The following is a 56,859-nucleotide window of genomic DNA, read 5'->3' on the forward strand; positions in this document are numbered from 1 at the left end:
AGCAGCCCGGCCTCCGCCTCGGCGACGACGTCGGCCCAGTACCGGGCCGTGAACAGTTCCGCGGGCCGGGCGCCCGGCTCCCGCCAGGCCGCCGGCGCCCGCGGTGGCCGCGGCCCCCGCGATGAACGTGCGCCTGGAGTTCCCTGTGCGCGTCACGAAGATGTCCCCTCGGTACCCGACGGTCTTACCGCCGGTAACAGTCACGTCCGGCGCAGGAGCATAGGGGCGCCACGGGGGTCACGGAAGGCGCGGAAGTACCCGCACGCACTATGGCGCGAAACCTTCCCCTCGGCGCCCGCTGTGGGAACCTTGACTCCACGTCAGGTAAATCGGGCAGTCGTGCTCACACGCGGACGCGGGTCCGCGCGTACGGGGAAGGAGCCTGCGGGTGTCGAGAGAGCCGCTTTCGCAGAAGGAGATCGAGGACCGGTTGCGGGAACTCCCCGGCTGGTCCTTCGAGGACGACCGGATCGTCCGCACCTACCGGCTGGGCAGCCACTTCGCGGCGAGCGCCCTCGTCGTCCACATCGCCACGGTGCAGGAGGAGCTGAACCACCACTCCGACCTCACCCTCGGCTACCACACCGTCCGGGTGTCCGTGAACACGCACGACGCGGGGGACTCCGTCACCGACGCCGACTTCACCCTGGCCGAGCGCGTCGAATCCCTCGCCCCCGCCCACGGCGCCGCCTGACGGCCGGACCGACGGCCTTGCCCGACTACGACGCCGAGGCGGACGACTACGACGCCTCGCGCGGCGGCGCCCCGCGCGCCGAGGCCGCCGCCGCGGCGGTCCTCGGCCTGCTTCCCGCGGCTGCGGCCACCCTGCTCGACCTCGGCTGCGGCACCGGCATCGCCACCGCGCGCATCGCCGCCGGCCGTCCAGGGACGCGCGTCCTCGGCGCGGACGTCTCGTCCGGGATGGCCGCCATGGCGCGCTCCCGGGGCGTGCCGGTGGTCCTCGGCTCCGGGACCCGGCTCCCGGTCCGCACCGGCTCGCTCGACGCGGTCAGCGCGATCTGGCTGCTGCACCTGCTGCGGCGGCCGGGCACGGTGGCCGCGCTGATCGCCGAGGTGGGGCGGGCGCTGCGCCCCGGCGGGGTGTTCCTCACCACCGTCGACAAGGACGACGCGCACGACGTGGGCAGCGACATCGACGCGCTGCTCGCCCCTCACCTCACCGGCGCACGGATCACCCCGCGCGAGCTCGCGGACCGGCTCGGGCTGCTGCCGGGGCAGGACGTCCCGCGCGGGGAACCGGCGTACCGGCTGCACGGCTTCGTGCGCGGCTGACGGCCGCGGGCCCTCCCGGCAGGGCGACGCCAGGGGCGCCCGCGCCTGCGGACGCGGGGCCCGACCGGCGAAGCCGACCGCGGCGCCGCCGGGCCGCGGCCATCGGCCCGCTGCCGTCGGGGCAGGGGCAACGGTCTGGCTCAGACCCGCTCCAGGCGCCACCACTGCGAAGGCGAGTCGGTGTCCTCCGCCTGCCGTGCCTGGCCCTCGGCGTCCGCCTCCAGCGGCAGGCCGCTGATGGAGGCGATCAGCGAGACGACACCGGGGTCGTCGAGGTGCTCCTCGACGACCCACTCCTGCGCCCCGAAGGCGTTCGCCCTCCACACCTGGACCCGGGTACCGCTCTCCGTCGACGCGTTCGCGACGTCCAGCCGCCTGCCGTTGTGGACGCTGACGAGATGGAAGATCCCGCCGCCGCTGTGGACGGGCGTGATCTCCCACTGCCGGGCCGGCTCCGGTCCGGCGTCGGGGCCGCCGTCCGGCCCGACCCGCACCCGGCTGCCGCCCTCGACCCGGAGCAGCAGCCCGGTGGCGACGTTGCGGACCCGGTACACGCCTTCGGGCGCGGTCCTCCCGGTCGCTCCGGCCATCGCGGGGCTCAGGCGTCGAACGCGGCGGGGTCGGGACCGATCCGGCGGCCCGCCGAACCGGCACCCAGCGAGTCCAGCGCGGCGATGTCCGCGGCGTCCAGCTCGAAGCCGAAGACGTCCAGGTTCTCCCGGATCCGCGCCGGGGTCACCGACTTGGGGATCACGACGTTCCCGAGCTGCAGGTGCCAGCGCAGCACCACCTGCGCGGCCGAGCGGCCGTGCTTGTCGGCGACCGCCGTGACGGCGGGCAGGGTGAGGAGCTCCTTGCCCTGGCCGAGCGGGGACCAGGCCTCGGTGGCGATGCCGAGGCGGGCGTGCACGGCCCGCAGCTCCGCCTGGGGGAGGAGCGGGTGCAGCTCGATCTGGTTCACTGCCGGGACCAGGGGGCTCTCGGCGCCGAGGCGCTCCAGGTCGGCGGGGCGGAAGTTCGACACGCCGACGGCCTTGGCGCGGCCGCTCTCCGCGATCTCCTCGAAGGTCTTCCAGATGGCGACGAAGTCGTCGCGCATCGGGCGCGGCCAGTGGATCAGGTACAGGTCGACGGCGTCGAGGCCCAGCTTGTCGAGCGAGGCGTCGAACTCGCGCAGCACGCCGTCGCGGCCCCAGGTCTCGGACCTGCCGTTCCACAGCTTGGTGGTGACGAACAGTTCCCCGCGCGGGATCCCGGCGGCGGCGAGGGCCTTGCCGGTGCCCGCCTCGTTGCCGTAGACGGCCGCCGTGTCGATGCTGCGGTAGCCCGCCTCCAGCGCGGTCGCGACGGTCCGCTCCGCCTCGGTGTCGGGGACCTGCCAGACGCCGAAGCCGAGCTGGGGCATGAGCGTGCCGTTGTTGAGCTTGGTGCCGGGGACCTGGTTCACGTCGGGTCGTTCCCTCTTGTCGTCGTCATCGGTACGGGTGGGCGTACGACCGGCGACAACCGGACTCCCGCCTGGCCTATTCCCGCGGTCCGGATGTGTTCCGGACGGCGGGAACAGGCGGCCCCGGGGGTCGGGCGGGGGCGAGCGGCACGGCGGGGAACCCCCGATTCCCGGTGGGCGTCCGAAGGGCGTTCCGGCGGGGCTACGCCCCCAGATAGGCCTCGCGGACCCGCGCGTCGGCCCGTACCTCGGCGGGCGTGCCCTCGGCGAGCACGCTGCCCAGGTCCAGGACGACCACCCTGCTGCACAGCCCCATCACGAAGGCGACGTTGTGCTCGACCAGCAGCACCGCGCAGCCCTCCTCCTCGGCGAGCCGCCGCACGACCGCCGCCAGTTGCTCGCGCTCGGGCGCCGACATGCCCGAGGCGGGCTCGTCCAGCAGCAGCACCCGGGGCGGATCGGCGACCGCGCGCGCGAGCTCCACCATCCGGGCCCGGCCCACCGGCAGAGCACCGGCGTACGAGGCTCCGAGCGCCCCGATCCCACAGTCGGCCAGCACCCGCGAGGTCCGCTCCCGCCGCTGCCGCTCCCGCCGACGGCGGGCGGGCGAGGCGACGAGGTCGGCGAGGAGACCGCCGCCACCGCCCCGCCACTCCTGTGCGACGAGGACGTTGTCCGCGACGCTGAGCTGCCCGAACAACTGCTGGCGCTGAAACGTCCGGCGCATCCCGTGCCGGGCCCGCCAGACGGGGGAACGGCGGGTGATGTCCACCCCGTCCAGCAGCATCCGGCCCCGGTCGGGCCGCCGGATCCCCGACAGGACGTCGAACAGGGTGGTCTTCCCCGCTCCGTTCGGCCCGATCAGCCCGCACACCTCGCCGGCCCGGACGCCGAGATCGACGCCGGCCAGCGCCGTGATCCCGCCGAACCGGACGCCGACCCCGGCCGCCCGCAGCACGTACTCGTCCCCGCTCATGGCGCCATCCCCAGATAGGCCTCGGTCAACCGGTCGGGCTCCACCTCGGAGCGCGGGCCGCACCAGGAGACCCTGCCCTGGGACAGGTAGGCGACGGTGTCGGCGATCCCGAGGATCCCGGCCGCCTTCTCCTCCACCAGCAGCAGCGCGGTGCCGGCGTCGCGGAGCTCGGTGAGCAGCCCGTACACCTCTTCCACCACGCGCGGCGCGAGCCCGAGGGAGGGCTCGTCCGCGATCAGCACCCCGGGCGGGCGCTGCAGCAGGGGTGCGAGGGCCAGCAGCTGCTGTTCCCCGCCGGACAGGGCACCGGCGGCCACGGAGCGCCGCTCGCGGAGCCGGGGGAACCGCGCGTACACGGCGTCCCGCTCGGCCGGGTCCCCCAGGTACAGCGCCAGGTTCTCCTCGATGCTGAGCGCGGGGAAGATCCCCCGTCCCTCGGGCGCCAGGAGCACCCCGGCCCGGGAGCGCCGGACGGCCCCGTCGCGGGTGGCATCGCGGCCGCCGACGTGGACCCCGCCCGCCGCGACGGGCAGGAGCCCGGCGGCCACCCGGCACGCGGTGCTCTTCCCGGCCCCGTTGGGCCCGAGCACGGCCAGGATCTCCCCCTTGCGCACCAGGAGGTCCACCCCGTGCAGCACGAGCCCGCCGTCGTACCCGGCGGTCACGCCGCGCAGCTCCAGCGCGGATGCGGGCCCGGACCCCGCGGGGTCGTAGACCCCGGCACGGAGTTCAGCCCCTCCGGCGTGTGAGGAGCGGGTGTCCGCGGGCGGAGCCCCCGAAGGGTCCGGGCCGAGCCCGGTTCCGGGAAGGGGCGAGATGGGGGAACGCCCCGCAGGACCCACCCCGACTCCGTCGCCGGCCCTGGCTGCGGGAACGGCCCCGGCCGAGGCCTCGCCCCCGGCCGTGACCCCGCCCCCGGCCGGGGAACCGGCCCGCCGCCGGGCCCACCGCACCGGCACCGCCGCGCAATAACCGTCCGGATCGTTGGCCAAGGCCAACCCCGCCAGTCCGAACAGAATCACCGGCAGGTGCGCCGATGCCGTCACGTAGTCCGCCATGACCCGCGGAGCCACGGCGAAGACCAGCCCCGCGACCACCGCGTACTGAGGGCGGCGGACCCCCGCCGCCACGACCACCGCCAGCCACACCAGTCCCGTCATCGCGGTGAAGTCCGTCGCCGTGATCCGGGTGTTGTACGACGCGTACATCACGCCCCCGAACCCGGCCAGCCCCGCGGACAGCGTGAACAGCAGCAGCTTCGTCCGCAGCACGGACACCCCGGAGGCCATCGCCGCGGCCGGAGCCGACCGTACGGCGAGCATCGCCCGCCCCGACGGTGAGCTGCGCAGCGCGCTCAGCCCGGCCGCGACCGCCGCGACCACGACGAGCAGCGCCACCCCGAGCGCGCGGTCGTCGGAGAGGTCCACCGGACCGATCACGGGCCGCGGGACCGACCAGCCCGAGTCCCCGTTGCGCAGCCACCGCATCTGGAAGAGCACCTGGTCCGCGAGGAAGGCCAGCGCCAGGGTCGCCAGGGCCAGGGACCGCCCCCCGAGGCGCAGCGCGGGCAGCGCGACCAGCGCCCCCAGCAGGGCGGCCACGCAGGTCCCGACGGCCAGCGCCAGGACGAACGGCCATCCGCGGCTCATCAGCAGCCCGGCGACCAGCGCGGCGCCGGTCACGAAGGTGCCCTGAGCCAGCGAGACCATCGCGCCGAGCCCGGTCACCACGGTGAAGGACATGAACACCAGCGCCAGCGCCAGCCCCTGGGCGAGGAGCCCGCTCCAGAACGGCGTGGTCACGGTGTAGAAGGCGATGCCCAGGGCCACGCCCAGGCAGGCCCACACCCCCCACCTTCGCCCCCACGGGGCCCCGGCCAGATGGTCCACGGAGGCGACGTCCACGGCCGCGGTCCCGGCGGTCCGCGCCCTGCGGGTGAGCACGAGCAGGCCCCCGAACAGGATCAGGAACGGTACGGCCGTCCTGAAACCGGTGACGGAGTCGGCGAACGAGGCGTAGCCGACGACCAGGTTCTGCAGGACGCCGAGTCCCAGTCCCCCCGCGAACGCGAGCGGTACGGAGGCGAACCGCCCGATCACGGCCGCCGTGGCCGACACGAACAGGAACAGCGTGAAATCGTGCGCCGAAAGCCCCAGCAGCGGGGTCGCCAGGACGCCCGCCAGCCCGGCCAGCCCCGAGGCGATCATCCACGCCACCGATGACAGCCGGTCGGCGTCGATCCCGCGCAGCTCGGTGAGCGAGCGGTTGTCGACGGCGGCCCGCAGCCGCAGGCCCAGCCGGGTGTGCCGCATCAGCACCCACAGCGCCACGGCCACCACGGCCGTCGCCAGCCAGGTGATCAGCTGGTCGGAGTCGATGCCCACGTCGGCGGTGAGCTGCCAGGACGTCGCCGGACTCGGGCCCACCCCGGGCAGCCCGAACTGGTTCTCCGCCGGCGCGAGCGGGGCGCCCGCGTCCGTCAGCAGTTCGACCGCCCACAGTCCGGCCGCCGGAAGGGCCACCAGCAGGCCGATGGTGGCCACGATCTGCGCCGTCTCGCCGACCCGCGCGAGCCGCCGGAACATCAGCCGGTCCAGCGCCCATCCGAGCCCGGGCGCCAGCACGAGGACCACCAGCAGCGCCGCCGGGACGGCCGGCCAGCCCAGCCCGGAGTGCAGTTCGTAGAAAGTGAGCGCGCACAGGTAGGCGGTGGCTCCGTGCGCGAAGTTGAACAGTCCGGACGCCGAGTACGACAGCACCAGGCCGGTGGCGAGCAGCGCGTACAGGGCGCCGGACACCAGACCGCTCAGGACGAAGGCGAGCAGATCTCCCATGTGGATCCCGGTCCCCTACTTGAAGGGGATGGGCTCGTAGCACGTGAACGGTACGGAGACCTCGTACGCGCCGTTCTTCAGCTGGACGAGGGCTCCGCAGCCGAAGCTGTCCTTCTGGCCCTTGGGCTCCGCGCGGTCGCCGACGAGCGTGCCGGTGTCGGAGAAGCCCTGCGCGGCGGCCTGGAAGGACTCGACGGTCAGGTCCTTGCCGGCCTTCCGCGCGATGGACAGGAACAGGTCGGCGGACATGTAGCCGGTCATCATGTGCATGCTGAGCGGCAGGTCCTGTCCGCCCGAGGCGGCCTTGATGTCGGCCTTGAACTGGGCCATCTTCGGGTTCGCCGACTCGAACGGCTCGAACTGCAGCAGGACGTGCACGCCGTCGAGGGCCTGCTTGGTGGCGTCCTTGGCGAGCAGGCCCGGGTCGTAGTCGGTCGGGTCGGAGAGCAGCCCCTTGTACCCGCTGCGCTTGAGCGACGTGAAGAGCCCGATGTTGTTGGGGGTCTGCATGACCGAGACGACCGCGTCCGGAGCCTTGCCGTCGTTGCTCTCGAGGATCTCCTTCACGTACGCCGACCAGTCGCTCGGCACGGCGGTGCCGGGCACCGAGGCCTTGGCGTAGGCGACCTTGAACCCCGCGCTGGTGAAGCCCTGCTGGAAGGTGCGCACGCCGAACTTCCCGGCGTCGCTGTCATTGGCGATGATGGCCACCGATTTGCCCTGGGCGCCGCCCAGGACCTTGCCGATGCCCTCGGGCCAGGTCTGGTTGATGGTTCCGCCGGGAGTGGGGACGAGGCAGCCGTTGAACCCGTAGATGTACGTGGGGCCGCAGAAGGAGGGGAGCGTGCCCCAGCCGAAGGTGGGGACCTTCTCCTGTTCCAGGAAGTCGGAGCCGGTGAAGGTGACCGAGCTCATGGGGGAGACCGCGAACACCTTGTCCTGCTGGACGAGTTTGCGCGCCGCCGCCAGGTTCTTGGCGGGATCCTGGCCGTCGTCCTCGGCGCCGGTGTAGTCGATCGTGCGGCCGTTGACCCCGCCCTCGGCGTTGGCTCTCATGTACCGGGCCTTCGCACCGAGATCGGTGTCCTTCTTGCTGTAGCCGCTGGCGCTGGTCATCGACACGATGCCGCCGACCTTGATCGAGTCGGCGCTCACCCCGCGGGAGTTGCCGGGTGCTCCCGGCTTGTCGGTGGTGGAGCTGTTGGAGGCGGAGTTGCAGGCGGATACGAGCGCGAGAGCCGCCGCCGCAGCGGCCAGGGTGCGGATCGGTCGCGACATGTGTGGATCCCCTCCGGTCGGAATCCCCGCAGTCTGTGCGCGACCTGACGCGTCGTCAATATCAACCGCAAGTAAAGTGACGATCCGTCAGGTGGCGGTGGGGATCGCGGGCGCGGCCGCGGCTCGCGCCCGTCAGGACTGGTAGAGGGCCTCGACCTCCTCGGCATAGGCCTTCTCGATCGCCCGCCGCTTCAGCTTCAGCGAGGGCGTCAGCAGCCCCCGCTCCTCCGTGAACTGGCCGGCCAGGACGCGGAACGCGCGGATCGACTCGGCCTGCGACACGAGGGTGTTCGCGGCGACCACCGCCCGGCGGACCTCCGTCGTCAGATCGGGATCGAGCGCCAGCTCCGCGGCCGGCATCTGCGGCCGCCCGCGCATCGCCAGCCAGTGCGCCACCCCCTCCGTGTCCAGGGTGAGCAGGGCCGCGACGTACGGCCGGTCGTTGCCCACCAGCACGCACTGCGAGACGAGCGGATGCGAACGGACCCGCTCCTCCAGGGCGGCCGGCGCGACGCTCTTGCCGTTGGAGGTCACGAGGATCTCCTTCTTGCGCCCGGTGATCGTCAGGTAGCCGTCGTCGTCGAGCCGCCCGAGGTCCCCGGTCGCCAGCCAGCCGTCGCTCAGTACGGCGTCCGTGGAGCGCGGGTCGTTCAGGTACCCGGCGAAGACGTTGCCGCCGTGCAGCCAGATCTCCCCGTCCTGCGCGATGTGCACCGCAGTGCCCGGGATCGGCAGGCCCACCGTGCCGTACTTCGTGGCCCCGGGAGGGTTCGCGGTGGCCGCCGCGCACGACTCCGTCAGGCCGTACCCCTCGAACACCGTGATTCCGGCGCCGTCGAAGAACAGCCCGAGCCGGCGCGCCATCGCGGAACCCCCCGACATGGCGTGCCGCACCCGGCCTCCCATCGCCTCGCGGACCTTCCCGTACACGAGCTTCTCGAACAGCTGGTGCTCCATGCGCAGCTTCGCCGAGGGGCCGGCCCCGACGCCGAACGCCTTCTGCTCGCGGGCCTCCGCGTACCGGACGGCCACGTCCACCGCCCGGTCGAAGGCGCCGGCCCGGCCCTGCGACTCCGCCGTGCGGCGGGCGGAGGCGAAGACCTTCTCGAAGACGTACGGGACCCCGAGGACGAACGTCGGCCGGTACGCGGCGAGGTCCGGCAGCAGCTCGGCAGCCGCCAGGACGGGCTGATGGCCGAGCTTCACGCGGGAGCGGACGGCCGCCACCTCCACCATCCGCCCGAAGACGTGCGCGAGCGGCAGGAACAGCAGGGTGGAGGGCTGTTCGCCGGGCCCGGCCTGGAAGACGGACTCCCAGCGGGTCGCCATCGTGTCGGCCTCGAACATGAAGTTCGCATGGGTCAGCACGCACCCCTTGGGCCGGCCGGTGGTGCCGGAGGTGTAGATGACGGTGGCCGTCGCATCGGGGGTCACGGCGCCCCGGTGGCGGTGCACGACGTCCTCGGCGACCTGGCGACCGTCCTCGACGAGCCCGTCCACCGCCCCGGAATCCAGCTGCCAGAGCCGGCGCAGGCGCGGCAGCCGCTCGATGACCGACCCGACGGTCATGGCCTGGTCCTCGTCCTCGACGACGCAGGCGGTGCACTCGGAGTCGTACAGGATCCAGTGGACCTGCTCCACGGAGGAGGTGGGATAGACGGGGACGGGCTGCGCGCCGATCGCCCACAGGGCGAAGTCGAAGAGGGTCCACTCGTACCGGGTGCGGGACATGATGGCGACCCGGTCACCGAAGCGGATGCCGTTCGCCAGCAGACCCTTGGCCAACTCGGTTACCTCTGCGGCCAGTTCGGCAGAGGTCACATCGTGCCAGACCCCGTCGGTCTTGCGGCCGAGCACGACGCGGCCGGGATCCTCGCGGGCGTGCAGGAAAACGACATCGGCCAGACCGCCGACGGGCGAGCCCGTGACGACCGGTGGGACGGTGATCTCGTGCAAGTCCCGGCTCCTCTCCGCGCAGCGCGGCGACGCTACCCCACGGTCCCGCCGGGCCGGGAGCCCTTGGGAAACCTCCACAAGATCCCCCCGCGCGGCGGACCTGCGGCGACCGGTTGCCGCGGGCCGGCCGGCCGGCCGGCCGAACGGGTTCGGTGCTCCTGGTCGGGGCGTGCCCGGTCGTGGCCGCCCCGGCCGCTGCGTGCGCCCGCTGCGTGCCGGCCGCGTGGGGCCGCCCACCTGCCGTGTGGCCGCCGCCTACCTGCCGGCTGCCCGCCGAGTACCCGCCGCGTGGCCACCGCACCCGGCCGCCGGACCCCGGGGCGTGATCCGCTCCGCCGTCCGGCCCTGGCCCGCGGAATGTCTCCGACGCCCCCGTTCCCCCGCGTGGTCCGCTGTCGGCCGAGACCTTCCCGACGTCGAAAGCTGGTCCCCGGTGTACCGATCACGTGCCCTCGCCGTACTCGTACCCTCCCTGCTCGCGGCCGTGCTCGGAAGCGGCGCGCCCGCCGCGTCCGCCGCCGGGTCCGGGGACGGAGGACCCGTACCGCACTGCCTCAACCCGGAGGGCGACGACCTCAACGCGCTCTACCACGTCAAGCAGCGGATCATCGGCCCGCCCGCCTGCCGCGAGACGTTCGAGAAGGCGCAGTGGGTCAGGAGCGCCCCGGACTGGGTGACCGCCGCGGACGGCGCGAGCGCCGTCTACCCGGAGGGCTACGAGCCGCTGCGCATCGACCCGATCGACGACTTCGACCACAAGTTCGTCAGCGCGACCTACGTGCACGACATCGGGACGCCGCAGGAGAAGAGCTTCACCTACAAGAGGAAGCAGGTCCTGCGCACCGGATCCGTGGGCCCCGACGGGCTGCCGTTCACCGCGCTCATCTCGCCGCCCTTCAAGGCGCTGAGCGTCGGTGAGCACACCACGACGGTCTTCATCACCCTCGACGCCGAGCACTGCGACGGCCTGGGAACGGTCCGCGAGGAGAACTGCCTGCCCGCCGGCAGCTCCGTGTTCTCCGACACCTCCTTCGAGGTCGTTTCCCGTCCCCGCCACGACGGCGACCACGACCCGGACAAGTCCTGATTCCCCGCCGGTCCGGGCCCCCGGGCCCGGGACCGGCCCACGTCTGAGCAGTCCCGAGCAGTCCCGAGCAGGCCGCAGCGGGGCCCGAGCAGGCCCGAGCCGGCCCGAGCAGGCCGCAGCGGGCCTGCCCAGGCTCACGCAGGCCTGCTCAGGCGGTCACCGCCCGCCAGGACGGCGGCCGCCAGGGCGTCCGAGGCCGGCGTCGGGCGCAGGCCCTGGAGCAGTGCGAACTCCACCGAGCCGAGGTCGGGCAGCCCGCCCACCCGGACCAGCCCCGGTGGGATCAGCCCCCGCGTGTGGGCCATCACCCCCAGGCCCGCCCGCGCCGCCGCGATCAGTCCGCTCAGGCTGCCGCTCGTACAGGCGATCCGCCACGGCCGTCCGTCCGCCTGCAGCACGTCCAGTGCCCGCGCCCGGGTGATCCCCGGCGGGGGGAAGAGGATCAGCGGGACGGGCCGGTCCGGGTCCACCCGCAGGCCCTCCGCCCCGATCCACACCATCCGGTCCCGCCACACCAGCCGGCCCCGCTCGTCCCCCTCCCCGCGCCGCTTGGCGAGGACGAGGTCGAGCCGCCCCGCGTCCAGCCGCTCGTGCAGGATCCCCGACAGCTCCACCGAGAGCTCCAGCTCCACCTCGGGGTATTCGTGCCGGAACGCCTCGAGGATCTCCGGCAGCCGGGTCAGTACGAAGTCCTCCGAGGCCCCGAACCGCAGCCGGCCCCGGATGCGCGTCCCCGTGAAGTGGGCCGCCGCGCGCTCGTGCGCCTCCAGGATCGAGCGGGCGAAGCCGAGCAGCGCCTCGCCGTCCTCCGTGAGCTCCACGCTGTGCGTGTCGCGGAGGAAGAGCGGCCGGCCGGTGGTGTCCTCCAGGCGCCGCACGTGCTGGCTGACCGTGGACTGCCCGAGGCCGAGCCGGGCCGCGGCCTGGGTGAAGCTCAGGGTCTGGGCGACGGTGAGGAACGTGCGCAGCTGGACGGGGTCGTACACAGCTCCCAGCCTAGCCGGGGTCATCGCGATCCGTGATGGCAGTCAATGCGGTGTACGGGTTTCCCGATCACCGTGCGCCCCTGACGATGGAGGGGCGAGAACGACGACCCCGACCCCCGGCAAGTGAGCACCGTGAACACCCCCATGCGCCGCCCGACCCTTCCCGCCCGGCTCCGGCTCCGGCTCCCGTTGGACCCGTTCCTCGTGGGCCTGCTCGCCACCGTCGGCCTCGCCGCCCTGCTCCCCGCCACCGGCGCGGCGGCCACCGCGGCCCATGCCGCCTCCACCGGAGCCGTGGCCCTGCTCTTCTTCCTCTACGGAGCCCGCCTCTCCACCCGGGAGGCCCTCGACGGCATGCGCCACTGGCGGCTGCACGTCGCCGTGCTCGCGTGCACGTTCGTCCTCTTCCCCCTCCTCGGCCTCGCCGCCCGCATCCTGGTCCCCGCCCTCCTCACGCCCCCGCTCCACAGCGGCCTGCTCTTCCTCTGCCTGGTCCCCTCGACCATCCAGTCCTCCATCGCCTTCACCTCGATCGCCCGCGGCAACGTGCCCGCCGCGATCTGCGCCGGCTCCTTCTCCAGCCTCGTCGGGATCTTCCTCACCCCCCTCCTCGCCGCCGGTCTGCTCGGCGGCACCGCGGGCGGCGTCTCCCTCGACTCGCTGCTGAAGATCGTCCTGCAACTGCTCCTGCCCTTCGTCCTCGGCCAGATGGCGCGCCCCTGGGCCGGCGGCTTCCTGGTCCGCAACAAGAAGGTCCTCGGCTACGTGGACCGCGGCTCGATCCTGCTCGTCGTCTACGCGGCCTTCAGCGCGGGCATGGCCGCCGGGATCTGGCACCGGGTCAGCGTCCCGCGGCTCGGCGCGCTGGTGGTGGTCGAGGCGGCCGTCCTCGCCGTGATGCTCCTGGTCACCTGGTACGGGGCCAAGCGCCTCGGATTCACCCGCGAGGACCGGATCGCCCTTCAGTTCGCGGGGTCGAAGAAGAGCCTGGCCGCCGGACTCCCCATGGCCAGCGTGCTGTTCGGTCCGCAGGCGAGCCTCGCCGTGCTGCCGCTGATGCTCTTCCACCAGATGCAGCTGGTGGTCTGCGCGGTCCTGGCCCGCCGCCGCGCGCGGGACCCCGAGGCGGGCGGCGGCGCCGGAGCCACCGGAGGTACCGAGGCCGCCGCAGCCGCCGGAGCCGGTGAACGAGCCGGCGAAGGAGGGGGCGAACTGGCAAGGGCCGGGGCCGGCGAAGCCACCGGCGGCGCCGAACTCCCCGGCGGGCATGTGGCGGAGGTCTCCCGAACCTCCCAACACCCGGTCCCACGGGCCCGGTAACGTGCGGCGGTGACCTGGATACGCCCGCTCTCCGCCACTGCCCCGCGCCCCTGCACCCTGGTGGTCTGCCGCGGCTGCTGCTGCGGCGATTCCCGCAAGAACCCCGGCACCGACCACGCGGGCCAGCTGGCCCGGCTGCGCGAGGCCGCCGCGGCCTCGGACGGGCGCCTGGCCGTCCGTACGACCGACTGTCTCGGCCCGTGCGCGCAGGCCAACGTCATCGTCGTCCAGCCCACGACCGAAGCCCGCCGCCGGGGCGCCCGCGCGGCCTGGTTCGGCTGGGCCCTGGACGACACCGCCACCGAGGAGGTCATCGCCTGGGCCGCGTCCGGCGGCCCCGGCGCGACCCCGGTGCCGCCGGCCCTCGACCTCCACCGCATCGACCCCCCGACCCCGAAGCCGCCCGCGGCCCGCCGGGACCGGGCCGGCGGGAAGGGAGCGCGGGGCCGAAAGGCGTGAGAGCGGCCGAACTGGCGCCTTCTCCGGCCGGACCGCCGAGGCGGAGCCGGGCACGGCGCACATCGGAGCTGAACGCGGCGCACATCGGAGCCGGCACGGCGGGCACATCGGAGCCGGACGCGGCGCACATCGGAGCCGGGGCCGTCGCCCAGAAGTGATCCCCGGCGGGGGCGGCGCCGCGCACCGGCCCCGCCCCGACCCCGCCGCGGGTCATGCCGAGAGGTCGATGCGCTCCTCACCCGCGTAGATGTTCATGTTCCCGCCCCGCAGGAAGCCGACCAGCGTGAGCCCCGACTCCACCGCCAGGTCCACCGCGAGCGAGGACGGCGCGGAGACCGCCGCCAGCACCGGGATCCCCGCCATCACGGCCTTCTGCGCCAGCTCGAAGGAGGCCCGGCTCGACACCAGCAGCACCGAGCCCGCCAGCGGCAGCAGACCGGCCTGCAGCGCCCGGCCGACGATCTTGTCCACCGCGTTGTGCCGGCCCACGTCCTCCCGTACGTCGATGAGCTCGCCCCGCGCCGAGAACAGCCCGGCGCCGTGCAGCCCGCCCGTGCGGTCGAAGACCTTCTGGCCCGCGCGCAGCCGGTCCGGCATCTCACCGAGGACCCGCGCTCCCACACGTACGGGATCGTCCGCGAGCCCCGGGAACCGGGTCGCCGTACGCACCGCGTCCAGGCTGGACTTTCCGCACAATCCACAGGACGAGGTCGTGTAGACGTTCCGCTCCAGCTTGATGTCCGGCACCGGAACCCCCGCGGCCAGCTGCACGTTCACCACGTTGTAGGTGTTCGTCCCGTCCTCGGCGGCGCCCTCGCAGTAGGTGACGGCCCGCACGTCCGACGCGGAGCCGAGCACGCCCTCGCTGGCCAGGAAGCCCACGGCCAGCGCGAAATCGTCCCCCGGGGTGCGCATCGTGACGGCCAGCGGTTTGCCGTTGAGCCTTATCTCCAGCGGCTCCTCGGCCACCAGCGTGTCCGCCCGGGTGCCCGCCGCGCCATTCCGGATCCGGACGACTCGACGGCGTTCGGTGACCCGTCCCATGTGATCAGCCCACCCGTTCTGTCCTCGTCCCGCTCCTGATGAACCCATTCTCGCGGATCCGCTTCCGGCACCGTCCCCGGCTGGAAGATCCTCGGGAAGCTCCAAATTCCGGGCACGGAATCCTGTCGGGTTACGCGCCCCCGTACCCATCGGTAGCAGGCAAAGCTGGAACATCCTGACTGTCTTACAAGGGGGGACCCCGCCCATGACCGGTTCACGCGTGGTGGCGCTAGGGCACTACCAGCCCGCGAGAGTGCTCACCAACGAGGACCTCGAGGCGATGGTGGACACCAACGACGCGTGGATCCGGTCCCGCGTCGGGATCAAGACCCGTCACATCGCCGGCCCCGAGGAGCCGGTCGACGAGCTGGCCTACCAGGCGGCGGGCAAGGCCCTCGCGAGCGCGGGCCTGACCCCGGACGACATCGACCTCGTCCTCGTCGCCACCTCGACCGCGATCGACCGCTCCCCGAACATGGCCGCCCGCGTCGCGGCCAAGCTGGGCATGGGCGGCCACCCGGCCGTCATGGACCTCAACGTCGTCTGCTCGGGCTTCACGCACGCCCTGGCCACCGCCGACCACGCGATCCGGGCCGGCGCCGCCACCCGCGCGCTCGTCATCGGCGCCGACAAGATGACCGCGATCACCGACTGGACCGACCGCACCACCTGCGTCCTCACCGGCGACGGCGCCGGCGCGGCCGTCGTCGAGGCCTGCGACGAGCCCGGCATCGGCCCGGTCCTGTGGGGCTCGGTGCCCGAGATGGGCCACGCCGTCCGCATCGAGGGCTCGCCGCCGGTCTTCGCACAGGAGGGTCAGTCCGTGTACCGCTGGACCACCAGCCAGCTCCCCCCGCTCGCCCGCAAGGTCTGCGAGAAGGCCGGGGTCACCCCCGAGGAGCTGGCCGCGGTCGTCCTCCACCAGGCCAACCTGCGGATCATCGAGCCGCTCGCCGCCAAGATCGGCGCCGTCAACGCCGTCGTCGCCCGCGACGTCGTCGACTCCGGCAACACCTCGGCCGGCTCCATCCCGATGGCCCTGTCCAAGCTGGTCGAGCGCGGCGAGATCCCCTCCGGGGCGCCCGTCCTCCTCTTCGGCTTCGGCGGCAACCTCTCCTACGCCGGCCAGGTCATCCGCTGCCCGTAGAGGGGTCTGTCGGTGCCCCCCGTGCCTCCGACCCGTGCCCCGGCGCCTCCGCCTGAGCCGACCGGCTCCGCCGGAGGCGCCGGGGCGCGGTCATCGGCCGGAGAGGGCGGGCGTCGACGACGTCGGCGATCCGCGAAACGCTTCGTCCCGCCCGGTGCCGCGGTTCCGTCCTCCCGGACATGCCCGCAGGTCAGCGCGGCGCGTCGAACTCGGCCCGGCCGAAATACCTGGTCGGAACCCCGCCGAACCTTTGCTATTGTTGTCCATGTCGCCGCGGGAAACCGGGGCCGACCACCTGGTCCGGGTGGCGGAATGGCAGACGCGCTAGCTTGAGGTGCTAGTGCCCTTTATCGGGCGTGGGGGTTCAAGTCCCCCCTCGGACACCAGCTGAGACCCCACTTCATGTGGGGTTTTTTGCTTTTCCAGGCAGTGGCGTGACCAACCACGTCCGACAGCCCAGAGATTCCCCGAGTCAGACCAGGGACGACAGGCCGAGTCGGCCTGCTCCGGAAGCGGCAAGCTTGCGCGCTCCGTCCCTACGTGAGTGCCCGTACCGGGATGGTCGCGTGACCAACACATGATCGGCAGCGGGGCCAGTCGCGGGCCCGCCCCGGCCGCCACCGCCACGGGCTTGCGCCCAGCCGACCAGGCCGACGCCCTCGAGGAACTGACCGAGGAACTGACCGAGGAACTCACGGACGAGCTACGACCGGTGCCACCGCGATCCTGTGGCCCGCCCGGCTGCGGCATCATGGGCGTGTACCGGGTGAGGGGGAACGCGGGTGTCACAGGACGAGTCGCGCGGCAGCGTCGTGGTGGCCGGGCGCTACCGCCTGGAAGAACGGGTGGGCCGGGGCGGGATGGGCACCGTCTGGCGGGCGACGGACGAGCTCCTCGGACGCCCGGTCGCCGTCAAGGAACTCCACCTCGGCGAAGGCGACGAGGGTGGCGTCGCCGCCGGGGCCCTGCGCGAGGCGCGCGCCGTGGCGCACGTACGGCATCCCCACGTCGTGGTGGTCCACGACGTCGTCGAACACGAGGGCCGGCCGTGCATCGTCATGGAACTGGTCGACGGCGGTTCGCTCGCCGACCTGATCGGCGCCGGCAAGACCCTCACCCCCGTCGAGGCGGCCAGGACGGGCCTCGCCCTGCTCGGAGCCCTCACCGCGGCGCACGGTCGGGGAGTGCTCCACCGGGACGTCAAACCGGCCAATGTCCTCATGGAGGCCGACACCGGCCGCGTGGTGCTCACCGACTTCGGCATCGCCCGGCTCAGCGGCGCCACCACCATCAGCGAGACGGGCGCGTTCGTCGGCTCGCCCGAGTACACCGCCCCCGAGCGGATGCAGGGCGCCGAGGCCGGTCCGGCCTCCGACCTGTGGTCGCTCGGCACCCTGATGTGCGCCGCGCTGACCGGGGAATCGCCCTTCCGCCGCGATTCGCTGGGCGGGATCCTGCACGCGGTCGTCTCCGGCGAGATCCGGCCGCCGGCTCAGGCCGGACCGCTGCTCCCGGTCGTAAGGGGGCTGCTGGAGCGCGATCCGGAGCGCCGGATGAAGGCGCCCGAGGCCGAACGCCTGCTGTCGGCGTACCTGGCCGGGGGAAGCCTCGCGCCCGCCGACCGGATCCCCGGCGCCGTGGCATGGCGCAAGTCCACGGCCGCCTCCGCGGCCGCCTCCGGACGCGGACCGGCCCTGGGCTCGGAGGGGTTGACCGCTCCCGCCGTGGCTCCGCGCCCGACGGCCAGGCAGCTCGTCGCCTCCGGGCCGGGCCTTCGCGCCGGACTGATCGCCGCCGCCCTCGTCCTGGTCGCGTCCGGGGTGCTGGCCGGCGCCTCGCTGCTCGGCGGCGAGGACCCGGCAGGGGGGCGGGCGTCGGACGCGGCGGCCGGCGCCCCCCGTACCCCCGGCGCGTCCGAGCCCGCGAGCCCGCCCGCGAGCCCGGCCGCCCCTGCGGGGAGCGCGACGGGGAGCGCCGCGCCGGCCGGGTACCGGGCCCTCGCCGACCCGCAGGGCTTCGGCATCGCCGTACCCGAGGGGTACCAGCGGGCCACCGACGACCAGCGGGTCTTCTACATCTCCCCGGACGGCGCCTTCCGCATCGGAATCCGGGTCAAGATGCCGGTGCCCGGAGGTCCGCTCGGAGTGATGCGGCAAGCCCACGCGAACGGACCGGAGACCAACCCCGGCTACCACGACGGCACGGTCGTCACGACGCGCCGCCACGAACTCCCGGGGGCGCTATGGGAGTTCACCTGGGACGGGTTCAGCCCCGCCGAGGGGGCGCGGCACACCTACGACCTCTGCTGGGACGAGAACGGCAGGATGTACGACATCTGGGTCTCCGCGCCCGTCGGCGAACTCGACCAGGCCAAACGCCACTTCGACACCGCCGTCGCCACCTTCGTCCCCGGCGCGCCCGGCACCGTCGCCCCCTGACGCCGTTCAGGTGCGCAGCACCACCAGGCCGTCGGCCGTCCGCAGAATCCCGGGGAGCAGCGGGGCGAAGGTCCGGGGGAGCGCCAGACACGGGACCCCGCCGTCCGGCGGCGCGTCGAAGAGGTACGCCGCCTCCGAGGCGCTGTCGCTGACCAGGTGCGGCCCGTCGGGCTCCTCGGCGGACCGGGGCAGCGGGGTCCGGAAGACCCTGCGCAGATGGCGCAGGGTCTCCGGGGTGACCGTCCCCTGTGCCGGGCCCGGTACGGCGGTCGGGTCGCCCGAAGCCTCCGGGGCGTCCGAGCCCCCGGAGGTACGGGAGGTCCCGTCCGCCCCGGGCGTCCGCGAGGCTTCCGCGGCGCCATCCGCCTCCGCCGCGTCACCCGGCTCCGCGACGTCCGGCGGGATCGCCCCCGCCAGCAGCAGCGCCAGCAGCACGGGCACCGCCTTGCGGCGCAGTGCCTCCGTGGCCTGCCGCAGCCGGTGCGCCTGCCCCCGGGGCAACGACAGCGCGAGGCTGCCGGCCGCTGCCCCGAGCGTGAGGGGCACCGCCGCGCAGACCACTCCGGGGGCGTACTCGCGCAGGTCGAAGACGGGCGCGCCCGGGGCCACGGAGTCGAGCACCGTGAACAGGGCCCGGCTGTCCGTGATGGTCCGGTCCGTGAGCCGGGCGGGCCGGTGCCGGGCCACGTGATCGGCGCGGCCGTCGTGGTCGAGCTGGCTGAGCAGGCATTTGCCCACCGCGCTGGCGTGCGCGGCCTCCCGGAGGTCGACCCACTGCCGCACGGGCGGGGTGCCGGGCCCGTCGGCCATCTGGGTGATGCGGACCTCGCCCTCCGCGTACCGGCTCAGGTACACGGCCGCGCCCGCGCTGTCCCTGGCCTGCGCCAGCGTGCGCTGGAGCTGGCGCGCGAGGCCCCGGTCGAGCGCCGGTCCGCGGGCGTACACCCCGACGCCGGGCCGGTACGCGTACCCCTCCTCGCACAGCATCGACAGCAGCGGCCGCAGCTCCGCCTCGGCCAGCCCGGCCTCCCGCCCGAGCCGCCCGGCCCGCACCCCGAGCGGCCGCCGCTCGAGGACCCGTACGACGGCCAGGGCGCGCCGCGCCAGCGTCAGGGCCTCGCCCCCGCCGGGCTGTACGGAGGTCTCCCGGGCCGCCGCCGTCAGCGCGGGGTGGCGCAGCGGGCCCGTACCCGGTCCGGGCAGCCGCGCCGGAGCGGGCGAGGGCGGCCGGAACACGTCCAGCACCCCGGACACCCCGGGCGCGGGCAGGGGCACCGGGCCCAGGTCGGGATCCTCGAGCTGTTCGACGTGGCGCAGTACGGCCGCCTGCGCGCACAGCCGCACCTCCCGCAGGTCCCGTGGTCCGCCCGGCCGGAATCCGCGCCGGCCCAGTTCCCGCGCCCAGAAACGGGCGTCGAGGTGTTCGCCGCGCCGGGAGTGGTCGAGGAAGAGGCAGTACGCGGCGTGCACGGTGCGCGAGCATCCGGAGCCGGCGGCGAACTGCCACCAGAACCGGGCACCTTCGCGCAGCCCGGCCAGGTGCAGCAGGCAGCCGAAGACGAGGGCTCCGGGCAGGTCGGCGTGGCCGTCGTCCGCGAACGCGTCGAGCCGCTCCCCGGCCCCCGGCGCGCACACGCGGGCCAGGCAGGCGGCCTTGAGGTCGAGCCTGGCCCGCTCCGCGTCCAGCGGGAGGTCCCGCGCGGGATCGCACCAGCCCGGCCCCCGGCGCCGGCCGGACGTCCCGCGCCGCCCGGAGACCGGCAGCGCGGAGGGGTCCGGGCCGTAGGCGCGTCCCTCGTCGCCGCGCAGCAGCCTCGCCTCCGCCGCGCCCAGGTCGTAGTGCGGGTAGCGGTCGCGCACGCGCGCGCGCGTCAGGAACTCCGCCAGGGAACGGGGGAGTCCGGCGTCCTCGCGCCGGGTGCCGCGACCCGCGTCGCGGCTCATGACCCGGCGGACGTGTCGAGCAGTACGGCGAGCCGTCGCTGCGCCTGGCCGAGCTGGGAGCGGACCGTGGCCTCGTCCACGCCCATGATGGAGGCCGCCTCGCCGGGGGTGCACTCGAGGCCGTACCGCAACAGCACGGTGTCGCGCTGCCGTTCGGCGAGGCGGGACACGGCGGAGTAGAAGCGGATGGCGTCGGTGAGCACCCCGAACTGGTCGGCCTCCGCGTGGTCCTCCTTGAGCGCGGCCTCGAAGGCACTGGTGTCCATCGGTTCCGGCCAGGGGCTGCGGACGTACTGGCGGCGGGCGATCCGCTGCTTCAGCACGGTCCACGCGTAGGCGTCGAGCCGGTCCATGTGCAGCATCCGCAGCCACTCGCCCATGATCGAGTCGAAGGCGGCGTCGACGGCTTCCTCGGCCGCCGCGTCGGATCCCAGCTGCAGGTACGCGAACCGCATGTAGGAGGGGCGCCGGTCGGTGTGGAAGGCCCAGTAGGACAGGCGTGCGCGCGGATCCCACTGGCTCATGGGCGTCGGCCGCCGTCGCCGGCTCGGCAGACCCACGGCTCCGCCACCGGACTCCTCCGGACCGCTGCCATCGCTCACCGCTCCACCCCATCCCGTGTGCGGGGCAAGGAAATCAGCGCGGGCGCATCCGGGGGGCGCAGAGAGCGAACCTGGAGGCATTGCGTTCAGTGATGACCGATCAATGAACGGAGCCGATCACCTCGGTGCTCTACCAGCACGAACGCAGAGGCCGCCCTCTCGTGCACGCGTTCCCCTCCCCGTGGGGGGCGCACAGCGTGGACCATCCCACGATTCACTCGTTTGTCGGAGAGTGTGGGCACCACACGGCGATTCTCGATCACCGCCGTGGAGCAGTACCCCCAGCTCGTGCGGCTCGCCTACGTGACGCTCCCGGTCTCCCCGGGCCGCCACGCCCGGGTGCTCCTGGCGCACAAGGCGTCCAGCGGGCCCTGCCGCGCGGGGGCCGCGGCGCCACCGGCGCCACCGGGGCCACCGGCCCGCGCGACCGCCGCGTGCGGACGCCTCGGCCGGCACCTGCTCGCGGATACCCGGTGGCGGTCGCCGGCCGGCCGCTGGTACCTGCTGGCGGCGGGCAGCCGCGAGTCGCCGGCATCACGGCGGCCGGCGCCGTCCGGGCGGAGGCGGCCGGCCGCGCCCTGGCGGTACCCGTGGCCGGTCCGCAGGGCGCCGGGATCTCCCTGACCGGCAGGCCGGCCGGCGGCGCACCGATCACCGCGCTCGACGCAGGCGCGGGCGGCCGGGACTGAACTCCGGTCCGGCGCCCCCGTCCCCCGCTGTACCATGGCCGCAACGCGAGGGCCGTGACGCAGAGGTCACCACCCTCGCTTTTGCGTTACGGCCACCACCGTCCACCCCGCAGAAATACGGCACGTGGCGTTTCGGCGGTTCGATACGATGAACCGAACGTCACGCTGTACCGGCATAGATGAAATGGAGCATCCGAGGATGGCTCGACACCTGATCACCAGCGCGCTTCCCTACATCAACGGGATCAAGCACCTGGGCAACATGGTCGGGTCGATGCTTCCGGCGGACGTGTACTCCCGGTACCTCCGCCAGCGCGGCCACGACGTCCTCTACATCTGCGCCACCGACGAGCACGGCACCCCCGCGGAGCTCGCCGCCAAGGCGGCCGGCATCTCGGTCTCCGAGTTCTGCGCGCAGGCACACGACGCCCAGAAGGCGGTCTACGACGGCTTCGAGCTGTCCTTCGACTACTTCGGCCGCAGCTCCTCCGCCCAGAACGCCGAGATCACCCAGCACTTCGCCCGGCGCCTCCAGGAGAACGGCTTCATCGAGGAGCGCGCGATCCGGCAGGTCTACTCGCCGGTCGACGGCCGCTTCCTGCCGGACCGCTACGTCGAGGGCACCTGCCCGCACTGCGGGTACGACAAGGCCCGCGGCGACCAGTGCGAGAACTGCACCCGCGTCCTGGACCCCACGGACCTGATCGAGCCCCGCTCGGCCATCTCCGGCTCCACCGAGCTGGAGGTCCGCGAGACCAAGCACCTCTTCCTCCTGCAGTCCAAGCTGCAGCACGAGGTCGAGGCCTGGGTCGCGCAGCACGAGGACGAATGGCCGCAGCTGGCCTCCTCCATCGCCCGCAAGTGGCTGACCGAGGGCCTGCACGACCGCGCCATCACGCGTGACCTCGACTGGGGCGTCCCCGTCCCCGCCGACACGTGGCCCGAACTGGCCGCCGACGGCAAGGTCTTCTACGTCTGGTTCGACGCCCCGATCGAGTACATCGCCGCCACCAAGGAGTGGTCGGACGCCGACCCGGACCACCGCGACTGGAAGTCCTGGTGGTACGAGGCGGAGGACGTCCGCTACACCGAGTTCATGGCCAAGGACAACGTCCCGTTCCACACGGTGATGTTCCCCGCCACCGAACTCGGCGTCTGCGAGCCCTGGAAGATGGTCGACTACGTCAAGGCCTTCAACTGGCTGACGTACTACGGCGGCAAGTTCTCGACCTCGCAGAAGCGCGGCGTCTTCACCGACCAGGCCCTCGAGATCCTGCCGGCCGACTACTGGCGCTACTTCCTCATCGCCAACGCGCCCGAGTCCGACGACTCCTCCTTCACGTGGGAGCACTTCACCGCCACGGTGAACAAGGACCTCGCCGACACCCTCGGCAACTTCGTCAACCGCGTGCTCTCCTTCTCGCGCAAGCGCTTCGGCGACGACGTCCCCGCGGGCAACGCGGCCGGCGAGGCCGAGGCCAAGCTGGGCACGCAGATCGCCGAGCTGCTGGCCGAGTACGAGGGCCACATGGACACCCTCCAGTACCGCAAGGCCGCCGCCGCCCTGCGCGCCCTGTGGTCCGCCGGAAACTCCTACCTGGAGGAGAAGGCCCCCTGGCTGGAGATCAAGACCGACCCCGAGGGCGCGGCCCTCACGCTGCGCACCGCGATGAACCTCATCCACCTCTACTCGGTGGTCTCCGAGCCCTTCATCCCGGCCTCGGCGCGCGCCATGCGCTCCGCCTTCGACCTCGCCGACGACACGGCGACCTGGATCAGCCCGGAGCAGGCCGCCTCGCTCGACGCGGTGCCGGCGGGTACGCCGTTCACGGTGCCGCCCGTGCTCTTCGCGAAGATCACCGAAGAGGACCTGGACTCGTACCGCGAGCGCTTCGGCGGTACCCCGGAGGCCTGAGCCTTCCGAGTCCTCCGTACGGCGAACTGACGCAGGGGCGCGACCTTCCGGGGTCGCGCCCCTGCGGCGCGTCCGGGCTCCGGGGTAGGGAAAACCCCACCCGCAGGACTCCACTTCGCCGTGCAGACCGGGCGGGGGGCCCTTGGCTGCAATGGAGCCATGACCCCTTCCCGTACCCCGCAGGCTCCCTGGGCGTCCGTCGGCTGGCTGCTCGCAACCGCCTGGGCGCTGTCCTTCCCCCTGTTCTCCACCCTCGGACCGCACCGGCTGTGGGGCTGCTGCGCGGCCGTCGGATACCTCGCCGCCGCGGTCCTCACCGTCCGGTCGCCGCGCGCCGCCCTCGCCGCGAGCCTGACGGGAGCGATCGCCGTGCCCCTGCTGTGGCTCGTGCTGAGCGGGCAGGGCCAGTCCGAGGTGACGGTCATCGAACGCTCCGGACGCCTGCTCCTGGAGACCGGCCGCCTCTACGTCGACCACCCGGCCGGAGTGGAGGAGTACACCCCCTACCTGACGGGCATGGCGCTCTTCGGCATTCCGCGCGCGGTGCTGGGCGGCCCGCTGGGCGATGCCCGTCTCTGGTGCGCGGCCGCCCTGTTCGGCGGCATGCTCGCCGGGCGGCGGCTGCTGGGGGGCGAGCGCTCCGGCCTGCTGCCGCTGCTGGTGGCCTCGCCGGTGGTGGCCCTGCCCCTGGTCGTGAGCGGGGTGGACCTGCCGCTGGCCGGGCTGCTCTGCCTGGCGCTGGCGGCCGCCGGCGCCGGGCGGCCGGCCCTGGCCGGGGCGGCCCTCGCGGGGGCCTGCGCACTGAAGTGGACGGCGCTCCCCGCGGTGGCGGTGGCGGTCGCCCTGCTCGCCGTCTGCCGGGGCAGGGGGCCGGCGGTGCGCTGCGCTCTGGTGGCGGTGCTCGGCTCGGCCGCGCTGATCCTGCCGAGCGCGGTCCTCCAGCCGGCGGAGCTGCTGCGGCAGGTGTTCGCGTTCCCGATGGGCCGGGCCGAGGTCCCGACCCCGGCGAGCAGCCCGCTGCCGGGGCACCTGCTGGCCGAACTGGGCTCCTGGGGATGGTACGTGACGGCGGCGCTGCTGGTCCTGGGCGGACTCGCCGTCGCGGTGTCCCTGTGGGCGCGCCCGCCCCGTACGGTCGTGGCGGCCGCGGACCGCCTCGCGATCGGCCTCACCCTGGCCTTCGCCCTGGCCCCCGCGGGCCGGTTCGGCTACCTCGCGCTGCCCCTGCTGCTGTCCGTCTGGGCCCGCTCCTTCACCGTCGCCGACGCCCCGGCCACGGCCTCCCGGATCGTGGCGCGCTCGCCCGGAACGACCGCTCCCGGGAAGCCGGCCGGTCAGCGGGCCTGACACCAGCCTGACACCCGGGCGGGGTCACGGGACCGCGCGCCGGCTCCAGGAAAACCCGGTCGCTGTCGGTACCAGGTTCCTGAAACCCTGCCGGCATGACCCCGGACCCCGTCGACCAGGCTCGACGTCTTGCGCGTGACCGCTTTCCCGATGCGCTCGCCGTGATCCTCGCCGGGTCGACGGCTGCGGGGCGGGCTACCGCGAGCAGCGACCTGGACATCGTGGTGCTCGTCGGGGACGGTGGCGAGACCCGTCGGGAGACGATCCGGTTCGAGGGGCGTGTCGTGGAGCTGTTCATCCACACCCGTGCCGGTCTCGCGGACCTCTTCGCAGCGGATTTCGCCACACGTCGGGGGGTCCTGCAGAGCATGTATGCCACCGGTCTCGTCCTGGTCGACGCGAACGGCGAGGCCGAGCGGGCCCGCGCCCTGGCCGCTGCGGACCTCCGCCACGGTCCGCCGGCGCTGGAAGCGGAGGCGGTCGAAACGAAGAGGTACGGGCTGACCGACGCGCTGGACGATGTCGCCGACGCCGGCGACCCGATCGAGCGCCTCGCGGTGGCCGGTTTCGTTCTCGGCGCCGCGGCCGATCTGCTCTGCGACCACCACCACGCCTGGATCGGCGGCGGGAAGTGGCTGCCACGGCGTCTTCTGGAGGCGGACGCGGAGCGTGGGGCCGCCCTGCTCCATGGGCACCTGCACCTGTGCAGGTCGGGCGACCCGGGACTCATGATCGACGCGGCATCGGGGATCCTCGACCTGGTCGGCGGGGCTCTTCGCGAGGGTTATCGCAGGACCTGGCACGGCCGTCGTGGGTGAGGGGCGCTCCGCCGACGGCGAGTGCGTGCGGGACCCGCGGGACGCGGGGCGTGCGGCCTGCCGGGCCTACGCAGACCAGGATCGGCTCCCGTATCGAAACCCCGCACGGCGGCGGCAGGGCGTTTCGCACCGCGGGGCTGCTCTTCCTCGTCAGCTGCCCGATGATGGCGCTGGCGGCCTACGCCCTGGTCTGGGAGTCCTCGGCGGGCTTCGTCCCCCGCTGGCCCGCTGGGGCATGCGGACCCGGCCCGGGCAGGGCCTTGCCGCGCACGCGACGGGATGACCACGCAGGAGGTGCCGGGAGTCTTCCGCCCGGCGCGGAAAGTGCTCCGAGGCGGTTCCCCGGGCCTTCCGCCGTACGGATCGCAGCCCTCGGTGCCCGGTGCCCCCTCCGCGGTCCCTACGGTGTCTGCGTGCCGCGGAGGTGGGCCAGGACCGCCAGGACGCGGCGGTTGCCCTCCGCCGGGTCGAGGTCGAGCTTCATGAAGATGCTGCTCGCATGCTTGACCACGGCGGCCTCCGTGACGAACAGCCGCGCCGCCAAGGCCTGGTTGTTCAGGCCCTCCGCCATCAGCGTCAGCACCTCCCGCTCGCGCGGCGTGAGCCGGGCCAGCGGCCGGCCGGCGTTCTGCGCGCCGAGCAGCACCCGGACCACCTCCGGGTCGATGACCGTCTGGCCGTCCGCGACCCGCTGGAGGGCGACCAGGAACTCCGCCACCTCTCCGACCCGGTCCTTGAGCAGGTACCCGAGCCCGGCGGAGCCGCCGGCCGGGGAGTCCGCGGTGAACAGCTGGGTCGCGTACGCCGTGGCCACGTACTGCGAGAGGACCAGGACCGGCAACGAAGGGTCCCGTTCGCGGAGTTCGAGCGCCGCCCGCAGGCCCTCGTCGCGGAAGTCCGGGGGCATCCTGACATCGGTCACCACGACGTCCGGCCGCTCGGCGGCCACCGCGCTCAGCAGTTCCCCCGCGTCGCCGACGGCCGCGAGCACCTCGTGGCCGCCGCGCGTGAGCAGTTCCGTCAGCCCGGCACGCAGCAGGACCGAGTCCTCGGCGAGGATCAGCCGGAGCACGGTACCTCCACCCGGAGCTCGGTCGGACCGCCCACGGGACTCGAGACCACCAGCCTGCCCCTCGACATCGCCACCCTGTCCGCGAGACCCGCCAGGCCCGCCCCCGCGCCGGGATCGGCCCCGCCGCAGCCGTCGTCGGTGACGGTGAGGGTGAGCCGGCCGCCTTCGACCCTGCCGGCGACGGCGACGTGCGAGGCGCCACTGTGCTTGGCCGCGTTCGCCAGCGCCTCCGTGACCGTGAAATAAGCCGTTCTCTCCACGGAACCGGCCAGGCGGGGCACGTCCAGGTCCACGCTCACCGGCACCGGATGGCGCAGCGCCACCTCCGCGACGGCCGCCGCCAGCCCGTGATCGGTCAGCACCTGCGGGTGGATCCCCCGCACCAGGTCACGCAGTTGGGTCAGCGCCCGCTGCGCCTCGCCGCGGCCCCGCGCCACCAGCGCGGCGGCGTCGGCCGCCCCGGGCACCTTGCCCAACTCCATCTCGGCCAGCCCCAGCGTCATGCTCAGCGCCACCAGCTGCTGCTGCGCCCCGTCGTGCAAGTCCCGTTCGATGCGCCGCCGTTCCGCCTCGAAGGCGTCGACGAGCCGGATCCGTGACCGGGTCAGTTCCAGCACCCGGGCATCCTCCTCGCGGGGGCCGAGCAGCAGCCGGGCCGCCTTCACCTGGGCGCCCGCGAGCAGGGCTGCCGCGTAGGCGGTGACCACGAGCCCGGCCAGCCCGGCCGCGGTGCCGCCCAAGGCCTCCAGCGGGCCGGAGACCGGTTCACCGGGAACCAGCATCACCGTGTCGGGGGCGACGGCCCAGACGAAGACCGGAGCCGCGACGAGGAGCAGGGAGAAGGAGAGCAGGCCGACGACCCCGAACCCGGCCGGGGCGAAGACCACCCCGAGCAGCGCCGCGTAGCCGAACTCCCGCCAGGTCGCCCGTTCCCGCAGCCGCGTGCGCAGCCAGGCGGCCGCCCCGGCCCCGGCCAGCGAGGTGTGCGGATCCGCCACCGCCAGCGGCTCCACGCAGCGCAGCCGGCGCCGTTCGAGGCTCCCGAGGGGTACGGCGGCGGCCACCGCCGCGAGCAGCAGGAGCAGCCCGATCCCGGCGACGGCCGTCAGGACCCCGAGCCCGACCAGCAGGGCGAGCACCACCGCCGCCGGGTAGCCGACGAGGAAGCCGCTGCCGAGGTAACCCCAGCAGCGCCAGGGCCACCAGGAGCGCAGCAGGAACCGTCCGGGCCTTCGCATCGCGGCCCATACGGCGACGGGCGGTTCATCGGAGTCGGCCATGCGGACAACCCTATGACCTGACCGGAGGTCACATCGCCGCGCCTGGCGCGCACCGCGCCTCCACACGGGATCTTGACCTGTCCGCAGGCGTGTCGAAGCCGGGCGTTGATCGTTTCTTCAGGCGTAACCCTCATCCCTGCTGCGGAATCGGGAGAACGCGCGGTGACCGCTTGGCAGTACTTCGCCGGGGCCGGCCTGGTGGCGGCGCTCTGTCCGCTGCATGGTCACATGGAGGTCGCCGAAGACGGCCACGGACGAGGTGCCCGGGTCGACCTGTGCGTCCCGGCCGGCTCGGAGCCCGGGCAGCCCGCGGCGTCGCCCTCCGTACGGGCCGTGCCGCCGGGACGGGTGACCGCGCACGGCCCCGCGCACCCGACCGTGCGGCACCCCGGGCAGGGTCCGCTCCCGCGGCCGGCTCCGTGGCCGGCTCCGCGGCGAGGCCCGGCGGCGTCCGCCCCGGGGCCGACGGCGCAGGCGGTGGCCGGGGTGGCGCAGCCGCTGGTGGCCGCGGCGGAGGAGCCCGCAGCGGCGCCGACGCCGGTGGCCGAAGCGGCGGCTCCGGGCCGGGGCGCAGCCGTGGCCGGGCCCGCGAGCCGCTTCCACGTGCGCCCGTACCACTCGTCGGCACTGGCGCGGCGCGGCCCGGACGGCATGTCCACCCTGATGCTCATGGTCGTCGTGACCACCCCCGCGGTGCTGGCCGCCGTCGCGCTGCGGCCGCGTTCCAAGAGCCGCGGCTGAACGTGCAGTCCGTTCACCTCAACCTACGGAGAACCCTCGTGTCCGAATGGCTGGTCCTGGCCATCGCCATGGCGCTCGTCTGCGCCGTCGTCTTCGCCTTCACCGCGCTCCGGCACCGCCGGGTCGCCGACGACGAGGACACCAGCGAGACCCCCGACGTCATCGAGTACATGGTGATGATGGTCGGCGTGGTCTACGCGATCGTGCTCGGCCTGGCCATCGCGGGCGTCTGGGAGGCGCGCGGCGCCGCCGAGGACAGCGTGCGCCGCGAGGCCCAGTCGCTGTACGAGGTCACCCAGCGGGCCGATGTCTATCCGGCTCCCGTCCGCGACCGGATCCGGGGCGAGGTGAACGCGTACGTCTCGCACACCGTCGGCGTGGACTGGCCGCGGCTGACCTCCGGGGAGGGCGCGTCCGTGGAGGGCGGCGAGCTCCTCGGCAGGCTGCGCGGCGACGTCACCCACCAGAGTCCGGGCAACGAGCTCCAGGCGCAGGCCTACCAACCGCTGCTGGACCACATCGCGGCCGCCGACGACGCCCGCCACGAGCGGACGCAGAGCGACGCGTCGACGCTGCCCGGCGTGGTCTGGCTGGGCCTGGTGGTGGGCGGGCTGGTCACCGTCGGGCTGATCTTCGCCCTGCAGATCCGGCGCTCGGGCCGCGAACTCCTGCTGGCGGGGCTGTTCAGCGCGCTGATCGTGTTCCTGCTGTTCATGGTGTGGAGCTTCGACGCGCCCTTCGGCCGGGAGGGCATCGATTCGGCGGCGCCGTTCGAGGACCTGTTCCCGGCCCTCTCCCTGGCCGCCGGACGCTGATCAGCGGTGCGAAGGACCCGGCCGGTTCAGAGCGCCGCCGGGGAGGCCTGGCGGCGGAACTCGGCGACCACCGGCGAGTTCCGCAGGGCGTGCGAGATCCGTACGAGGTCGCGCGGCCCGTCGGCGGCCTGCGGGGCCCCCTCCTCGCTGGCCCCGATGACCCGCCCCTCGGGGTCGGCGGAGCGGGCCCGTACGGCGGCGGCGACCATGGCCGCGTCGGCGACGGCGCGCGCCGTCACCTCGTCGGCGCCGGCGGCGAGGGCCCGCGCGAGGGCTTCGTCCCGGTGGTCCTGGTCGAAGTACGGGCCGAGGTGCAGGAAGCCGTCGTGGATGTCGGACTCGCGCTGGATCATCCGGAGCTCCGCCGCGGACCACCAGGCCATCCGCACGCCGGGGACGCCCTCGGGCCCGGCGGTCCGCACCTCGTGCCAGAGCGTGCCGAGACGCCGGTAGGTGGCCCAGTTGCCCAGGCTGTCCGCGAGGCGCTGGCACACGAGCGGGAGCACGAAGCCGACGGCGCTCACGAGCGCGCCGAGCGAGGCGACGGGCGGGGCGACCGAGGTGCTGAGCCAGTCCAGGTCGTGGCCGGCCCAGCGGGCGACGACGGCGGTCATCTTGGTGGCGTCGTAGCTGAGGTTGAAGAGGTACCCCACGACGATGATCATCAGGCCGACGCGGAGCCAGCCGCGGACCTGGAGGGACCAGCGCCAGCACATCGCGACCATCACGACGGCGGCCACGTTGTGCGCCAGCAGGTAGAGCGCGATCAGTTCCCGCATGAACGCGGTGTTGGCGTAGTACGTGTCGAAGTCCCGCAGCCGCTCCTCGGGGGCCCGGCCGAGGGCGAACAGCAGCGTGAGCATCACGATCACGGCGGCGTAGCCGAGGATCCATCGGCGCGAGACGCGCCGGGTCTGCTCCGGATGTCCGCCGCGCCAGTTGACGATCAGGACGAGGCAGGCGGCGCTGAAGGCGGTGATCAGGCAGTAGACGAGCGGGGCGGAGAAGTTGGGGACGCCCGTCCAGCGGTTGACCGCCTCGATGGTGGGCGGGGCGGCGAAGGTGAACACCGCTCCGGCCAGGGTCAGCAGGGCGCAGACCGATCGCAGCAGCGGGTCGCGCCAGTTGTGCCGTAGCGCCGGCAGTTTGAAGGCGAGGGCGATCGCCATCGCCGCTGCCGGTATGTAGTAGTCCTGGCCGTTCAACGGTCGTTCCTGTGCCCCCGGTATCCGAGCGAGGCCTCGATGCGGCCCGCCAGCTGATCACGTTGTGCCGGTGCCCGGTGGCTGGCCGATCCGGCCAGCCAGGTGCGGCACCTGCTGCCCAGCAGTAAACCGAACGTCTCCGCTTCGGTCTCCTCCTGGACGTCGGCGCGCGTGCGCGCGGCGACGCGTCGTACGGTCTCGCCGATGTCGGCCTCGTCCGACAGCAGCCGGGCGGCGACGGCGGCGCCGTCGACGTGGTGGCTGCAGTGGCCGGCCTTCATGTGCCACAGCTCGTGACCGAGGATCACCAGCTGATGGTCGGGTGCGGTGCGTTCCTCGATGACCACCAGATCGCGGTCCGCCATGTCGAGCCACAGGCCGCTGGCCGTCCCCGGCGGGAACGAGGCCATCCGGAACTCCACCCGGCGGCCGCGGTGTTTGCTCATGCCCTCGCAAAGGGCGGCGTAGAGGTCTACGGGCTCCACGGGCGCGGTCAGCGTGATGCCGGCCACCAGCTCCCCGCACAACCGCCGCTGCTCTCTGCCTATGCTCACCGTTCTCCCCGTCGGCGCGGATCCGGATCAGGACTCAAGGATCAGACCCAGACTTTCGACTGGGTCAGGATTCGTTCGGTTTGACGCTTTCGAGGAGCATGTCCAGCCATTCGGTCACCTTGTCCCGGTGCTTGTCGCTGGGCAGTTGGGCGGCCCGCCAGGCGATGCCCCGTACTCCGTGGTTCTGCAGAAGTCTTGCCAGCGGATCGCCTGCCGAAGCGGCCGCGGCCGGTGCGGTTTCCCGCGCGCGGCCCGCGAAGTCCTGGAGCAGCTCCTGCTCGGTCCGCTGGAGCGCGTCCGTGAGGGCGTCGGTGTCGTGGGCGGTGAGGAAGCCGGCGTGCACTCCGAAGAAGCGCTGGATCGCGTCACAGTGCTCCATGGTCGGCCGGCGGTCGCCGTTGATCAGGGCTCCGGCCTGCTGGCGCGACATGGCGGCGCCGTCCGCGATCTCCTGCTGGGTGTAGCGGCGCCCGTTGGGCTTGACGCGGGTGCGCCGCAGCAGGTCGAGGCGCTGGAGGAAACGGGTCTGGAGATCGGGTTCGCCGGCCGGCCGGCCGTCCAGCAGGCTCCGCACCACGTCGGCGGGCACGCCGGAGGCCTCGGAGAGGCGGCGCAGGTCGAATACCTGGTTCAGGTCGCGGCCCATCTTGCCGGCGAGCTCGGCGACGCGCGTGACGGTTGCCGCCAGGAGCGCGTTGGCCACCGCGACGGGAGCCGGGAAGCCGTCTGTCACCAGTGGTTCTCCTAGATCGCGCGAGGTCGGGGTGCGGGCACGTGGCAGGCTCCTGGAATCTATCCGGTCTCCGTGCGCAGGGCTAGAACTTGCCACAGCTGTGGCGGGAATGAGCTGTCAAGAGGCTGGAATTGCCACAATAGTTGACACTCGAATGAAGTCGGTAGCAGGATCGCCACACGGAAATGAAGATCCAGACCGTATTTTTTTAAGAGGGGGAGCTCTCGGTGCCACATCTCGCAGCGGTGGGCCCGTCCGAAGGACTCGCCCACGTCGGTGGGGAGCGCCTGTCAGGCGAGGAGTCCGCACGCGGCGCCGTGCGGTCGGAGCGGCGCAAGGAGATTTTGCGCCAGCGCCGGGAGGAACTGGGGCTGAGCCAGGAGGACATGGCCGCGCGGCTGCGCATCAGCGTGCGGGCGTACGGGAACTGGGAACGCGGCCTGGTCAAGGAGTGGACCGACCGCAAACTGCTCGCCCTGGCCGAGGCCCTGGAGATGGGCGAACGGCAGTGCTTCTGGCTCTTCCGCGTCATGGTCGACCGCGACCCGCCCCCCACCTGGCGGGGCGCCGAGGACAGCCGGCTGCCCGACGACCCGGCCCAGCGCGACTACCTCTGCGACTACGCGGCCCTCATGGAGGCCCTTCCGTACCCGAGTTTCCTCGTGGACCACCGCTGGGACGTGGCCCTGACCAACTCGGCCTTCGACCGGCTCTTCCAGTCCGTGCGACCGCACCCGACGGCCCTGCCGGACGACAACTTCCTGCGCTTCGTACTGTTCCACCCGGACGCCGCGGCCGTGCTGGAAGACCACGAACCCTCCTGGTGCGTACCGCTGCTGGCCCGGTTCTCCACCGCGCTGGCCGCGTCCCCCGAGGACGAGGGCCTGCGCAGCATCCGCCAGGAGGTGGCCCGCGACCCGTTCATGGAGGCCGCCTACCGGTACGGGGTGCCGCACTGGCTGAGCACGTACGGGGCCGAGGCCGCCGAGCAGGACGGCGCCGTGCGCTCGGTGCGCCACCCCGACCCGAGCTGGGGCCTGGTGCGCTGCCGCCTGGTGGCCGAATCCAGCCCCATGCTCGACGGCATGGGACTGACCCGGATGACCCTGGTCCTCTCGGCACCGCTGGGCCCGCCGACCGGCCCGGTCCGGGGCGGCCCGGACCCGCTGCCGCACCATGCGCCGCGGCTGCGCGCCGTGCCCTCGCCCCGGGACTGACGGGCGAGGGCCCTGCCGTCGCCGGCGGACCGGCGCGGCGGGTGACACTGGTGCCACGAAACGTGGCATCGCGAAGGGCGGTAAGGGCGTGCGGCTGACGATCCTCGGCGGGGGCGGCTTCCGGGTACCGCTCGTCTACGGAGCCCTGCTGGGCGACCACGCCGAAGGCAGGGTGTCGCACGTGACCCTGTACGACGAGGACGCCGCCCGGCTCGGTGCCATGGCGCGGGTGCTCGCGGGCCAGGCGACCGCCGCCGACGTCACGGACGCCCCCCACGTCACGGCCACCACCGACCTCGACGCGGCCCTGCGCGGAGCCGACTTCGTCTTCTCGGCCATCCGCGTCGGCGGGCTCGACGGGCGCGCCGCGGACGAGCGCATCGCGCTGGCCGAGGGGGTCCTGGGCCAGGAGACGGTGGGCGCGGGCGGGATCGCGTACGGCCTGCGGACGGTGCCGGTGGCGCGCGAACTCGCGCGCAGGATCGCCCGTACCGCTCCCGAGGCGTGGGTCATCAACTTCACCAACCCGGCCGGAGTGGTGACCGAGGCCATGGCCGAGGAGCTCGGGGAGCGGGTCATCGGGATCTGCGACTCGCCCGTCGGCCTCGGGCGTCGGATCGCCAGGCTGCTCGGCGCGCGGCCGCAGGACGCCTGGATCGACTACGTCGGCCTCAACCATCTGGGCTGGGTGCGCGGGCTGCGGATCGGCGGACGCGACGAGCTGCCGCGCCTGCTGGCGGACACCGAGGCGCTGGAATCCTTCGAGGAGGGGCGGCTCTTCGGGGCCGAGTGGCTGCGCTCGCTGGGGGCGATCCCGAACGAGTACCTGCACTACTACTACTTCAACCGTGACACGGTGAGGGCGTACCGGGAGGCCGGGCAGACGCGCGGAGCGTTCCTGCGCGACCAGCAGCGCGGGTTCTACGCCGAGGCCGCCCGGCCCGGCCTGGGCGCCGGCGCGGCCCTGAGCGCCTGGGACCGGACCCGGGCCGAGCGCGAGGCCACGTACATGGCCGAGAACCGCGAGGTCGCCGGGGTCGGCGAGCGCGACGAGAGCGACCTGGAATCGGGAGGGTACGAGAAGGTGGCCCTCGCGCTCATGCGGGCGATCGCCCGGGACGAGCGCGCCACCCTGATCCTCAACGTCCGCAACCGCGGCACGCTCGCGGTGCTCGACGCGGACGCCGTCATCGAGGTCCCGTGCCTGGTCGACGCGAACGGGGCCCACCCGGTGGCCGTCGACCCGCTGCCCCTGCACGCGGTCGGCCTGGTGACCTCGGTCAAGGCCGTCGAGCGGGAGGTCCTGGCGGCCGCGGCCGGCGGATCGCGGGCGACCGCCGTCAAGGCCTTCGCCCTGCACCCGCTCGTGGACTCGGTCGGGGTGGCGAGGCGGCTGGTGGACCGCTACGCGGCCGAGCACCCGGGGCTGGATTACCTGCGCTGACGCCGCGGCCGCGGGCGCACCCGGACGGCCCATCGCCGCATGCGGCCGGCCGGGGGCGCTGTGAGAGTGCGAGGTGTGACCACAGCCTCCGCCGTACCCGCCGCGGCGCCGCCCGTCCTCGACCGGCGCAGGCGCAACGTCATCTTCGCCACGATCATGCTGGGCGTACTGCTGGCGGCGCTCGACCAGACGATCGTCGGCACGGCCCTGCCCACGATCGTGGCGGACCTCGGCGGCGGGGACCACATGTCCTGGGTCGTGACCTCCTACCTCCTCACGGAGACGGTCGCGACGGTGCTCGTCGGCAAGTTCGGCGACCTCTTCGGCCGGAAACTGGTCTTCCAGGTCTCCGCCGTCATCTTCATCACCGGTTCGTTCCTGTGCGGCCTGGCGAGCAACATGACCCTGCTCATCGTGTGGCGGGGCGTGCAGGGCATCGGCGCCGGCGGCCTCATGGTGACCTCGATGGCCCTCATCGCCGACGTGGTCCCGCTGCGCGAACGCGGCAAGTACCAGGGCGCGATCGGCGCCGTCTTCGGCGTCGCCACGGTGATCGGCCCCCTGCTCGGCGGCTTCTTCACCGACCACCTGACCTGGCGCTGGGCCTTCTACGTCAACGTCCCCATCGCCGTGGTGGTGGTCATCGCGGCCGCGCGGACCATCCCGTCCGTACGGGCCGCGGGGAAGCCCGTCATCGACTACCTGGGCATCGCGCTGGTCACGGTCGGCGCCGGCGCCCTGATCCTGGCCACGAGCCTGGGCGGCAACGAGTACGCCTGGAGTTCGCCGCTCGTCATCGGACTGTTCGCGGGCGGCGCGGCGGCCCTGGCGCTCTTCTGCGTGGCCGAGACGCGGGCCGTCGAACCGATGCTGCCGATGAGGCTGTTCCACAACCCCGTCTTCTCGGTCTGCTCGGTCCTCAGCTTCGTCGTCGGGTTCGCGATGCTCGGCGCGATGACCTTCCTCCCGACGTACTTGCAGTACGTGGACGGGGACTCGGCCATGCTCTCGGGCGTACGGACGCTCCCGCTGGTCGTCGGCCTGCTCATCGCCTCCGTCTTCAGCGGCACCGTCACGAGCAGGACCGGCCACTACCGGATCTTCCCGATCGTGGGCTGCGCCGTGATGGGGCTCGGCCTCTACCTGCTGTCGCGGATGGGCCCGGGGACGAGCGCCTGGCTGGAATCGCTGTACATGTTCGTCCTCGGTGCCGGCATCGGCCTGTGCATGCAGGTGCTGACCATCGCCGTGCAGAACACCGTGGACTACGCCGACCTCGGCACCGCGACCTCGGGCGTCACGTTCTTCCGCACGCTCGGCAGCGCCTTCGGCACCGCCGTCTTCGGCACGATCTACGCCAACACCCTGCAGCCCGCGCTGACGAAGGCCGTCGCGGAGGCGGCGCGCCTCACGGGCCAGGACCCGCAGCAGCTCGGCAAGGCGGCGATGAGCCCGCAGGGCGTGCACGGACTCGATCCGGTGGCGGCCGAACCGGTCGTCCGCGCGTACGCGGACACCCTCCAGACGGTGTTCCTGTGGACCGTGCCGGTGGCGGTCGTGGGCTTCGTCGTCGCACTGTTCCTCAAGCAGGTGAAACTGCGCGACAGCGCCCGCGCCGCCTCCACGGACATGGGCGACGGCTTCGGCTCGCCGACCACGGCGTCCGGGGACTCGGCCAAGCTGCTGGAGCTGGCGGTCGGCAAACTGGTGCGGAGCATGGGCGCGGACACCGCGCGCGGGATCGTCGCCGCGTCGGACACCCGGCTGGACATGGCCGGCGCGTGGGCGGTGATGCAGGTGGACCTGATGACCCGCACGGTCGGCCACGCGAGCCTCGGTTTCATGGCGGCGCGGCGGCACCTGCCCCCGGAGGTCCTGCTGCCGGTGTTCGAGCGGATGGTGGAGGAGGGCTACCTGACGCGGCAGAACGGTTTCTACACGCACACCCCGGCGGGGGAGCGCGAAGCGGGAGTCATCTCGGGCGCGTGGGCGCAGTGGCTGGGCGACCAGTTGGAGAAGGACCGCGGCCGCCCGCGCAGCGCCGAACTGCGGGTGGCCGCGGACGCGATCGCCAAGCGGCTGCTGGCGGAGGACCTGGACGACGGGAACTTCGCGCCGCGCGCGATGGCGGGGCGGCCGTAGGGGGCGCGCGGGGATCGGGCGCACGGGAACTTCCGGACCGTCACGAGCGTCTGAACGGGGGAGGGCAGACGATCACGGGGAGGGGTCGGGGATGAGGCTCACGCTGGCGGAGGAGATCACGCTGCTGTCGCTGGACGACGAGTCCGGGGCGTTCAAGCGGCGGCAGTCGGCGGGCTGGGCCGTGGCGGGCGCGGCCCTGCTCGAACTGGTGATGCTCGAGCGGGTGTCGGTGTCGGGCAAGTACCTGCACCTGGTCGACACCTCGCCCACCGGTGAGGAACTGCTCGACGGCCGGATCGAGTTGATGGGTACCTGGCTGCGCGGCAAGAACATGCGCCGCGTGACCGACTGGCTGACCAAGGACCAGGCCAGGGTCATGGCCGCGACGGTGTCCCGGCTGGCCGAGCGCGGCGTGGTCGGGGAGGAGCGGCACAAGGCGCTCGGCGTCTTCCCGGTGCGCCGCTACCCGGAGGTCGACGGCGAGGTCGAGCGCGCCCTGCGCGAGCGCCTCGCGTCCGTCGTCCTCGAAGGCGCCGAGCCGGACGAGCGGACGGCCGGCCTCGTCGCGCTGATCCATTCCGCGAAACTGCACGCGCTGGTCTTCCCCGACCGCCCGCGCAAGGAGACCTCCGCGCGCATGGCGGAGATAGCCGAGGGCCAGTGGGCGGCCGAGAGCGTCCGCGTGGCGATCCGAGACATGCAGGTGGCGATGGCGGCGGTCACGGTGGTGACGGTCGCGGCGGTGTGAGCGCGGCCGGTGTGGGCAAGGCGGTGTGCGGGGCCGGGGTGGTCGGGTGGGCGGCGCCGGGTCGTGGGCCGGCCGGGCGGCGGAGTCGGCGGCGTCAGCGCGTGTCCGTCGGATAGTCGTACGTGGGTGTGTGCGGCAGGGTCGCCGCCAGATCGGGGCGCCAGGCGCGCAGGACGGCCACCGAGGGGGCGTAGAGGTCCGCGGGCAGCTCGGCCGGGCCGAACCAGTCCCAGCGAGCGATCTTGTCCGGTTCGGTGACCGTGGGGGCGCCCCCGGCCGAGGTGGTCACGGCCGCCGCCGTCAGCCGGGTCAGACCGGGCCGGATGCTGAGCTGCACGGACAGGATCCTGATCTCCCCGGGGGTTACGCGCAGGCCCGTCTCCTCGGCGAGCTCGCGGGCGGCGGCCTGCTCGAAGCCCTCCCCGGGGTCGACCTTGCCGCCCGGCAACTCCCAGTAGCCGTCGTGCGCCCGGCCGAGCAGCACCCGGCCGTCCCGCCCGACGACGACCAGGCCGACACCGACCACGGCGTTGGGCTGCGGGACGGAGCGTGCGGGGTGCGCGGTCGGCCGGGTCGGCCCGGTCGGCTCAGTGGGGTCGGGCCGGTCGGGCCGGTCGGTCTGCTCGGCCTGGCCGGTCGGTTCGGCCCGTCCGGGGACGTCGGGCCGTGCAGGGGGTTCCGTACGCATGGGCGTCCTCCCGAGGTGCGGCTGGATAGGACAACTGTGCGGGTTTCGGTCAGGCTCCGCCCGCGCAGGCTTCCGGCGGTCTGATCGTCGTACGGCTTCACCGGCTCAGGGGGCGCAATGGCACATCTGCTGATCATCGGTGGGGGAGTCGGAGGGCTGGCGACCGCGCTGCTCGCGGCGCGCCGAGGACACACCGCCGAGGTCTTCGAACGCGAAGCACGGGCCCCCGGCACGGCACTCGACCGGGACTTCTTCGGCTGGCGGCGGCCGACCGTGCCGCAGGCCAACCAGCCGCACGCGCTGCTCGGCGCCGCGCGCACCGTGCTGCGCGAGGAACTGCCCGACGTGCACGCGGAAATGCTCCGGCTGGGGGCACGGGAGCGGCACGAGCTGGACTGGTTCGACGTACGTCCGCCCGCGCGGCCCGGTGACGAGGACCTGGTGATGCTCCAGGCGCGGCGCATCGTGCTGGAGAGCGCGCTGGTCACCGCCCTGCGGGGGGAGCCCCGCGTGGTCGCGCGGCACGGGGAGCCGGTGGTCGGTCTGCTCGCGGGCGACGGCCGGACGGGTGGCGGCCGGGTCATGGGCGGCCGGGGCGCGGGCGGCCGGGCGGCCGGTGGCGCGGCTGCCGGTGGAGCGGAGGCCCCCGTACGAGTGACGGGGGTGACCACCCAGGCGGGTGCGTACCGGGGGGACCTCGTCGTGGACGCGGGAGGCCGGCGCGGCGGCGCCGAGCGGTGGCTGGCGGCCGTCGGCTGCCGGCCCGGCACCGTGGAGCGGCACCGCACCGGACTCGCCTACTTCTGCCGTTGGTACCGGTTGCCGGAAGGACGGGAGGAGGGGCCGCGCCGGCCCTGGGCGGTGACCGGCGGCAGCTTCGCCGGGTGTGCGGTCTTCCCGGCCGACAACGGGGTGTTCGCCGTGACGCTGTTCGTGCACACCGGGGACGGCACGCGCTCCGCGCTGCGCGACCCCGACGTCTTCGAGGCCGCCGCGCGCTCGTTCCCGCCCGGCGCTGCCTGGCTGGGCCTGGGCGCCGAGCCCCTGTCGGGGGTCCTCGCCACTGGGGGTCTGGACAACCGCTGGAGTTCGCTCGTCGACGAGCGGGGGCCGGTGGTGGCCGGGTTCGTGCCCGTCGGCGATGCCATCACCCACACCAACCCGACACTCGGGCAGGGCACTTCTCTGACACTGTGGGCGGCCCTCAGGGTGGCCCGTACGGCACACCGGGAGCCGGGATCGGCGCGGTTCGCGGCCGACCACCACGCGTGGGCGGTGCGCACCCTCAAGCCGTGGTTCGACTTCCAGGTCGTCGCGGACGGGGCCATCGGGGAGCGGTTCGCGACGCGGGCCGGGCGGACGGGGACGGCCCGGGAGGTGGCGGCGCTGTTCGACTGCGCGCTCGAGGATCCGGAGGTGATGCGGGCGCGGGCCAGGGTCCGCCACCTGGCCGATCCGCCGGAGCGGGCGTACGCGGATCCGGAGATCAGGGCGCGGGTGGCGACGTGGCTGTCGGCGCGCCCCGACTACGCACCGCACGAGGCCGGCCCGAGCCGCGCGGACTGGGAGAAGCTCACGGCGGGCTGAGCGGGCTGAGCGGGCTGAGCGGGCTGAGCGGGCTGAGCGGGCTGAGCGGGCGGTCGGTGACGGTGTTCGCAGCGGTGCCGGTACCCGTAGCGGTGCGCCGGCCCCTGCCCGGGCCGGGGACGGGGCACGTGCCCGGGGTCAGCCGGCGGTGGGCCCGAGCACGTCGGTGAGGTCGTAGCCGACGACCTCCTCCAGCTGGGCGTACGTACAGCTCTCGGGCGCCCGGTCGGGCCTCATGCGGCGGAACTGTGCCGTGTGCCGGAAGCGGTCGCCCTCCATGTGGTCGTAGGCCACCTCGCAGACCCACTCGGGGCGCAGCGGCACCCAGGACAGGTCCTTCTTTCCGGTCCAGCGGCTCTGCGCGCCGGGCAGCCGGGCACTCTCGTGGGCGGCTTCCTCGGCCCAGGCGGCCCACGGATGGCCCTCAGGGGACGGCATCCGGAGGGGCTCGAGCTCGGTGATCAGCTCGGCGCGCCGCTTCATGGGGAAGGCGGCGCACACGCCCACGTGCTGGAGGGTGCCGTGGGCGTCGTGCAGTCCCAAGAGCAGCGATCCGACAATCGGACCGCTCTTGTGGAAACGGAATCCCGCGATGACGGCGTCGGCCGTACGCTCGTGCTTGATCTTGAACATGAGGCGGGCATCGGGCCGGTAGGGGAGATCGAGGGGTTTCGCGACGACCCCGTCGAGCCCGGCGCCCTCGAAACGCTCGAACCACTCCTGTGCGAGGGCGGGGTCGGTGGTCGCGGGCGCGAGATGGACGGGGGGCCGAGCAGTGGAGAACACGCGGGTCAGTGCGGCGCGGCGATCGGCGAGCGGGGTGTCGAGGAAGGCCTCGTCGCCGAGCGCGAGCAGATCGAAGGCGACGAACGCGGCCGGTGTCGTCTCGGCGAGCATCTTCACCCGGGAGGCGGCCGGGTGGATCCGCTCGCTCAGCCGGTCGAAATCGAGCCGTCCGCCGTGGATCAGGACGATCTCGCCGTCGACCACGCAGCGATCGGGCAGATTGGCCTTGAGCGCCTCCACCAGTTCGGGAAAGTACCGGGTCAGGCCCTTCCCGGTGCGGCTGCCGATCTCGATCTCGTCCCCGTCGCGGTGGACGATCGCGCGGAAGCCGTCCCACTTGGCCTCGTACTGCATGCCTGGGGGGATCTTGGCCACGGACTTCGCGAGCATCGGCTTCACGGGCGGCATCACCGGCAGGTCCATGCATCCGATTCTGCGGCGGTACGCCGGGACGTGCTCGGTGTGCGGGCCCGGCCGGCCCCGCCTACCGTGGCGGACATGGGTGCTGCGGGCAATGCGATCGAGCTGGAGGCGGGCGGCCGGACGGTTCGGCTGTCCAGCCCGGACAAGGTGTACTTCCCCGAGCGCGGCCTCACCAAGGGTGACGTGGCCGCCTACTACGTCGCGGTCGCCGACGGCATCACCCGCGCCCTGCGCAACCGGCCCACGACCCTGGAGCGGTACCCGGAGGGAGTGCAGGGCGAGTCCTTCTTCCAGAAGCGGGCCCCGAAGAACCTGCCGGACTGGATCCCCACCGCCCACATCGCCTTCCCGAGCGGACGCAGCGCCGACGAGATCTGCCCGACCGAGCCGGCCGCCGTCCTGTGGGCCGCCAATCTGGGCTGTCTCACCTTCCACCCCTGGCCGGTGCGCCGGGAGGACACCGACCGCCCGGACGAACTGCGCATCGACCTGGACCCGCAGCCGGGCACCGACTACCACCACGCGGTGGCGGTCGCCCACGAACTGCGCGTCCTGCTGGAGGAACTGGGGCTGCGCGGCTGGCCCAAGACCTCGGGCGGCCGAGGCCTGCACGTCTTCGTGCCGATCGCACCGCGCTGGACCTTCACGGAGGTCCGCAAGTGCGCCATCGCGATCGGCCGCGACCTGGAGCGCCGACTGCCGGGGAAGGTCACCACCGCGTGGTGGAAGGAGGAGCGTGGCGAGCGGATCTTCGTCGACTACAACCAGACGGCGCGCGACCGCACCATCGCCTCCGCCTACTCCGTCCGCCCGCACCCCCACGCCCCCGTCTCGGCGCCGCTGCGCTGGGACGAGCTGGACACGGCGGAGCCCCGGGACTTCGACATCGTGACGATGCCGGCGCGTTTCGCGGAACTGGGCGATCTGCACGCGGACATGGACGAGCACGCCTTCGAGCTGGACGCCGCGCTGGAGCTCGCCGACAAGCAGGAACAGGACCACGGCCTCGGCGACATGCCGTACCCCCCGGACTACCCGAAGATGCCGGGCGAGCCCAAGCGCGTACAGCCGAGCCGTGCGAAGCACCAGGACTGACGGTCGCCGCACGGGGCCGGAAACGGGCAGACGCGCCGTCATCACCGTGGCATGATCGGTCGCATGCTCAAGTCCCCCGTACGGAAGGGCGCCCACCGCCCCGCACCGTGAAGTGGCCGGACGACGCCGTGGTCGGCGCCGACGCCCACCTGCCCGACGGCCCGGGCGATGCCGTCGCCCCGTGGAGCTGCACCGGGCAGGAGCGGCACACGTACGCGATCGTGGCGCGCCTCCTGCCCGACCCCGCGAGCCGGGACCGCGGCGCCGAGATCGCGCGCGCGGCGTGCCACACGTGGCGGGCGGCGCCCGTGCGGCTGCTGCCCCTGCTCGTCCTCCACGGCGGCCCGGAGCCCAGCCCGGCCGTGACCGACGCCCTCGTCACGGCTTCGATATCGGAGCAGGCGACGAGGGCCCACGGCGATCTCCTGGCCACCGTCGGGTTGACCTCGTACCCGAGGCCCCGCGGAACGAGAAGGGCCGGCCGTCCGTCGTACGACGGCACGTCCGCCGCCGAACTCCTGTCGGCCAAGCCCCTGGGGATCGGCCGGCTCAACCATGCCCCCGAGATCTTCGGCGCCCTGCTGGACGAGGGCCCGCTGACCTTCCGGCAGGCTGCGCAGCTGTACAACCTCACCTTCCGATGGCCGGGCCGCATGCAGGGCGTGTGCGCCCCGCTCTGGCTCCGGCACGCCGGACCCCGGGCCCTGCCACGGCTCCTCGAGCTCATGACCCCCTACCTGCACGACTACGCCGTCGGGGAGTACTACCTCGAGGGCCTCGCACGGATGGGCCACCAGGCCCGGCCCGTGCTGCCGGCCGTGACGGCCATGATCGAGCGGCGCACACGCATCCCCGTCAACGACTCCACGCCGGACGGCGAGATGCGCCTGGACGAGAACCTTCTGAAGGCTGCCCTCGCAACCCGCCACGCGATCCTCGCGGACGGCGGCGCCCCGTGAGCCCGAGCACCGCCGACCACCACCCGAGCCCGAGCCCGAGGACGACGAAGCTGACGACACGACACGACACGACATGACACGCCACGAAGGGGACGGGATCCGGGCGACCGGGTCCGGGGACGTGGGGGATCGAGGGGGAGCGCGTGGATCAACTGGAGCGGTGGGTACGGGCGGCCGGTGAGGGCGACGCCGTCCTGGTGGCGCGGCTGCTGGGGGAGGGCGTGGAGGTCGACGCGCCGGGAGCCGACCGGTGTACGGCGCTGGAGCGGGCGGTGCGGGAGGGGCACGCCGCCGTGGTGCGCCTCCTCCTGGAGGCCGGCGCGGTCGCGGACCAGCCGACGGGCGAGTACCAGGAGACGACTCCCCTGTGCGTGGCGGCCGCCCGGGGGCACACGGCTGTCGTCGAGGCGCTGCTCGACGCCGGGGTCCACCCCGAGGACCGGAGCAGGCTGGGTCACCTGCCGCTGGTGCTGGCGGCCACGGCCCATGCGGGGGGCCACCCGTTGACCGTGGACCTCCTGTTGCGCCGCGGGGCCGACATCGACGCGGAGATGAAGGGCCGGACCGCCCTCGACTGGGCAGCCGGGTTCGGATACGGGGAGATGGTCCGCCACCTTCTCGAACGCGGCGCCGCCCCGCGGCCCTCGGCCCCGTCCAGCGCCCGCCGGGACCAGGCCGTACGTCCTCCCGGTCCCGGCTGATCCGGTCCGATCGTCCGCTGTCCCAGGCGATCCGGTTTCGCGGAGGCTCCGTCCTCGCCCATGGCCGCACGCACGGTCGATCCGATCCCGACCCGCCACCCAAAATAAGACGAACGATCGTGCTAATATCTTCTCATCGTTGTGACCTTGCCATCCTCGTGGCCACTCTGAGGAGATCCGGAGAACCGGGCATGCATCCCATGGCTTCACTCCTGAGCACGACCCTCAACATCACCGCCCGGGTCGCCCCGGGCCCGGCCGGGCGGGTGGCGTTCGCGCTGTTCGTGCGGCCGCTCGGCCGGCCGAAGGTGCGGCCCGGCGAAGCGGAGGTCATGGCCCGGGCCGTGACCGGGCGGCTCGTCGTGGACGGGATACCCGTCACCACGTACCGCTGGGGGGACGGCGACCGGCCCGTCCTCATCGTGCACGGCTGGTCCTCGCGCGTCTCGCGCTTCGCCGGCTTCGTCGAGGCCCTGCAGGCCCGGGGCCGGAGCGTCGTCTCCTTCGACGCGCCCGGCCACGGCGAGTCCGGGGGCCGGGCCACCACCATCCTCCGGCAGCGCGAGATCATCCGTCGACTGCACGCGCGGCACGGGGACTTCTCGGCCGTCCTGGCCCACTCCTTCGGCGTGGTGGCCACCTTCTTCGCCCTGCGGGACGGGATCCGGGCCGACCGGATCTTCGGCATCGGAGCCATCGCGGACTTCGACTTCCTCGCCGCGCGGTTCCGCGCGGGCCTGGGTTTGAACCAAGCCGTCGAGGACGCCATGCGGCGCCACATCCAGCGCCGGCTCTTCCCGGACGAGCCCGATGTCTGGCCCCGATTCGACGCCGGCCACCACCCCGAGGAGATCCCCTCGGACATCCTGCTCGTGCACGACGCGGACGACGACATCGCGGCCCCCAGCCAGTCCCGCGCCATCGCGGCGGCCTACGGGAAGCGGGCCCGCCTCATCGAGACGCGTGGACTCGGCCACCGGCGCATCCTCGCCGATCCGGAGATCATCGCGATCGCGGCCGAGTTCCTGGGCGCAGTCCCGTCCCGGGCCGACGCCCCGGCGCAGGCAGCAGCCGAGGTTTCGGGGAGCACCCGATGACCGCCGCTCGGCCCGAAGCCACCACCGCGGCCGTCGACGCGGCTGTCCCCGCCTCCGCCTCCGCCTCCGCTTCCGGTCCCGGCGCCGGACGGATACTGGGCCTCGCCTGCGCCGTCACCTTCCTCGCCTTCCTCGACGCCACCGTCGTCAACGTCGCCTTCCCCGACCTGCGGCGGGCCTTCCCCGACGTGCCGCTGGCCCGCCTGACCTGGGTGGTCAGTGCCTACGCCGTCCTGTTCGCCGCCCTGCTCGCCGCGGCCGGCCGCCTCGCGGACACACTGGGCCGCCGCGTCCTGTTCGTCGGCTCGTCCCTCGCCTTCACCCTCACCTCGCTCGCCGCCAGCGCGGCCCCCACCGCCGAGCTGCTCGTCCTGGCCCGCGCCCTCCAGGGGGCCGCCGCCGCGGGGATGATCCCGGCGGCGCTGGGCCTCGTACTCGCTCACACCCCGCCCGCCCGGCGGGCCGCGGCCCTCGGCGCATGGTCGGCGGCGGGCGGCCTCGCCGCCGCGGTCGGCCCCAGCATCGGAGGGCTGCTCGTCGAGTGGTGGGACTGGCGTGCGATCTTCCTCGTCAACGTGCCCCTCGGCCTGGCACTCTGCCGGGCCGCCGCCCGCACGATCCCCCGGGAGGCACCCACCGGCCGCCGGCTCCCCGACCCCGTCGGGACGTCGGCCCTCGCCCTCGGCATAGGAGGGGTGGTCACCGGCCTCTCCCAAGGCACGGAATGGGGCTGGGGCGACTCGAAGGTACTCGGCCTCCTCCTCGGCGGCGCCCTGGCGAGCGCGCTCGCCCTACGGCGCTCGCGCAGCCATCCCGCCCCGGCCGTGGACCGGGACCTGTGGCGCGACCCGCTCTTCGCCCGTGCCAACATCGGCGCGCTGCTCTTCGGGGCCGCCATGTACGCGTGGCTGCTGACCGGCCCCTCGTACCTGATCGAGCGCTGGGACTACTCGGTCCTCCGGGCCGGCCTCGGCGTCACTCCCGGAGCGGTCCTCGCCATGGCCGGCGCCCTCGCGGTCGGCCGCCGGGTCCCCGCGCGCCTGCACTGGGCTGCCGTCACCGTCGGATCGCTGCTGTTCGCCGCCAACGCGCTGCTGCTGTGGGGGTGGGTCGAGGGCTCGGCCTCGTACACCCAGATCTTCCTGCCGGCCGGACTGCTCGGCGGCCTCGGCATCGGCATGGTCGTGACCGCCCTGTCCACGGCGGCCTCGGCCGGCCTGCCACCGCAGCGCTTCGCAGCAGGCACCGGCCTGCTGATGACGGCCCGGCAGCTCGGCGGCGCCCTCGGCGTCGCGGCGACGGCCGCCCTGCTCACCGGAGCCGGCGCCGGGGATCACTGGCGCGGAGTCTTCCTGCTGGTCGCGCTCACCGCGCTCGGCGCGGCGCTCGCGGGCTGCTCGATGAGGCTCGGCGGCCGCGCCCGCGGGACAGACTGACGGCGCGCCGGCCCCAGCCCGTCCCGGACCGGTACGACGCGATCGTCGACGGTGGGAAAGCCGACGGCAGCGACGACCGTACGCCAAGCGCACCGGCGGTCTCTTGGGCGGCGGGCAGGCACGCAGGCGGGCAGGTGGGTCGGACGGCCAGGCGAGTGGCAGGCCCGGCCAGCCGGCCGGCACGTCGCGTGGCTGCCTGGCCCCCGGATGCCCGCGTGCCCGCCCGGCGGCTGCACCGGCTGGCCGCCCGCCCGGACGTCCGGCCGTGGTCGTCAATCCGACGGCCGGCCGGTGGTGAAGTCGAACGTGGGCGGCCGCTCCGGGAGTTCGTCCGGTGCGGCCGTCGCGGCGCGCAGCCGGGCGAGGATGCCCCGGGCGGCCCGCTGGTAGTCCACGGCCTCCCCGTGCAGCACGGAGTGCGCGTTGGCCAGCTCCATCATCGCCATGATCTCGAAGGCGAGTTGCGGCACGTCCACCGAACCGGCCGGCTCGCGGAACCCGCCCGCCAGCCGAGCTTCGTCCAGGAGCCGCTCGATGTAACGCGTCCAGTCGCCGCGGATCTGCGCGATCTCGTCGTGGACGGGCCCTGGGCGCGCGTCGAACTCGGCGGAGACGGAGTAGAAGAAGCAGCCGCCGGGGAAGACCCGGCGCCCGGAGTAGTCCAGCCAGCTCTCGCACAGGCGCCACACCTTGTCGAGCCCGGCGGGCTCGTCCTGTACGGGCCGCACGACCTGCTCCACGAAGACGGCCCGCGCGGCGCGGATGGTGGCGAGCTGCAGATCCTCCTTGGAGCCGAAGAGGGCGAAGACACCGCTCTTGCTCAGGCCCAGATCCGCGGCGATCTTGCCCAGGGACAGGCCCTCCAGACCGTCCACCGAGGCGATGTCCATCGTCCGCTCGAGGACCGTCCTTCGCGTCTGGTTTCCACGCTCCACGCGTCCGTCCGTCATGTCTCCATCGTACCGAACTCATCGAACGCACGGTCGTTCACTCTGTGGGGCGCCGCTGTCAGCGCCGGGTGCCATGCTCGGACGAGACCCGCACGGAAGTACCGTCGGCCCCGGTCTCCCTCCAGGGCGTCGGCCGCTCCGTGCGGCCGGCCGCGCCGTACGGGAACGGTTGCGCGGCGGCGACCGCGCCGGTGTCCGGGCCTGCCGTGAACGGATGTTGATCAGTCGTTGATAGGACGTCCATCGCGGGCGGCGAGGCTCTGCGGCATGTCGATGAACACCACCGCCACCGCCACCGCCGCCGCCCCCGCCTGGTACGAACTCGCCCTGTGCGCCCAGACGGGACCGGGCTTCTTCTTCCCGGAGCCCGGCTCCTCACTGCGCGAGGCGAAGCGGCTGTGCGGGGCGTGCGAGGGGCGGGCGGCCTGCCTCGAGTTCGCCCTGGCCAACGACGAGCGCTTCGGCGTCTGGGGCGGTCTTTCCGAAGCCGAGCGCCAAGCCCTGCGCGCCAGCCGCCCCTGACCCCCACGCGGCTCAGCGGCCCACGCGGTGACGGGGCCTCCCGCTGCCGGGTATCCCGGAGCCGGGCCGTAGACGGGAAACGCGAAACCCTGGCGGAGCGGGGCTCTGCCAGGGCGGTTGCCGTCACTCGGACGAGCGGGCGGGGACCGGTCGGTGCCGGGCCCCGGAGGGGTCAGGCGGTGCGGGCCGCGATGCGGGCCGCGCGGGCGGCCAGGCGCTCGTCGAACTTGCGGGCCTCGGAGTCCAGGCCGTCCATGAACAGCCCGAGCTCCTCCTGGGCCTTCTGGCCCTGGGGGCCGAGGCCGTCGATGTCCATGATCTTCAGGAAGCGGATCACAGGGCTCAGTACGTCGTCGTGGTGGATCCGCAGGTTGTAGACCCCGCCGATCGCCATCTGCGCCGCCATCCGCTCGAAACCGGGCATGCCGTGTCCGGGCATCCGGAAGCCGACCACGACGTCCCGAACGGCCTGCATCGTCAGGTCCGGGGCGAGCTCGAAGGCCGCGCCCAGGAGGTTGCGGTAGAAGACCATGTGCAGGTTCTCGTCCTGCGCGATGCGGGCCAGCATGCGGTCGCAGACCGGGTCACCGGACTGGTGGCCGGTGTTGCGGTGCGAGATGCGGGTCGCGAGCTCCTGGAAGGCCACGTACGCCACGGAGTGGAGCATCGAGTGGCGGTTGTCGGACTCGAAACCCTCCGACATGTGCTGCATCCGGAATGCTTCCAGCTTGTCGGGGTCCACGGCGCGCGAGGCCAGGAGGTAGTCGCGCATCACGATGCCGTGGCGGCCCTCCTCGGCGGTCCAGCGATGCACCCAGGTGCCCCACGCGCCGTTGCGCCCGAAAAGGGACGCGATCTCGTGGTGGTAGCTGGGCAGGTTGTCCTCTGTCAGCAGGTTCACCACGAGCGCGATCTTGCCGATGTCGGTGACCTTGGACTGCGCCGGGTCCCAGGCTTCGCCGTCCTCGAAGAAGCCGGGGAAGTTGCGGCCGTCGCTCCACGGGACGTACTCGTGGGGCATCCAGTCCTTGGTGACCTTCAGATGGCGGTTGAGTTCCTTCTCGACCACCTCTTCCAGCGCGAACAGCAGCTTGGCGTCTGTCCACGCCTCAGAGCTGCCGAGGTGGGAAGAAGTGATCGTCACGGGTACTCCTGAGTGCAAAGCGAATTACCTACGGTTCCGTAGCCTACGGAGTCGTAGGTTAAGCCTGACATCAAGGCCAGCCAAGCCCCACACAGGCATCTGTCCGGTTACGTCACGTTATCTGTGCAGTTTGAGAGCCCTCAGGAGAGTCCCAAAAGGCCTAAAGTCACGCCGACAGGTGGTCCGCCGCTCCCGCCTTGACGACGGAGAAGCGTGTGCGGAGAGTGTCGATCGGGCCGGCGACGTACGCCGCGCACTCCGACGTGCCGACGGAGGTCCCGCCTCCCCGCCGTCGAGCCCGAGGTGAAACGGGTCGCCGACGGCGCGGGCGCGGGTGCGGTCATGGATTCGGCCGCCGCGCCCATGTCGTTCGCTCGCCTCCTCATCGCCTCCTCGTCGCCCCGTCGCATCCGACGGGCAGAGCGGTCCGCCGACCGCCGGCCAGAGGGTCTGCGCGGTGGCGTGGATGACGTCGCGGGAGCCGGGGGAGGGCAGGGCCGGCGAGCGCGGGCGCTGCGGCGGCCCGCGACAGTGGAGCGGCTTCATCTGCGAATCCAGCAACATCGAGCCGTGCGAACCGTCCCGCTGTACGGTGTCCGGCTCGCCGGTCGTCGACGTGGCGTTCGTGAAGGACCGGCCGACGCGGGCGAAGTCGCCGACGCTGAACGGAATGACGAGCACAGCCCTACGGGCGCGCTCGGACCGCGCTCCCGGTCCGGCCGGACCGTTCTCCGTGGCCCGCGGCCGGTCCACGTGCCCCTGCAGGGCCCGCCCGGGGCGGAGAGGCCGAGCTACTCCCGGAACTCATCTCCTTCGCACCCGACTTGGCGTCACTTCGGGCTCACTCGGGGCCTCACCCGGTCCCCATCCCCGCGGGCGGCGCCGAGTGCGGGGCCCTACTGCCGCTCTCGCGGCAGGGGCGGGGGCAGGGCCGGCTGCGTCACTCGTGCCAGAGCGATTCCCGGACCTCCTCCGCCGTGGTCGGGCGCAGCTCGCCGTCGAGCAGCAGCCACCGCGTGATGCCGATCGACTCCAGGAACGGCACGTCGTGGCTGGCCACCACGAGCGCGCCCTCGTAGGAGTCCAGCGCGTCCGTCAACTGGCCCGCGCTCGCCAGGTCCAGGTTGTTCGTCGGCTCGTCCAGCATCAGCAGCTGAGGAGCCGGCTCCGACAGCAAAAGCGCCGCCAGTGTGGCCCGGAACCGCTCGCCGCCCGAGAGGGTGGCGGCGGCCCGGTCCGCCCGTGCGCCCCGGAACAGGAAGTGGGCGAGCCGCGCGCGGATCAGGTTGTTCGTGGCGTGCGGGGCGAAGCGCGCCACGTTCTCCACCACCGAGCGGTCGTCGTCCAGTACGTCGAGACGCTGCGGCAGGAACCGCGTCGGTACGTGCGTCACCGACTCCCCGGACGTCGCCTCCAGTTCTCCCGCGATCGTCCGGAGCAAGGTCGTCTTGCCGGAGCCGTTGCGGCCCACCAGTGCGATCCGTTCCGGACCGCGCAGCTCCCACTCGCCCGCGACCGACGCGCCGTGGGCCAGGCGCAGATCGCGCAGGGTGAGTACGCGCCGGCCCGGCGGGACCTGGGTGGCGGGGAGTTCGATCCGGATCTCGGCATCGTCGCGCACCGCGTCGACCGCCTGGTCGAGGCGCTCCTTGGCCTGGGCCAGCTTCTCGGCGTGCATGATGCGGTGCTTGCCGGCCGACTCCTGCGCCGCGCGCTTGCGGGCACCCATGACGATCTTGGGCTCGCGCTTGTTCTCGAACATCTTCTGTCCGTATCGCTTGCGCCGGGCCAGTTTCACCTGCGCGTCGGCCAGTTCGCGCTTCTGGCGCTGTACGTCGGCCTCCGCGACCCGGACCATCCGCTCGGCCGACTCCTGCTCGGCCGCGAGCATTTCCTCGTAGTCCGTGAAATTGCCGCCGTACCAGCGCACTTCGCCGTCCCGCAGATCGGCGATCTGGTCGACGCGCTCCAGTAGTTCCCGGTCGTGGCTGACCAGGACCATGACCCCGGACCAGGATTCGACGGCCGCGTACAGCCGTCGGCGGGCCCGCAGGTCGAGGTTGTTCGTCGGCTCGTCCAGGAGCAGGACGTCCGGCCGGGCCAGCAAGAGGGCGGCCAGACACAGCAATACACCCTCCCCGCCCGACAGTTGGCCGACGGTGCGGTCCAGTCCGATCCGGGCGAGCCCGAGCTGGTCGAGCGTGGCGAGGGCCCGCTCCTCCACGTCCCAGTCGTCGCCGACGGCGGCGAAGTTCACCTCGGTGGCCTCGCCCGCCTCGATGGCGTGCAGAGCGGCCCGGGCGGCGTGGATCCCGAGCGCCTCGTCGACGCGCAGGGTGGTGTCGAGGGTGACCGTCTGCGGGAGATAGCCGACGCTGCCAGCGGTGTTCAACTGGCCTGACGACGGTGACAGTTCACCTGCGATGAGTTTGAGCAAGGTGGACTTTCCGCAGCCGTTGAGCCCGATCAGGCCGGTACGTCCGGGGCCGACGGACAACTGGAAGCCGTCGAAGACGGGTGTTCCGTCGGGCCAGTCGAAGGACAGGGCGGAGCAGGTGACGAATGTGGGAGCAGGACTCATGGAGGCCTCCAGGTTGCGTGAATGGTGCGAGCAACGCGGGGGAGACAGCCGTCCGTCGGTGATGCCGTGAGAGCGCGTGGGCACTGAAGGTGCGTGGGCGCTGAAGCGCGTACGCACTAAGAACGCGTACGCACGAAGGCGTGGAGGGTGACGGGGATCGGTGTCTCGGACCTCAGACGAGCAATGTCCTGCTCCGTTTCGACGGCAATGGGGCGTCTACGAAGCTACGGGCGGTCGAAGCCGCTCGCAAACGAATTAGGGCAAGGGGATGGGGGGCGAGGGGTGAGGACCGTGACCGGGGAGGGTCAGCAGGAGTCGCGCATCAGCTCGGCGAGGCTCTGGTCCACGTCGAGGTAGAGGTGTTCCAGGCCCGGTGGCACGACCGTGGAGACGCGCTCCAGGAAGCGGTGCAGATCGGCGGTCACCATCAGCACGATCGCGACCCCTTCGGGGGCGTGGAACTCGACGGTGGTCCGGTCGGCGTCGTACGGACGCACGCGCACGTCCCCGTAGCCCGCCGGTCGGTCGAGCCCGACCTCCAGGAGTTCGCGCGAGAAGGTCCACGAGACCTCGACGCCTTCCAGGGTGGCGGGGGCGGGGAACGCCATGCGGACGGCGAAGGGATCGGACCGGTCGTAGCAGAACGTGACCGGGACGGTGTCGACCTTCGGCGCGGTGGCAACCAGTCGGGCCTGCACGGCCTGCTCGATGACAGTGATCAAGGCTCGCTCCCTTGCGGCGGATCTCTCGCCGGAGACTGGGGTGGTGTCCGGCAACGGGATAGACGCTGAATTCGGCGAATCCGTGCACACGCGGTTGCGTGAGCTGTGTCACCGAATGGCCTGAATCCATCTGTGCGATCGCACAGGGTGACAGTGATCACGGGCCCTGCGGCCCTCCCCGCAGACTCCGCAACGGCCGCAGTAAGGCTGGTTCCCGCTCACTCCACAGGCGCAAGGCATACCCGAGACCGCGGCGGGCTGCTCCGTTCGGGGCGGCCGGGCCTCGGGCGGGGGGCGCGCGTCGGGCGGTCGGGGGTTTCGGGGGTGGAGCGGGGGCGTTGACGGGGGCTCGGGGGTGGAGTGGGCGCTGGGCTGCGGCCTGTCGGGGGCATTGGCAGTTCCTGGGGGCGTCCCGGGAGTCCAGCGTCCTTCCGGGGTGGGCCGCCCCGTCAAGGGCGCTCCCTTCGGTCGCGTCGCTGCGCGATGGCCTGCGGCCACCCTTGACCGACCGGCCCACCCCGAAACGCCACAAGACTCCCGGGATCCCCCCGGAAAAGGGATGCCCTAGGGGTGTGAGGGGGAGGGGCGGCCGGATCAGGGATGCCGGTCCCCCGGTCCCGCCGACCAACCCGCACGAGAGGTCGACGGGAAGCGCCCGGCGGTCCGTCGGACGCGTCAGATCGCTACACAGTTGCTCTCGGCATAGCGACTGCGGGCCGGCACGGGCTGATCAGAGGCCGCGAACGGTCCGGGGGCGGCTGATGTCGTCTAGCGACGGTCTCCTCGTCCTCAGACCCCGAGAAGTGATCGTTTGACCCTCAACCGGCCACCAAACCGGGACAAATATCCCCCATGACCCCCATGGCCCCCACGGAGTGGGTGGGTGGCACGGTCGGCCCGCAGTCGCGCTCCTGCGGTGCGCGCGGACGGCCGTGGGCGGCTTATGTCCAGCCCCAGGCGGGCCGCAGCCGCTAAGCGGAGAGCGGCTGTGTAGCGATCTGACGCGCCTCAGGGCCCGGGAGGGTGCTCCTGTCGTCCTTCTGAGGGTCCCGCCTCCCCCCACCTCCGAGCAGCGGGCACATCCGGACCGCCGGAACCGTTGGCTGACCGGCGGGACCGGGCTCGACGCCTCCCTGATCCGGCCGTCCCTCCCCCGCACACCCCCAGGGCATCCCCCCTCCGGGGGGATCCCGGGAGTCTTGTGGCATTTCGGGGCGGGCCGGTCGGTCAAGGGTGGCCGCAGGCCATCGCGCAGCGACGCGACGACGAAGGAGGAGCGCCCTTGACGGGGCGGCCCGCACCGGAAGGACGCTGGACTCCCGGGACGCCCCCAGGAACTGTCAACGCCACCGCCCACCCGCAGCCCGACCCCCCACCACCGCCCAGCCGGTCAGAGCCCCCGCCCCGCCGCAACCCCTTCGCCCTCCGCCCCCTGCCTCCCGCCCCTGCCCTATGCCTCCCGCCCTCCGCCCCCTACGCCCCCGGGTTCTCCCGGACCGTCGAGAGGTCTGACGACGTCTTCGTCGCGAGGAACTCCGTGATGCGGTAGGTGCAGACGCCGGCCAGGGTGAAGGGGTCCTCCGAGGCGATCTTTTCGATCTCCGCGCGGGATACCCCGCCGGCCAGGATCATGCCGCCGTCGCGCGGGACCTTGCGGCCCGAGGCGAGGAAGATGCCGGCCGCGTAGTAGCCGTCCAGCCACGCGATGTGGGCGTCCAACTCTTCTTCGACGGCTTCGATGGGCGCGGTGTAGGTGAGCTCCATGACGAACATGATCGTCAGGCTACTCTCGCTCCACTATGACGAGTGCGAAGACTCCCGCCGACGAGGCCGAAGCCAAGGCGATACAAGACGAGCTGCGCGGACGCGTGGTGTTGACCGAGGCCGGGCCGCCGCCCGGTACGGGGCTGGTCGCCGGGGTGGACGTCGCCTACGACGACGAGCGCGACCTGGTCGCCGCGGCGGCCGTCGTGCTCGACGCCGCCACCCTCCAGGTGGTCGAGGAGGCCACCTCCGTCGGGCGCGTCAGCTTCCCCTACGTGCCCGGACTGCTCGCCTTCCGCGAGCTGCCGACCGTGCTCGCCGCGCTGGAGGCGCTGAGCGTCACGCCCGGCCTCGTCGTCTGCGACGGCTACGGGCTCGCCCACCCCCGCCGCTTCGGCCTCGCCTGCCACCTCGGCGTGGTTACCGGGCTGCCCGCCATCGGTGTCGCGAAGAACCCGTTCACCTTCACCTACGAGGAACCGGGCGCCCGGCGCGGTGACGCCGCCCCGCTGCGCGCGGCCGACGGTGACGTCGTCGGGCGGGCGCTGCGCACGCAGGACGGGATCAAGCCCGTCTACGTGTCGGTCGGCCACCGGGTGTCGCTGGACAACGCCTGCGCCCACGCCCTCGCACTCAGCCCCCGCTTCCGCATCCCGGAGACCACCCGGCACGCCGACTCGTTGTGCCGGCGTGCGCTGCGCGAGGCCACCGTCTAGGGCGGTGACCGCCGGCCGGCCGCCGGTGAGAGCCGCGGCCCGGCCGGGGGTGCGGGTGGCCGGGGGTGCGGGTGGCCGCGGCGCCGGCCGGTGCTCAGTCCTCGGCCGCCACCCGGAAGCGGATGCCCGCCTTCTGGAGCCGGTCCAGCAGGGCGTCGCCCATGGCCACCGCGGTGGTCAGCTGGCCGGAGGCCTCGGGCAGGGCGTCGTAGGCGAGGCAGAGCGCCGACTCCGCCAGCATCTTCGCGGTCTCCCCGTAGCCCGGGTCGCCGCCGGAGACCTCGGTGAAGACGCGGCGGCCCCCGCCCTCGCCCACGAACCGGACGCTGAACCAACTGCGCGCCCGCCGCTCCGCGTCCGGGCCGCGGCCCGGCTCCCAGCGGTCCGCGAGCCATTGCCGCACCGGCGGGATCTGCGCGAGCACGGCGGTCGCGCCGACCGCCGCCGTACCGACGAGCGCTACGGGCAGGTGCCGTACGGAGGCGTAGTGCCGGTAGCGGAAGTCCGGGCCGTACCGCTCCAGCGCGGCCGCCGACCGGGCAACGATCCCGGGGTCCAGCGTGGGCAGCGGCAGTGCCCAGGTCCCGGTTTCCCGGCTGTAGCGCGGGGCGCCCACAGGGCCCCGTACCCGTCGGCCCAGCAGCCGCGGCTCGTGCAGGCTGCGCGCGCGGGCGGCGGCCAGGAGCTGGGGTCCACGGCCCATGGAGGTCAGCGCCGTGGTCAGGGTCCCGCCCGAGAAGACGGCGTTGGAACGCACGAACCCGTCGACGCGGAGTGGCACCCCGGCCGGCAGCCGGCCGACGGTGAAGTACGCGCCGAGGTCGGCCGGGACGGAGTCGAACCCGCAGGCGTGGACGATCCGGGCGCCGCTCTCGCGGGCCCGCGCGTCGTGGTCCACGTACATCCGGTCCACGAACTCGGGCTCGCCGGTGAGGTCCACGTAGTCGGTGCCCGCCGCGGCGCAGGCCGCGACCAGCTCGGCCCCGTACCAGATGTACGGGCCCACGGTCGTGGCCAGCACCCGGGTGGAGGCGGCCAGTTCGCGCAGTGCCCCGGCATCCTGGGCGTCGGCGCGCAGCAACGGCAGGTCCGCGCAGCCCGGAGCGGTGGCGGCCAGCCGTTCGCGCAGCCGCTCCAGCTTTGCGAGGTCGCGGCCCGCGAGGGCCCAGCGGCAGTCGGCGGGGGCGTGGGCGGCGAGGTACTCGGCGGTCAGCGCACCGACGAACCCGGTCGCGCCGAACAGCACGATGTCGTACTCCCGTTCCGCGGTGCGCGGTTCGTGTCGAGCATCTGCGTTCATCGGCGGCCTCTCACAGTGTGTCGGTATGGATGTCGGTGTCGGTGTCGGTGTCGGTGGTGGCCGAGGCTAGCGTGCGTGCGGGCGGTCCGCGCGGGCGGGTGTGACCGAGGGTAAGGGGGCGGGCGGGCGGCAGCCGCGTGCTGCCCGCGCCCCCGCACCTTCGGAGAGCCGCGGTCGAGTCGTCGGCCGGGTGTCGGCGGCCGGCGTTAGCGTGAGGAGGGACGGGCTCTTCGAGGGTGGACCCGAACCGTCCGTCCGTACGAGCCGGTGTGACCTGTGCTCATGGGAGGCGTGTTGTCGATGAAGGCCGCGGTGCGCAAGTGGGAAGCGGTCCGGGCGTTCGCCCTGGGGCTGCCCGAGGCTGGGGAGGAGTTCCCGTGGGGGCCCGAGGACCTCGTGGTGAAGGTCAACAAGAAGATCTTCGTCTTCCTCGGCAACGCGGACGGCCCGCAGCCGCCCGGGCTCTCCGTGAAGCTCAAGGACGAGGCGTTGCACGGTCACGCCATGACCGCTCCGGGCGCTGAGCCGACCGGATACGGGCTGGGGAAGGCCGGCTGGGTGTCCGTGCCCTTGGGGGAGAAGGGGGCGCCCTCCGCCGAGGTGCTGTGTGAGTGGGTGGAGGAGAGCTACCGGACCGTCGCACTGAAGCGGCACCTCAAGGAGCTCGACGCCCGGATCGCCGAGCGAAACGGGCCAACCGGCTAAGCGCTTGCTCTTGTGCTGAGTGGAACGGGTTCCTAGCATCACTGGTGTTACATCAGTTGTGTCACACAGTGGCCGCAGGGGTGCCACGGGATCCTGGGGGCTCGATGGCAGTGACAGGGAACGCGCCCGACCGCGAGAACGGCGTCGAGGAC

Annotated in this window: 49 protein-coding genes, 1 tRNA gene and 2 pseudogenes (1 of these 52 only partly in view); 28 read left to right on the plus strand and 24 right to left on the minus strand. The window is 73.2% G+C overall.

Annotated features, from left to right (window positions below; translation table 11 throughout):
• Positions 1 to 96 precede the first annotated feature (96 nt).
• Positions 97 to 204: pseudogene (locus ABZY44_RS20535) on the minus strand (hypothetical protein); the annotation flags it as partial.
• Between the two features lie 184 nt (positions 205 to 388).
• Here ABZY44_RS20535 and ABZY44_RS20540 point away from each other — a divergent pair.
• Together ABZY44_RS20540 and ABZY44_RS20545 are read left to right on the plus strand one after the other, a co-directional pair.
• On the plus strand, positions 389 to 694 hold the full coding sequence (locus ABZY44_RS20540; RefSeq protein WP_356655765.1) for a 4a-hydroxytetrahydrobiopterin dehydratase: 306 nt from the start codon (positions 389 to 391) through the stop codon (positions 692 to 694).
• Between the two features lie 17 nt (positions 695 to 711).
• Positions 712 to 1,293 carry a class I SAM-dependent methyltransferase gene (locus ABZY44_RS20545; protein WP_356655767.1) on the plus strand — a complete coding sequence of 194 codons (582 nt, stop codon included), beginning with the start codon at positions 712 to 714 and terminating at the stop codon, positions 1,291 to 1,293.
• A 140-nt stretch (positions 1,294 to 1,433) separates the two neighbouring features.
• Here the strand turns inward: ABZY44_RS20545 and ABZY44_RS20550 are convergent, their stop codons facing one another.
• The 6 genes from ABZY44_RS20550 to ABZY44_RS20575 all read right to left on the minus strand — a co-directional run bounded on the left by ABZY44_RS20550 (position 1,434) and on the right by ABZY44_RS20575 (position 9,784).
• Entirely contained in the window at positions 1,434 to 1,883 is a 450-nt protein-coding gene (locus ABZY44_RS20550) for an RICIN domain-containing protein (RefSeq protein WP_356655769.1), read from the minus strand.
• Between the two features lie 8 nt (positions 1,884 to 1,891).
• A complete protein-coding gene (locus tag ABZY44_RS20555) occupies positions 1,892 to 2,740 on the minus strand; it encodes an aldo/keto reductase (protein ID WP_356655771.1) in 849 nt (282 codons plus the stop codon).
• A gap of 202 nt (positions 2,741 to 2,942) precedes the next feature.
• Positions 2,943 to 3,716, minus strand: coding sequence for an ABC transporter ATP-binding protein (locus ABZY44_RS20560; protein WP_356655773.1), 774 nt, complete (start codon positions 3,714 to 3,716; stop codon positions 2,943 to 2,945).
• A complete protein-coding gene (locus ABZY44_RS20565) occupies positions 3,713 to 6,550 on the minus strand; it encodes an ATP-binding cassette domain-containing protein (RefSeq protein ID WP_356655775.1) in 2,838 nt (945 codons plus the stop codon). Before ABZY44_RS20565 ends, ABZY44_RS20560 begins: the two co-directional genes overlap by 4 nt.
• A 15-nt stretch (positions 6,551 to 6,565) precedes the next feature.
• A complete protein-coding gene (locus ABZY44_RS20570) occupies positions 6,566 to 7,828 on the minus strand; it encodes an ABC transporter substrate-binding protein (protein WP_356655777.1) in 1,263 nt (420 codons plus the stop codon).
• A gap of 132 nt (positions 7,829 to 7,960) precedes the next feature.
• The gene (locus ABZY44_RS20575; protein ID WP_356655779.1) at positions 7,961 to 9,784 is read right to left on the minus strand and encodes a long-chain fatty acid--CoA ligase; all 1,824 of its coding nucleotides are present in this window, start codon (positions 9,782 to 9,784) and stop codon (positions 7,961 to 7,963) included.
• Positions 9,785 to 10,217: 433 nt separating this feature from the next.
• Between ABZY44_RS20575 and ABZY44_RS20580 the strand changes: the two genes are divergently transcribed.
• Positions 10,218 to 10,871, plus strand: a complete 654-nt coding sequence (locus tag ABZY44_RS20580; RefSeq protein WP_356655781.1) for a hypothetical protein — start codon at positions 10,218 to 10,220, stop codon at positions 10,869 to 10,871.
• Between the two features lie 134 nt (positions 10,872 to 11,005).
• Here ABZY44_RS20580 and ABZY44_RS20585 read toward each other — a convergent pair whose 3' ends face one another.
• Positions 11,006 to 11,857 carry a LysR substrate-binding domain-containing protein gene (locus tag ABZY44_RS20585; protein ID WP_356655783.1) on the minus strand — a complete coding sequence of 284 codons (852 nt, stop codon included), beginning with the start codon at positions 11,855 to 11,857 and terminating at the stop codon, positions 11,006 to 11,008.
• Positions 11,858 to 12,001: 144 nt separating this feature from the next.
• On the opposite strand from ABZY44_RS20585, the gene ABZY44_RS20590 reads away from it, so the two are divergent.
• Both ABZY44_RS20590 and ABZY44_RS20595 read left to right on the plus strand, forming a co-directional pair.
• A complete protein-coding gene (locus tag ABZY44_RS20590; protein WP_356655870.1) occupies positions 12,002 to 13,177 on the plus strand; it encodes a bile acid:sodium symporter family protein in 1,176 nt (391 codons plus the stop codon).
• 9 nt (positions 13,178 to 13,186) lie between these two features.
• A complete protein-coding gene (locus ABZY44_RS20595) occupies positions 13,187 to 13,636 on the plus strand; it encodes a (2Fe-2S) ferredoxin domain-containing protein (protein WP_356655785.1) in 450 nt (149 codons plus the stop codon).
• Between the two features lie 210 nt (positions 13,637 to 13,846).
• Here the strand turns inward: ABZY44_RS20595 and fdhD are convergent, their stop codons facing one another.
• The gene (fdhD, locus tag ABZY44_RS20600; protein ID WP_356655787.1) at positions 13,847 to 14,680 is read right to left on the minus strand and encodes a formate dehydrogenase accessory sulfurtransferase FdhD; all 834 of its coding nucleotides are present in this window, start codon (positions 14,678 to 14,680) and stop codon (positions 13,847 to 13,849) included.
• Positions 14,681 to 14,885: 205 nt separating this feature from the next.
• On the opposite strand from fdhD, the gene ABZY44_RS20605 reads away from it, so the two are divergent.
• From ABZY44_RS20605 to ABZY44_RS20615, 3 genes are all read left to right on the plus strand, one after another.
• Positions 14,886 to 15,827, plus strand: coding sequence for a beta-ketoacyl-ACP synthase III (locus ABZY44_RS20605; protein ID WP_356655789.1), 942 nt, complete (start codon positions 14,886 to 14,888; stop codon positions 15,825 to 15,827).
• Between the two features lie 298 nt (positions 15,828 to 16,125).
• Positions 16,126 to 16,213 (plus strand) — tRNA-Leu (locus tag ABZY44_RS20610).
• Between the two features lie 396 nt (positions 16,214 to 16,609).
• Positions 16,610 to 18,265 carry a serine/threonine-protein kinase gene (locus ABZY44_RS20615; RefSeq protein ID WP_356655791.1) on the plus strand — a complete coding sequence of 552 codons (1,656 nt, stop codon included), beginning with the start codon at positions 16,610 to 16,612 and terminating at the stop codon, positions 18,263 to 18,265.
• A 414-nt stretch (positions 18,266 to 18,679) separates the two neighbouring features.
• Here the strand turns inward: ABZY44_RS20615 and ABZY44_RS20620 are convergent.
• Together ABZY44_RS20620 and ABZY44_RS20625 are read right to left on the minus strand one after the other, a co-directional pair.
• Positions 18,680 to 19,357, minus strand: a pseudogene (locus ABZY44_RS20620) (IclR family transcriptional regulator C-terminal domain-containing protein); the annotation flags it as partial.
• An 848-nt stretch (positions 19,358 to 20,205) separates the two neighbouring features.
• Complete coding sequence (locus ABZY44_RS20625; protein ID WP_356655793.1) at positions 20,206 to 20,811, minus strand: sigma factor-like helix-turn-helix DNA-binding protein; 606 nt, start codon at positions 20,809 to 20,811, stop codon at positions 20,206 to 20,208.
• A 473-nt stretch (positions 20,812 to 21,284) separates the two neighbouring features.
• Between ABZY44_RS20625 and ABZY44_RS20630 the strand changes: the two genes are divergently transcribed.
• From ABZY44_RS20630 to ABZY44_RS20645, 4 genes are all read left to right on the plus strand, one after another.
• Positions 21,285 to 21,500: a hypothetical protein gene (locus tag ABZY44_RS20630; RefSeq protein ID WP_356655795.1), complete on the plus strand. Its 216-nt coding sequence runs from the start codon at positions 21,285 to 21,287 to the stop codon at positions 21,498 to 21,500.
• Between the two features lie 199 nt (positions 21,501 to 21,699).
• Positions 21,700 to 23,415 (plus strand): methionine--tRNA ligase, encoded by a 1,716-nt coding sequence (gene metG / locus ABZY44_RS20635; RefSeq protein WP_356655797.1) that lies wholly within the window; start codon positions 21,700 to 21,702, stop codon positions 23,413 to 23,415.
• Positions 23,416 to 23,574: 159 nt separating this feature from the next.
• Positions 23,575 to 24,762, plus strand: a complete 1,188-nt coding sequence (locus tag ABZY44_RS20640) for a hypothetical protein (protein WP_356655800.1) — start codon at positions 23,575 to 23,577, stop codon at positions 24,760 to 24,762.
• Between the two features lie 95 nt (positions 24,763 to 24,857).
• On the plus strand, positions 24,858 to 25,580 hold the full coding sequence (locus ABZY44_RS20645) for a nucleotidyltransferase domain-containing protein (protein ID WP_356655802.1): 723 nt from the start codon (positions 24,858 to 24,860) through the stop codon (positions 25,578 to 25,580).
• Between the two features lie 400 nt (positions 25,581 to 25,980).
• Here ABZY44_RS20645 and ABZY44_RS20650 read toward each other — a convergent pair whose 3' ends face one another.
• Together ABZY44_RS20650 and ABZY44_RS20655 are read right to left on the minus strand one after the other, a co-directional pair.
• Positions 25,981 to 26,652, minus strand: coding sequence for a response regulator transcription factor (locus ABZY44_RS20650; protein WP_356655804.1), 672 nt, complete (start codon positions 26,650 to 26,652; stop codon positions 25,981 to 25,983).
• On the minus strand, positions 26,640 to 27,932 hold the full coding sequence (locus tag ABZY44_RS20655) for a sensor domain-containing protein (RefSeq protein ID WP_356655806.1): 1,293 nt from the start codon (positions 27,930 to 27,932) through the stop codon (positions 26,640 to 26,642). Before ABZY44_RS20655 ends, ABZY44_RS20650 begins: the two co-directional genes overlap by 13 nt.
• A gap of 162 nt (positions 27,933 to 28,094) precedes the next feature.
• On the opposite strand from ABZY44_RS20655, the gene ABZY44_RS20660 reads away from it, so the two are divergent.
• Together ABZY44_RS20660 and ABZY44_RS20665 are read left to right on the plus strand one after the other, a co-directional pair.
• On the plus strand, positions 28,095 to 28,673 hold the full coding sequence (locus tag ABZY44_RS20660) for a hypothetical protein (protein WP_356655808.1): 579 nt from the start codon (positions 28,095 to 28,097) through the stop codon (positions 28,671 to 28,673).
• Positions 28,674 to 28,711: 38 nt separating this feature from the next.
• A complete protein-coding gene (locus ABZY44_RS20665; RefSeq protein WP_356655810.1) occupies positions 28,712 to 29,488 on the plus strand; it encodes a hypothetical protein in 777 nt (258 codons plus the stop codon).
• 26 nt (positions 29,489 to 29,514) lie between these two features.
• On the opposite strand, the gene ABZY44_RS20670 is transcribed toward ABZY44_RS20665, so the two are convergent.
• The 3 genes from ABZY44_RS20670 to ABZY44_RS20680 form a co-directional block, all read right to left on the minus strand.
• Positions 29,515 to 30,693, minus strand: a complete 1,179-nt coding sequence (locus ABZY44_RS20670; RefSeq protein ID WP_356655812.1) for an MAB_1171c family putative transporter — start codon at positions 30,691 to 30,693, stop codon at positions 29,515 to 29,517.
• Complete coding sequence (locus ABZY44_RS20675) at positions 30,690 to 31,247, minus strand: toxin-antitoxin system, toxin component (protein WP_356655814.1); 558 nt, start codon at positions 31,245 to 31,247, stop codon at positions 30,690 to 30,692. The genes ABZY44_RS20670 and ABZY44_RS20675 overlap by 4 nt, the downstream gene beginning before the upstream one ends.
• Before the next feature lie 64 nt (positions 31,248 to 31,311).
• Complete coding sequence (locus ABZY44_RS20680) at positions 31,312 to 31,980, minus strand: helix-turn-helix transcriptional regulator (protein ID WP_356655816.1); 669 nt, start codon at positions 31,978 to 31,980, stop codon at positions 31,312 to 31,314.
• 227 nt (positions 31,981 to 32,207) lie between these two features.
• Between ABZY44_RS20680 and ABZY44_RS20685 the strand changes: the two genes are divergently transcribed.
• The 4 genes from ABZY44_RS20685 (at position 32,208) to ABZY44_RS20700 (ending at position 37,531) form a co-directional block, all read left to right on the plus strand.
• Positions 32,208 to 33,197 (plus strand): helix-turn-helix domain-containing protein, encoded by a 990-nt coding sequence (locus ABZY44_RS20685; protein WP_356655818.1) that lies wholly within the window; start codon positions 32,208 to 32,210, stop codon positions 33,195 to 33,197.
• An 88-nt stretch (positions 33,198 to 33,285) separates the two neighbouring features.
• Complete coding sequence (locus ABZY44_RS20690) at positions 33,286 to 34,641, plus strand: 6-phospho-beta-glucosidase (RefSeq protein WP_356655820.1); 1,356 nt, start codon at positions 33,286 to 33,288, stop codon at positions 34,639 to 34,641.
• 39 nt (positions 34,642 to 34,680) lie between these two features.
• Positions 34,681 to 36,783 (plus strand): MDR family MFS transporter, encoded by a 2,103-nt coding sequence (locus ABZY44_RS20695; RefSeq protein WP_356655822.1) that lies wholly within the window; start codon positions 34,681 to 34,683, stop codon positions 36,781 to 36,783.
• Positions 36,784 to 36,874: 91 nt separating this feature from the next.
• Positions 36,875 to 37,531: a GPP34 family phosphoprotein gene (locus ABZY44_RS20700; protein ID WP_356655824.1), complete on the plus strand. Its 657-nt coding sequence runs from the start codon at positions 36,875 to 36,877 to the stop codon at positions 37,529 to 37,531.
• A 94-nt stretch (positions 37,532 to 37,625) separates the two neighbouring features.
• Here ABZY44_RS20700 and ABZY44_RS20705 read toward each other — a convergent pair whose 3' ends face one another.
• Entirely contained in the window at positions 37,626 to 38,219 is a 594-nt protein-coding gene (locus ABZY44_RS20705) for an NUDIX domain-containing protein (protein ID WP_356655826.1), read from the minus strand.
• A gap of 117 nt (positions 38,220 to 38,336) precedes the next feature.
• On the opposite strand from ABZY44_RS20705, the gene ABZY44_RS20710 reads away from it, so the two are divergent.
• Positions 38,337 to 39,806 carry an NAD(P)-binding protein gene (locus tag ABZY44_RS20710; protein WP_356655828.1) on the plus strand — a complete coding sequence of 490 codons (1,470 nt, stop codon included), beginning with the start codon at positions 38,337 to 38,339 and terminating at the stop codon, positions 39,804 to 39,806.
• 138 nt (positions 39,807 to 39,944) lie between these two features.
• Here ABZY44_RS20710 and ABZY44_RS20715 read toward each other — a convergent pair whose 3' ends face one another.
• Positions 39,945 to 41,015, minus strand: coding sequence for an ATP-dependent DNA ligase (locus tag ABZY44_RS20715; protein ID WP_356655830.1), 1,071 nt, complete (start codon positions 41,013 to 41,015; stop codon positions 39,945 to 39,947).
• A 75-nt stretch (positions 41,016 to 41,090) separates the two neighbouring features.
• Between ABZY44_RS20715 and ligD the strand changes: the two genes are divergently transcribed.
• The 5 genes from ligD (at position 41,091) to ABZY44_RS20740 (ending at position 46,303) form a co-directional block, all read left to right on the plus strand.
• Entirely contained in the window at positions 41,091 to 42,110 is a 1,020-nt protein-coding gene (ligD, locus tag ABZY44_RS20720) for a non-homologous end-joining DNA ligase (protein WP_356655832.1), read from the plus strand.
• Positions 42,111 to 42,217: 107 nt separating this feature from the next.
• A complete protein-coding gene (locus ABZY44_RS20725; RefSeq protein ID WP_356655834.1) occupies positions 42,218 to 43,069 on the plus strand; it encodes a hypothetical protein in 852 nt (283 codons plus the stop codon).
• A gap of 143 nt (positions 43,070 to 43,212) precedes the next feature.
• Positions 43,213 to 43,770 (plus strand): ankyrin repeat domain-containing protein, encoded by a 558-nt coding sequence (locus ABZY44_RS20730; RefSeq protein WP_356655836.1) that lies wholly within the window; start codon positions 43,213 to 43,215, stop codon positions 43,768 to 43,770.
• A gap of 200 nt (positions 43,771 to 43,970) precedes the next feature.
• Positions 43,971 to 44,867, plus strand: coding sequence for an alpha/beta fold hydrolase (locus ABZY44_RS20735; RefSeq protein WP_356655838.1), 897 nt, complete (start codon positions 43,971 to 43,973; stop codon positions 44,865 to 44,867).
• Complete coding sequence (locus ABZY44_RS20740; protein ID WP_356655840.1) at positions 44,864 to 46,303, plus strand: MFS transporter; 1,440 nt, start codon at positions 44,864 to 44,866, stop codon at positions 46,301 to 46,303. Before ABZY44_RS20735 ends, ABZY44_RS20740 begins: the two co-directional genes overlap by 4 nt.
• A gap of 272 nt (positions 46,304 to 46,575) precedes the next feature.
• Here ABZY44_RS20740 and ABZY44_RS20745 read toward each other — a convergent pair whose 3' ends face one another.
• Positions 46,576 to 47,253 carry a TetR/AcrR family transcriptional regulator gene (locus ABZY44_RS20745; RefSeq protein WP_356655842.1) on the minus strand — a complete coding sequence of 226 codons (678 nt, stop codon included), beginning with the start codon at positions 47,251 to 47,253 and terminating at the stop codon, positions 46,576 to 46,578.
• A gap of 267 nt (positions 47,254 to 47,520) precedes the next feature.
• Between ABZY44_RS20745 and ABZY44_RS20750 the strand changes: the two genes are divergently transcribed.
• Positions 47,521 to 47,775: a WhiB family transcriptional regulator gene (locus tag ABZY44_RS20750; RefSeq protein ID WP_356655844.1), complete on the plus strand. Its 255-nt coding sequence runs from the start codon at positions 47,521 to 47,523 to the stop codon at positions 47,773 to 47,775.
• A 172-nt stretch (positions 47,776 to 47,947) separates the two neighbouring features.
• Here the strand turns inward: ABZY44_RS20750 and ABZY44_RS20755 are convergent, their stop codons facing one another.
• The 4 genes from ABZY44_RS20755 to ABZY44_RS20770 all read right to left on the minus strand — a co-directional run bounded on the left by ABZY44_RS20755 (position 47,948) and on the right by ABZY44_RS20770 (position 53,995).
• Positions 47,948 to 48,919, minus strand: a complete 972-nt coding sequence (locus ABZY44_RS20755; protein ID WP_356655846.1) for an acyl-ACP desaturase — start codon at positions 48,917 to 48,919, stop codon at positions 47,948 to 47,950.
• 940 nt (positions 48,920 to 49,859) lie between these two features.
• Positions 49,860 to 51,500: an ABC-F family ATP-binding cassette domain-containing protein gene (locus tag ABZY44_RS20760; protein WP_356655848.1), complete on the minus strand. Its 1,641-nt coding sequence runs from the start codon at positions 51,498 to 51,500 to the stop codon at positions 49,860 to 49,862.
• Between the two features lie 305 nt (positions 51,501 to 51,805).
• Positions 51,806 to 52,222: an SsgA family sporulation/cell division regulator gene (locus ABZY44_RS20765; protein WP_356655850.1), complete on the minus strand. Its 417-nt coding sequence runs from the start codon at positions 52,220 to 52,222 to the stop codon at positions 51,806 to 51,808.
• A gap of 1,473 nt (positions 52,223 to 53,695) precedes the next feature.
• Positions 53,696 to 53,995 carry a YciI family protein gene (locus tag ABZY44_RS20770; protein ID WP_356655852.1) on the minus strand — a complete coding sequence of 100 codons (300 nt, stop codon included), beginning with the start codon at positions 53,993 to 53,995 and terminating at the stop codon, positions 53,696 to 53,698.
• A gap of 26 nt (positions 53,996 to 54,021) precedes the next feature.
• On the opposite strand from ABZY44_RS20770, the gene ABZY44_RS20775 reads away from it, so the two are divergent.
• Entirely contained in the window at positions 54,022 to 54,702 is a 681-nt protein-coding gene (locus tag ABZY44_RS20775; RefSeq protein ID WP_356655854.1) for an endonuclease V, read from the plus strand.
• A 94-nt stretch (positions 54,703 to 54,796) separates the two neighbouring features.
• On the opposite strand, the gene ABZY44_RS20780 is transcribed toward ABZY44_RS20775, so the two are convergent.
• Positions 54,797 to 56,002 carry a saccharopine dehydrogenase NADP-binding domain-containing protein gene (locus ABZY44_RS20780; RefSeq protein WP_356655856.1) on the minus strand — a complete coding sequence of 402 codons (1,206 nt, stop codon included), beginning with the start codon at positions 56,000 to 56,002 and terminating at the stop codon, positions 54,797 to 54,799.
• 282 nt (positions 56,003 to 56,284) lie between these two features.
• On the opposite strand from ABZY44_RS20780, the gene ABZY44_RS20785 reads away from it, so the two are divergent.
• Both ABZY44_RS20785 and ABZY44_RS20790 read left to right on the plus strand, forming a co-directional pair.
• The gene (locus tag ABZY44_RS20785) at positions 56,285 to 56,707 is read left to right on the plus strand and encodes an MmcQ/YjbR family DNA-binding protein (protein WP_356655858.1); all 423 of its coding nucleotides are present in this window, start codon (positions 56,285 to 56,287) and stop codon (positions 56,705 to 56,707) included.
• A gap of 104 nt (positions 56,708 to 56,811) precedes the next feature.
• Positions 56,812 to 56,859: the start of a CaiB/BaiF CoA-transferase family protein gene (locus tag ABZY44_RS20790; protein ID WP_356655860.1), read on the plus strand. 1,161 nt of this gene lie beyond the right edge of the window; the window shows 48 of its 1,209 coding nt (coding positions 1-48); the start codon lies at positions 56,812 to 56,814; its stop codon lies off the right edge, out of view.

The organism is Streptomyces sp. NPDC006544, assembly GCF_040611715.1.
GTDB lineage: Bacteria > Actinomycetota > Actinomycetes > Streptomycetales > Streptomycetaceae > Streptomyces.

Bases quoted from the DNA above. Each gene is read 5' to 3' on its own strand.
- ABZY44_RS20550 (WP_356655769.1), bottom strand. From the start codon at position 1,883: ATGGCCGGAGCGACCGGGAGGACCGCGCCCGAAGGCGTGTACCGGGTC.
- ABZY44_RS20560 (WP_356655773.1), bottom strand. From the start codon at position 3,716: ATGAGCGGGGACGAGTACGTGCTGCGGGCGGCCGGGGTCGGCGTCCGG.
- ABZY44_RS20565 (WP_356655775.1), bottom strand. From the start codon at position 6,550: ATGGGAGATCTGCTCGCCTTCGTCCTGAGCGGTCTGGTGTCCGGCGCC.
- ABZY44_RS20570 (WP_356655777.1), bottom strand. From the start codon at position 7,828: ATGTCGCGACCGATCCGCACCCTGGCCGCTGCGGCGGCGGCTCTCGCG.
- ABZY44_RS20590 (WP_356655870.1), top strand. From the start codon at position 12,002: ATGCGCCGCCCGACCCTTCCCGCCCGGCTCCGGCTCCGGCTCCCGTTG.
- fdhD (WP_356655787.1), bottom strand. From the start codon at position 14,680: ATGGGACGGGTCACCGAACGCCGTCGAGTCGTCCGGATCCGGAATGGC.
- ABZY44_RS20605 (WP_356655789.1), top strand. From the start codon at position 14,886: ATGACCGGTTCACGCGTGGTGGCGCTAGGGCACTACCAGCCCGCGAGA.
- metG (WP_356655797.1), top strand. From the start codon at position 21,700: ATGGCTCGACACCTGATCACCAGCGCGCTTCCCTACATCAACGGGATC.
- ABZY44_RS20640 (WP_356655800.1), top strand. From the start codon at position 23,575: ATGACCCCTTCCCGTACCCCGCAGGCTCCCTGGGCGTCCGTCGGCTGG.
- ABZY44_RS20645 (WP_356655802.1), top strand. From the start codon at position 24,858: ATGACCCCGGACCCCGTCGACCAGGCTCGACGTCTTGCGCGTGACCGC.
- ABZY44_RS20655 (WP_356655806.1), bottom strand. From the start codon at position 27,932: ATGGCCGACTCCGATGAACCGCCCGTCGCCGTATGGGCCGCGATGCGA.
- ABZY44_RS20695 (WP_356655822.1), top strand. From the start codon at position 34,681: ATGCGGCCGGCCGGGGGCGCTGTGAGAGTGCGAGGTGTGACCACAGCC.
- ABZY44_RS20700 (WP_356655824.1), top strand. From the start codon at position 36,875: ATGAGGCTCACGCTGGCGGAGGAGATCACGCTGCTGTCGCTGGACGAC.
- ABZY44_RS20705 (WP_356655826.1), bottom strand. From the start codon at position 38,219: ATGCGTACGGAACCCCCTGCACGGCCCGACGTCCCCGGACGGGCCGAA.
- ABZY44_RS20710 (WP_356655828.1), top strand. From the start codon at position 38,337: ATGGCACATCTGCTGATCATCGGTGGGGGAGTCGGAGGGCTGGCGACC.
- ABZY44_RS20715 (WP_356655830.1), bottom strand. From the start codon at position 41,015: ATGGACCTGCCGGTGATGCCGCCCGTGAAGCCGATGCTCGCGAAGTCC.
- ligD (WP_356655832.1), top strand. From the start codon at position 41,091: ATGGGTGCTGCGGGCAATGCGATCGAGCTGGAGGCGGGCGGCCGGACG.
- ABZY44_RS20735 (WP_356655838.1), top strand. From the start codon at position 43,971: ATGGCTTCACTCCTGAGCACGACCCTCAACATCACCGCCCGGGTCGCC.
- ABZY44_RS20740 (WP_356655840.1), top strand. From the start codon at position 44,864: ATGACCGCCGCTCGGCCCGAAGCCACCACCGCGGCCGTCGACGCGGCT.
- ABZY44_RS20745 (WP_356655842.1), bottom strand. From the start codon at position 47,253: ATGACGGACGGACGCGTGGAGCGTGGAAACCAGACGCGAAGGACGGTC.
- ABZY44_RS20750 (WP_356655844.1), top strand. From the start codon at position 47,521: ATGTCGATGAACACCACCGCCACCGCCACCGCCGCCGCCCCCGCCTGG.
- ABZY44_RS20760 (WP_356655848.1), bottom strand. From the start codon at position 51,500: ATGAGTCCTGCTCCCACATTCGTCACCTGCTCCGCCCTGTCCTTCGAC.
- ABZY44_RS20770 (WP_356655852.1), bottom strand. From the start codon at position 53,995: ATGTTCGTCATGGAGCTCACCTACACCGCGCCCATCGAAGCCGTCGAA.
- ABZY44_RS20775 (WP_356655854.1), top strand. From the start codon at position 54,022: ATGACGAGTGCGAAGACTCCCGCCGACGAGGCCGAAGCCAAGGCGATA.
- ABZY44_RS20780 (WP_356655856.1), bottom strand. From the start codon at position 56,002: ATGAACGCAGATGCTCGACACGAACCGCGCACCGCGGAACGGGAGTAC.
- ABZY44_RS20785 (WP_356655858.1), top strand. From the start codon at position 56,285: ATGGGAGGCGTGTTGTCGATGAAGGCCGCGGTGCGCAAGTGGGAAGCG.